The sequence below is a fragment of the Mycolicibacterium wolinskyi genome (assembly GCF_002101965.1).
Lineage (GTDB): Bacteria > Actinomycetota > Actinomycetes > Mycobacteriales > Mycobacteriaceae > Mycobacterium > Mycobacterium wolinskyi.
In genome coordinates this window covers 56,495-112,429 of sequence record NZ_LQQA01000032.1, presented here as the reverse complement: position 1 = coordinate 112,429, position 55,935 = coordinate 56,495, and the positions used below count along the sequence as shown (strand labels likewise).

At 66.8% G+C, this 55,935-nt stretch carries 56 protein-coding genes and 1 pseudogene (2 of these 57 only partly in view); 15 read left to right on the top strand and 42 right to left on the bottom strand.

Annotation, left to right across the window (positions count from 1 at the left end; all coding sequences use genetic code 11):
* From AWC31_RS29670 to AWC31_RS29605, 14 genes are all read right to left on the bottom strand, one after another.
* Positions 1-922, bottom strand: partial view of a cupin domain-containing protein gene (locus tag AWC31_RS29670; protein WP_085148064.1) — the 5' portion only. 230 nt of this gene lie to the left of the window's left edge; the window shows 922 of its 1,152 coding nt (coding positions 1-922); the start codon lies at positions 920-922; its stop codon lies off the left edge, out of view.
* 54 nt (positions 923-976) lie between these two features.
* The gene (locus tag AWC31_RS29665; RefSeq protein ID WP_085148062.1) at positions 977-2,221 is read right to left on the bottom strand and encodes an MFS transporter; all 1,245 of its coding nucleotides are present in this window, start codon (positions 2,219-2,221) and stop codon (positions 977-979) included.
* An 8-nt stretch (positions 2,222-2,229) separates the two neighbouring features.
* Positions 2,230-3,402, bottom strand: coding sequence for an ABC transporter ATP-binding protein (locus AWC31_RS29660; RefSeq protein ID WP_085148060.1), 1,173 nt, complete (start codon positions 3,400-3,402; stop codon positions 2,230-2,232).
* Between the two features lie 25 nt (positions 3,403-3,427).
* Positions 3,428-5,179 (bottom strand): ABC transporter permease, encoded by a 1,752-nt coding sequence (locus AWC31_RS29655; RefSeq protein ID WP_085148058.1) that lies wholly within the window; start codon positions 5,177-5,179, stop codon positions 3,428-3,430.
* 51 nt (positions 5,180-5,230) lie between these two features.
* Complete coding sequence (locus AWC31_RS29650) at positions 5,231-6,337, bottom strand: ABC transporter substrate-binding protein (protein WP_067852433.1); 1,107 nt, start codon at positions 6,335-6,337, stop codon at positions 5,231-5,233.
* Positions 6,338-6,686: 349 nt separating this feature from the next.
* Positions 6,687-7,715, bottom strand: coding sequence for a cupin domain-containing protein (locus AWC31_RS29645; protein WP_085148055.1), 1,029 nt, complete (start codon positions 7,713-7,715; stop codon positions 6,687-6,689).
* Positions 7,716-7,796: 81 nt separating this feature from the next.
* Positions 7,797-8,417, bottom strand: coding sequence for an isochorismatase family protein (locus tag AWC31_RS29640; protein WP_085148052.1), 621 nt, complete (start codon positions 8,415-8,417; stop codon positions 7,797-7,799).
* Positions 8,414-9,334 (bottom strand): AAA family ATPase, encoded by a 921-nt coding sequence (locus AWC31_RS29635; RefSeq protein ID WP_085148049.1) that lies wholly within the window; start codon positions 9,332-9,334, stop codon positions 8,414-8,416. Before AWC31_RS29635 ends, AWC31_RS29640 begins: the two co-directional genes overlap by 4 nt.
* Positions 9,325-10,392 carry a cupin domain-containing protein gene (locus AWC31_RS29630; RefSeq protein WP_085148046.1) on the bottom strand — a complete coding sequence of 356 codons (1,068 nt, stop codon included), beginning with the start codon at positions 10,390-10,392 and terminating at the stop codon, positions 9,325-9,327. The genes AWC31_RS29635 and AWC31_RS29630 overlap by 10 nt, the downstream gene beginning before the upstream one ends.
* Positions 10,393-10,434: 42 nt before the next feature.
* Positions 10,435-11,538: an ABC transporter substrate-binding protein gene (locus AWC31_RS29625; protein ID WP_085148043.1), complete on the bottom strand. Its 1,104-nt coding sequence runs from the start codon at positions 11,536-11,538 to the stop codon at positions 10,435-10,437.
* 102 nt (positions 11,539-11,640) lie between these two features.
* Positions 11,641-12,627 (bottom strand): substrate-binding domain-containing protein, encoded by a 987-nt coding sequence (locus AWC31_RS29620; RefSeq protein ID WP_085148344.1) that lies wholly within the window; start codon positions 12,625-12,627, stop codon positions 11,641-11,643.
* Positions 12,628-12,630: 3 nt separating this feature from the next.
* Positions 12,631-13,650 (bottom strand): amidohydrolase family protein, encoded by a 1,020-nt coding sequence (locus AWC31_RS29615; protein WP_085148040.1) that lies wholly within the window; start codon positions 13,648-13,650, stop codon positions 12,631-12,633.
* Positions 13,647-14,339, bottom strand: a complete 693-nt coding sequence (locus tag AWC31_RS29610) for a 4-carboxy-4-hydroxy-2-oxoadipate aldolase/oxaloacetate decarboxylase (protein WP_085148037.1) — start codon at positions 14,337-14,339, stop codon at positions 13,647-13,649. Before AWC31_RS29610 ends, AWC31_RS29615 begins: the two co-directional genes overlap by 4 nt.
* Positions 14,340-14,341: 2 nt before the next feature.
* Complete coding sequence (locus AWC31_RS29605) at positions 14,342-15,466, bottom strand: zinc-dependent alcohol dehydrogenase (RefSeq protein WP_085148034.1); 1,125 nt, start codon at positions 15,464-15,466, stop codon at positions 14,342-14,344.
* A gap of 81 nt (positions 15,467-15,547) precedes the next feature.
* Here AWC31_RS29605 and AWC31_RS29600 point away from each other — a divergent pair, with 81 nt between their 5' ends.
* On the top strand, positions 15,548-16,468 hold the full coding sequence (locus AWC31_RS29600) for an ABC transporter substrate-binding protein (RefSeq protein WP_085148341.1): 921 nt from the start codon (positions 15,548-15,550) through the stop codon (positions 16,466-16,468).
* On the opposite strand, the gene AWC31_RS29595 is transcribed toward AWC31_RS29600, so the two are convergent.
* A complete protein-coding gene (locus AWC31_RS29595) occupies positions 16,465-17,709 on the bottom strand; it encodes an NAD(P)/FAD-dependent oxidoreductase (RefSeq protein WP_110775338.1) in 1,245 nt (414 codons plus the stop codon). The genes AWC31_RS29600 and AWC31_RS29595 overlap by 4 nt on opposite strands.
* A 2-nt stretch (positions 17,710-17,711) precedes the next feature.
* On the bottom strand, positions 17,712-18,032 hold the full coding sequence (locus tag AWC31_RS29590; RefSeq protein WP_085148029.1) for a 2Fe-2S iron-sulfur cluster-binding protein: 321 nt from the start codon (positions 18,030-18,032) through the stop codon (positions 17,712-17,714).
* Between the two features lie 115 nt (positions 18,033-18,147).
* Here AWC31_RS29590 and AWC31_RS29585 point away from each other — a divergent pair, with 115 nt between their 5' ends.
* Positions 18,148-18,648 carry an RpiB/LacA/LacB family sugar-phosphate isomerase gene (locus AWC31_RS29585; protein ID WP_234817037.1) on the top strand — a complete coding sequence of 167 codons (501 nt, stop codon included), beginning with the start codon at positions 18,148-18,150 and terminating at the stop codon, positions 18,646-18,648.
* The gene (locus AWC31_RS29580; protein WP_085148027.1) at positions 18,645-19,409 is read left to right on the top strand and encodes a 2,3-bisphosphoglycerate-dependent phosphoglycerate mutase; all 765 of its coding nucleotides are present in this window, start codon (positions 18,645-18,647) and stop codon (positions 19,407-19,409) included. Before AWC31_RS29585 ends, AWC31_RS29580 begins: the two co-directional genes overlap by 4 nt.
* A 13-nt stretch (positions 19,410-19,422) precedes the next feature.
* Here AWC31_RS29580 and AWC31_RS29575 read toward each other — a convergent pair whose 3' ends face one another.
* From AWC31_RS29575 to AWC31_RS29555, 5 genes are read right to left on the bottom strand one after another with little or no spacing between them, the layout of a single operon-like run.
* The gene (locus AWC31_RS29575; protein WP_085148024.1) at positions 19,423-20,157 is read right to left on the bottom strand and encodes a FadR/GntR family transcriptional regulator; all 735 of its coding nucleotides are present in this window, start codon (positions 20,155-20,157) and stop codon (positions 19,423-19,425) included.
* A 42-nt stretch (positions 20,158-20,199) separates the two neighbouring features.
* Complete coding sequence (locus AWC31_RS29570) at positions 20,200-20,973, bottom strand: 3-oxoacyl-ACP reductase (protein WP_085148022.1); 774 nt, start codon at positions 20,971-20,973, stop codon at positions 20,200-20,202.
* Positions 20,974-20,986: 13 nt separating this feature from the next.
* Entirely contained in the window at positions 20,987-22,354 is a 1,368-nt protein-coding gene (locus AWC31_RS29565; RefSeq protein ID WP_085148020.1) for an aldehyde dehydrogenase family protein, read from the bottom strand.
* Positions 22,351-23,058: a gamma-glutamyl-gamma-aminobutyrate hydrolase family protein gene (locus AWC31_RS29560; RefSeq protein ID WP_067852403.1), complete on the bottom strand. Its 708-nt coding sequence runs from the start codon at positions 23,056-23,058 to the stop codon at positions 22,351-22,353. Before AWC31_RS29560 ends, AWC31_RS29565 begins: the two co-directional genes overlap by 4 nt.
* A 28-nt stretch (positions 23,059-23,086) precedes the next feature.
* Positions 23,087-24,454 (bottom strand): glutamine synthetase family protein, encoded by a 1,368-nt coding sequence (locus AWC31_RS29555; RefSeq protein ID WP_085148018.1) that lies wholly within the window; start codon positions 24,452-24,454, stop codon positions 23,087-23,089.
* Positions 24,455-24,796: 342 nt separating this feature from the next.
* Here AWC31_RS29555 and AWC31_RS29550 point away from each other — a divergent pair, with 342 nt between their 5' ends.
* Both AWC31_RS29550 and ngg read left to right on the top strand, forming a co-directional pair.
* Positions 24,797-26,602, top strand: a complete 1,806-nt coding sequence (locus tag AWC31_RS29550; RefSeq protein ID WP_085148016.1) for an N-acetylglutaminylglutamine amidotransferase — start codon at positions 24,797-24,799, stop codon at positions 26,600-26,602.
* Positions 26,599-28,395, top strand: a complete 1,797-nt coding sequence (gene ngg / locus AWC31_RS29545; RefSeq protein ID WP_067852397.1) for an N-acetylglutaminylglutamine synthetase — start codon at positions 26,599-26,601, stop codon at positions 28,393-28,395. The genes AWC31_RS29550 and ngg overlap by 4 nt, the downstream gene beginning before the upstream one ends.
* Before the next feature lie 90 nt (positions 28,396-28,485).
* Here ngg and AWC31_RS29540 read toward each other — a convergent pair whose 3' ends face one another.
* The 3 genes from AWC31_RS29540 to AWC31_RS29530 all read right to left on the bottom strand — a co-directional run bounded on the left by AWC31_RS29540 (position 28,486) and on the right by AWC31_RS29530 (position 30,612).
* Positions 28,486-29,049, bottom strand: coding sequence for an alpha/beta fold hydrolase (locus tag AWC31_RS29540; protein ID WP_067852395.1), 564 nt, complete (start codon positions 29,047-29,049; stop codon positions 28,486-28,488).
* A 63-nt stretch (positions 29,050-29,112) separates the two neighbouring features.
* Complete coding sequence (locus tag AWC31_RS29535) at positions 29,113-29,790, bottom strand: hypothetical protein (RefSeq protein WP_234790930.1); 678 nt, start codon at positions 29,788-29,790, stop codon at positions 29,113-29,115.
* Between the two features lie 9 nt (positions 29,791-29,799).
* Positions 29,800-30,612: a helix-turn-helix domain-containing protein gene (locus AWC31_RS29530; RefSeq protein ID WP_445252265.1), complete on the bottom strand. Its 813-nt coding sequence runs from the start codon at positions 30,610-30,612 to the stop codon at positions 29,800-29,802.
* Between the two features lie 69 nt (positions 30,613-30,681).
* Between AWC31_RS29530 and AWC31_RS29525 the strand changes: the two genes are divergently transcribed.
* Positions 30,682-31,092: a PTH2-like family protein gene (locus AWC31_RS29525; protein ID WP_085148014.1), complete on the top strand. Its 411-nt coding sequence runs from the start codon at positions 30,682-30,684 to the stop codon at positions 31,090-31,092.
* Between the two features lie 7 nt (positions 31,093-31,099).
* On the opposite strand, the gene AWC31_RS29520 is transcribed toward AWC31_RS29525, so the two are convergent.
* Positions 31,100-32,587 (bottom strand): cobyric acid synthase, encoded by a 1,488-nt coding sequence (locus AWC31_RS29520; protein ID WP_085148012.1) that lies wholly within the window; start codon positions 32,585-32,587, stop codon positions 31,100-31,102.
* A gap of 22 nt (positions 32,588-32,609) precedes the next feature.
* Complete coding sequence (gene map / locus AWC31_RS29515) at positions 32,610-33,467, bottom strand: type I methionyl aminopeptidase (RefSeq protein ID WP_067852610.1); 858 nt, start codon at positions 33,465-33,467, stop codon at positions 32,610-32,612.
* 97 nt (positions 33,468-33,564) lie between these two features.
* Between map and AWC31_RS29510 the strand changes: the two genes are divergently transcribed.
* The gene (locus AWC31_RS29510) at positions 33,565-33,957 is read left to right on the top strand and encodes a PaaI family thioesterase (protein ID WP_067852391.1); all 393 of its coding nucleotides are present in this window, start codon (positions 33,565-33,567) and stop codon (positions 33,955-33,957) included.
* 19 nt (positions 33,958-33,976) lie between these two features.
* Here the strand turns inward: AWC31_RS29510 and AWC31_RS29505 are convergent, their stop codons facing one another.
* Both AWC31_RS29505 and AWC31_RS29500 read right to left on the bottom strand, forming a co-directional pair.
* A complete protein-coding gene (locus AWC31_RS29505; RefSeq protein ID WP_085148009.1) occupies positions 33,977-34,564 on the bottom strand; it encodes a DUF1707 SHOCT-like domain-containing protein in 588 nt (195 codons plus the stop codon).
* 56 nt (positions 34,565-34,620) lie between these two features.
* Positions 34,621-36,444, bottom strand: a complete 1,824-nt coding sequence (locus AWC31_RS29500) for a penicillin-binding transpeptidase domain-containing protein (RefSeq protein WP_085148006.1) — start codon at positions 36,442-36,444, stop codon at positions 34,621-34,623.
* 116 nt (positions 36,445-36,560) lie between these two features.
* Here AWC31_RS29500 and AWC31_RS29495 point away from each other — a divergent pair, with 116 nt between their 5' ends.
* Positions 36,561-37,472, top strand: coding sequence for an arginase family protein (locus AWC31_RS29495; RefSeq protein ID WP_165766080.1), 912 nt, complete (start codon positions 36,561-36,563; stop codon positions 37,470-37,472).
* Positions 37,473-37,475: 3 nt separating this feature from the next.
* On the opposite strand, the gene AWC31_RS29490 is transcribed toward AWC31_RS29495, so the two are convergent.
* A complete protein-coding gene (locus AWC31_RS29490) occupies positions 37,476-38,084 on the bottom strand; it encodes a TetR/AcrR family transcriptional regulator (protein WP_085147999.1) in 609 nt (202 codons plus the stop codon).
* Positions 38,085-38,164: 80 nt separating this feature from the next.
* On the opposite strand from AWC31_RS29490, the gene AWC31_RS29485 reads away from it, so the two are divergent.
* Complete coding sequence (locus AWC31_RS29485; RefSeq protein ID WP_085148331.1) at positions 38,165-38,707, top strand: peroxiredoxin-like family protein; 543 nt, start codon at positions 38,165-38,167, stop codon at positions 38,705-38,707.
* Positions 38,708-38,709: 2 nt separating this feature from the next.
* On the opposite strand, the gene AWC31_RS29480 is transcribed toward AWC31_RS29485, so the two are convergent.
* Genes AWC31_RS29480 through sigI form a run of 5 tightly spaced genes read right to left on the bottom strand, consistent with a single transcriptional unit; the run spans position 38,710 to position 44,065 of the window.
* Positions 38,710-39,564 (bottom strand): GNAT family N-acetyltransferase, encoded by an 855-nt coding sequence (locus AWC31_RS29480; protein WP_067852381.1) that lies wholly within the window; start codon positions 39,562-39,564, stop codon positions 38,710-38,712.
* A gap of 55 nt (positions 39,565-39,619) precedes the next feature.
* A complete protein-coding gene (gene ispG, locus AWC31_RS29475; protein WP_110775331.1) occupies positions 39,620-40,777 on the bottom strand; it encodes a flavodoxin-dependent (E)-4-hydroxy-3-methylbut-2-enyl-diphosphate synthase in 1,158 nt (385 codons plus the stop codon).
* Positions 40,778-40,787: 10 nt separating this feature from the next.
* Positions 40,788-42,008, bottom strand: a complete 1,221-nt coding sequence (locus AWC31_RS29470) for a M50 family metallopeptidase (protein WP_067852379.1) — start codon at positions 42,006-42,008, stop codon at positions 40,788-40,790.
* The gene (gene dxr, locus AWC31_RS29465) at positions 42,005-43,177 is read right to left on the bottom strand and encodes a 1-deoxy-D-xylulose-5-phosphate reductoisomerase (RefSeq protein ID WP_085147996.1); all 1,173 of its coding nucleotides are present in this window, start codon (positions 43,175-43,177) and stop codon (positions 42,005-42,007) included. Before dxr ends, AWC31_RS29470 begins: the two co-directional genes overlap by 4 nt.
* A 36-nt stretch (positions 43,178-43,213) precedes the next feature.
* Positions 43,214-44,065 (bottom strand): RNA polymerase sigma factor SigI, encoded by an 852-nt coding sequence (gene sigI / locus AWC31_RS29460; RefSeq protein ID WP_085147993.1) that lies wholly within the window; start codon positions 44,063-44,065, stop codon positions 43,214-43,216.
* An 81-nt stretch (positions 44,066-44,146) separates the two neighbouring features.
* Here sigI and AWC31_RS29455 point away from each other — a divergent pair, with 81 nt between their 5' ends.
* Both AWC31_RS29455 and AWC31_RS29450 read left to right on the top strand, forming a co-directional pair.
* The gene (locus AWC31_RS29455; protein WP_085147989.1) at positions 44,147-44,992 is read left to right on the top strand and encodes an NmrA family NAD(P)-binding protein; all 846 of its coding nucleotides are present in this window, start codon (positions 44,147-44,149) and stop codon (positions 44,990-44,992) included.
* A 12-nt stretch (positions 44,993-45,004) separates the two neighbouring features.
* Positions 45,005-45,457 carry a nitroreductase family deazaflavin-dependent oxidoreductase gene (locus AWC31_RS29450; protein WP_085147986.1) on the top strand — a complete coding sequence of 151 codons (453 nt, stop codon included), beginning with the start codon at positions 45,005-45,007 and terminating at the stop codon, positions 45,455-45,457.
* Positions 45,458-45,975: 518 nt separating this feature from the next.
* Here the strand turns inward: AWC31_RS29450 and AWC31_RS29445 are convergent.
* The 4 genes and pseudogenes from AWC31_RS29445 to AWC31_RS29430 all read right to left on the bottom strand — a co-directional run.
* A pseudogene (locus AWC31_RS29445) lies at positions 45,976-47,369 on the bottom strand (HNH endonuclease signature motif containing protein); the annotation flags it as partial.
* 177 nt (positions 47,370-47,546) lie between these two features.
* Complete coding sequence (locus tag AWC31_RS29440) at positions 47,547-48,365, bottom strand: DUF4097 family beta strand repeat-containing protein (protein WP_085147983.1); 819 nt, start codon at positions 48,363-48,365, stop codon at positions 47,547-47,549.
* Positions 48,366-48,387: 22 nt separating this feature from the next.
* Positions 48,388-48,858, bottom strand: coding sequence for a histidine kinase (locus AWC31_RS29435; RefSeq protein WP_085147980.1), 471 nt, complete (start codon positions 48,856-48,858; stop codon positions 48,388-48,390).
* Positions 48,859-48,906: 48 nt separating this feature from the next.
* Entirely contained in the window at positions 48,907-49,773 is an 867-nt protein-coding gene (locus AWC31_RS29430) for a TIGR03619 family F420-dependent LLM class oxidoreductase (RefSeq protein ID WP_085147977.1), read from the bottom strand.
* Between the two features lie 49 nt (positions 49,774-49,822).
* On the opposite strand from AWC31_RS29430, the gene AWC31_RS29425 reads away from it, so the two are divergent.
* Positions 49,823-51,175, top strand: coding sequence for a cryptochrome/photolyase family protein (locus tag AWC31_RS29425; protein WP_085148328.1), 1,353 nt, complete (start codon positions 49,823-49,825; stop codon positions 51,173-51,175).
* Between the two features lie 85 nt (positions 51,176-51,260).
* The gene (locus AWC31_RS29420; protein WP_067852596.1) at positions 51,261-51,515 is read left to right on the top strand and encodes a DUF2631 domain-containing protein; all 255 of its coding nucleotides are present in this window, start codon (positions 51,261-51,263) and stop codon (positions 51,513-51,515) included.
* 10 nt (positions 51,516-51,525) lie between these two features.
* On the opposite strand, the gene AWC31_RS29415 is transcribed toward AWC31_RS29420, so the two are convergent.
* Positions 51,526-52,392, bottom strand: coding sequence for an acyl-CoA thioesterase (locus AWC31_RS29415; RefSeq protein ID WP_085147974.1), 867 nt, complete (start codon positions 52,390-52,392; stop codon positions 51,526-51,528).
* A complete protein-coding gene (locus tag AWC31_RS29410; protein ID WP_085147971.1) occupies positions 52,392-52,976 on the bottom strand; it encodes a hypothetical protein in 585 nt (194 codons plus the stop codon). Before AWC31_RS29410 ends, AWC31_RS29415 begins: the two co-directional genes overlap by 1 nt.
* A gap of 233 nt (positions 52,977-53,209) precedes the next feature.
* Between AWC31_RS29410 and AWC31_RS29405 the strand changes: the two genes are divergently transcribed.
* Positions 53,210-53,917 carry a DUF427 domain-containing protein gene (locus AWC31_RS29405; RefSeq protein ID WP_085147968.1) on the top strand — a complete coding sequence of 236 codons (708 nt, stop codon included), beginning with the start codon at positions 53,210-53,212 and terminating at the stop codon, positions 53,915-53,917.
* Positions 53,918-53,945: 28 nt separating this feature from the next.
* Positions 53,946-54,419, top strand: a complete 474-nt coding sequence (locus AWC31_RS29400) for a polyketide cyclase (RefSeq protein WP_085148323.1) — start codon at positions 53,946-53,948, stop codon at positions 54,417-54,419.
* A gap of 12 nt (positions 54,420-54,431) precedes the next feature.
* On the opposite strand, the gene AWC31_RS29395 is transcribed toward AWC31_RS29400, so the two are convergent.
* Both AWC31_RS29395 and AWC31_RS29390 read right to left on the bottom strand, forming a co-directional pair.
* Positions 54,432-55,685, bottom strand: coding sequence for a MinD/ParA family ATP-binding protein (locus AWC31_RS29395; protein WP_085147965.1), 1,254 nt, complete (start codon positions 55,683-55,685; stop codon positions 54,432-54,434).
* Between the two features lie 195 nt (positions 55,686-55,880).
* On the bottom strand, positions 55,881-55,935 hold the end of the coding sequence (locus tag AWC31_RS29390; protein WP_085147962.1) for an alpha/beta hydrolase. The gene runs 881 nt beyond the window's last position; the window shows 55 of its 936 coding nt (coding positions 882-936); its start codon lies beyond the right edge, outside the window; it ends in the stop codon at positions 55,881-55,883.

Below are 55,935 nucleotides of genomic sequence, written 5' to 3'. Positions count from 1 at the left end.
CGTGCTTGAAGGCAAGGTAGCGAGCGGGTTCGGCGCCGGTGTTGAAGTGCTGATGGAACCACATGTTCGGCGGAACGATGAGGGTGCCCCGCTTCCAGTCGTAGCGGCGCGGTTCCTCACCTTCGGGCCACATCAGGGAGAATCCCTCGCCGCTGAGAATGATGACGTGCGCACCGGGGCCATGCCGGTGACCTTTCTTGTACGTCGCCGTGCCGAACTGCGAAATATGGCTGTTCATCGAGCCTTTCGCCATCGAGAAGCGGATGTGGCCGCCGCCCGCCCCGCGCTCCTTCGCCGAGATCAACGGGAGGTCGATCGTGTTGGCGACGAAGTTCGTCTTCAACAACAACCCGTCCTGCTCATCTTTGGGGGCGAAGTAGTCCGGCTCGCCCGCGAACCGGCCCGTGAAGTCGTGGGCGGTGTTGAACACGAACTCGGGCTCGTCGTACAGGTTGATGACGGGCGGCATGTTCGTGGAGGACACGAACCGTGCTGCATGGCTGCCCGAACCGTTGAAGTGCTGATGCCAGGTGTTGAGCGGGATGGCGAACATCGCACCGGGCCCCCACTCGAACGTCACCCGTTGGCCTGCGTCGTTCCACACCGTCGTCGAACCGTGCCCGGACAGAACGAGGATCATCTCCTCGAACAACTGCCGTTGCGGGGCGAGTTCCTTGCCGGCCGGAATCTCGCAGACATAGCAGTCGTTCGAGGTTCGCGACGCCTCGTGGTTGATGAACACGCCGCGCCCACCGCGGCGGGCCCATGGCTTGAGCTCGACCGTGTTGAGATCTGGAACGTAATGCGCGCTGATGATGTCGAGTCCCTCATCGCGGACCCATCGCACGTATGGCGAGTCCTTCTCGGTGGCGAACTTCTTCGCCAGATCCTCGGAAACGATCGCATCTTTGGCCACGTGCATCCTCCATCGTCCTATTTTGATCTAATGGTATTACCAATACTTGTTGTGTCAAGGTCACTTTCGCGCCACCGCGCCCTCATCCTCGGCGGCCACCCCCTCGTAGAACCGCACCGGGTTGGGCCGGACAAGGAACACGACCGGGTACAGCGCGGCCACCAGCCCGCCCAGGGTCAGCGCGACCACCGGGCCCAGCACTCCGGCCGCGGCGCCGATGAGGGTGTCCCCCAGCGCCGGGCCGCCCCGCGACGACATCTGGTAGAAGGCCGACACCCGGCCGCGCAGCTCGTCCGGGGTCTCCAGCTGTACCGCCGCGTGCCGGATCGTCGTTGCCATCGCGTCGAATCCGCCGATCAGACAACCCGCGATCAGCGCGATCAGGAAGACATGAGCCTGCGCCAGCACAACGTTGGCCAATCCGTAGAGCACGGTGGCGATCAGCAGCACCCGCCCGAGTCGCTGGGCCCGGTCCACGACGCGAAACACCGTATAGGTGGCGAGCAACGCGCCCGCGGACGGAGCCGCCGAGAGCAGACCGTAGCCCTGCGGCCCGACGTGAAAGACGGTGGCGCACAACGCGGGAAGCACAACTCGATAGGCGCCGAACAGGGTCGCCGACAGGTCGAGTGACATCAGCATCCAGATGATCTTGCGGCGCGCCACGAACCGCGCGCCCTCGCCGATCTGCCGCCACACCGAGATGCGCTTGCCCGCCCCGTCCAGCTTGCCTGTCCGCAGTGCCTGTAGGAGCAGCACCAGAACCGCATAGGTCCCGGCGTCCACCGCATACATCAGACCGGGGCCCGCGATGCCGGTGAAGATGCCCGCCAATGCCGGGCCCAGCAACACGGCGATCTCGCGCGACGGGTTGAGGAGCGCGAACGCCTGCGGCAACTGCGATCGCGGCACAAGGGCCGGGATCAGCGCCTGTCGGGCCGGTTGATCGAAAGTCGCTGCGGCAGTGGTCAAGACGACCGACACCAGGACCTGCCAGGCGGCGATGTGGCCGGTCAGCGTGAGCACCGCGAGCGCACCGGCCACCAGCATCGCCGCCGCCTGTGACACCTGCAGAAGTCTGCGCCGGTCCCAGCGGTCGGCGTAGACGCCGCCGAGTGGGCTCAACACGAGCAGCGCAATCGCTTGTGCTGCGCCCACCAGACCGGTCTGCATCACCGAACCGGTCAGCGCATATACGTGGTAGAGATTCGCCGCAACCGTCCCGCGCGTGCCGATCTGGGAGAAGACGACACCCGTCCAGTAGAGATCGAAATCTCGGTTCCTCAGTACCGCCGGAACACCCATCTCCGCGATCAGTCGACGGGAACGAGGGCCAGCTTCGCCGGATCCATCTGCATGTATACCGCCGAGCCCGGGGCATGGGAGATGTGCGGGAGGCAGCGCGCCCGAATGTCATGCTTGCCCACGGACACCACGTGGTCGACGGCGTCGCCGAGAAACGCACGCGTGGTGACGGTGCCCTCCCAGACGTTGACCGCATCCATGGGCCGATCGGTGCTGAGCAACACCGCTTCCGGGCGGATGGAAACCACGACCTCCGCGCCCGGTGGCATGTGCGCGGCCGCATCGAGGGTGAGCCGGCCGTCGCGCGTCTCCACGACGTGCCGGTCGCCATTACGCGATTTCACCGTGCCGTCAATGAAGTTCGAGGTGCCGATGAACTCGGCGACGAACTTGCTCTGCGGGTTCTCGTAGATGTCGCGCGGCTTCCCGAGCTGCACCACCTCGCCGGCGCGCATCACCGCGATGTTCGAAGACAACGACAATGCCTCGATCTGATCGTGCGTCACGTAGATCGAGGTGATGCCGAGTTCCCGCTGCAGGCGCTTGAGCTCGAATCTCAGCGACTCTCGCAGTTTCGCGTCCAAGTTCGACAATGGCTCGTCGAGCAGCAGCAGCGCCGGCTCGACGACCAACGCCCTGGCGAGCGCCAGCCGCTGTTGCTGCCCGCCCGACAGCTTGGTCGCATGCCGATCCGCGTACTGCAGCAACTCCATGGTTTCGAGCACGCGGTGCACCCGTTCGGTGATGTCGTGCTTGCTGGGCCGTTGCTTGCGCGGCCGGACCCGTAGCGGGAACGCGACGTTGTCGAACACCGTCATATGGGGCCAGATCGCGTAGGACTGGAAGACCATGCCCAATCCCCGTTTGTTGGCGGGGACATTCACGCTCTTGCCGGCGTCGGCGCCCGCCGCGAACAACGTGGTGCCACCGACCGAGACCACGCCGGAATCTGGCTGCTCGAGGCCCGCGATCGAGCGCAGAGTGGTGGATTTGCCGCACCCCGACGGTCCCAGCAAGGTGAAGAGCTCACCCGGCTTGACCTCGAAACTGACGTTGTTGACGGCGAACACCCGGACCGGTGCTGCCTCGTCGCCCGGCCGGCCGGCAGGCCGATCCTTCCGGACGCGACGCTTCATCCGCTCGCCATCGAATGACTTGACCAGATTCTGGACTTCGAGCATCTCGGTGTTCCTTCCGACCCGGAGGTCAATCCTGTTTGAGGCCGACCTTGGCCCCGAGTTTGTAAGCGACGGTGACCAGCACGACGAGGGTCAGGACCATGACGACGCCCAGTGCGGACAACACGGTGAACTGCCCGTTCTCGAACTGCTCGAAGATGAGGATGGACAGGACTTCGTTTCCCGGGCTGTAGAGCAGGATCGAGCTCGACAACTCACGGAACGACACGACGAGGATGTAGATCCAGCCGGCGATCAGCCCGGGCATCAAGAGCGGCAACAACACCCGGCGGAAGGTCTGCCACCAGCTGGCGCCGTTCACGAGTGCGGACTCCTCGAGCTCGTTCGAGATCTGCTGCATCGACGTCACGGAGTAGCGCATGCCGTAGGGCAGATACCGCGTGCAATAGGAGATGAGCAGGATGAAGAGCGTGCCGTAGATGGGAATCGGGCTGCGCAGGTAGACGAAACTGAGCGCAAGGCCCATCACCAAGCCAGGAACGATGAGCGGCATGAATGCCAAGCCGTCCAATATCTTTCGGCCCGGGATCCGTGATCGGACCACGATCCAGGCCGCCACCGCCATGAACGCCATCACCAGCGTGGCCGACGACAGGCCGAGGATCAACGAGTTCTTGAGTGCGGTGATCGCGTCGGAGGTGTGCGCGAGCTGCCGGTAGTTGTCGAAGGTGATGTTGGACAGGGTGTCCTTCGACGGCGGGGCGTAGAACTTCAGCAGCGAGGTGTAGAGCAACACCAGCAGCGGGGCGACGACCGAGATCAGGAAGTACAGGATGATCAACACGCCTGCGACGGGGCGCCACTTGCCGAGCTGGATGGGGCGAGGCCGAAAACCCTTGCCGGTCACGGTCTGGAAGTTCTTGCTGGCGCGGCCCGCGAAGTTGGAGATCACCACGCCGATGATCGCGATCACGAGAAGGCCGATGGCCAGGGCACCAGCGGCCGACAGGTCCGGCGGGTAGTCCCTGAGCACGAAATAGATCCGGCTCGTGAATACGTAGATACCGTTCTGCAAGCCGAGAAGCGCAGGCACCTCGAAGCTTTCGAGGCTGCGCACGACCATGATCAGGATCGCCGCGACGATCGCGGGCCGCGCCAGCGGCACGGTGACCCTGAAGAACACGGTCCATCGGCTCCCGCCCGACATCAGTGCCGACTCTTCCAGGGACGGATCCATGGAACGGAACGACGCCACCATGAGCAGGAACACGATCGGCGAAAGCTGAAGGCCCTCAACCCAGACCATTCCCCAGACGGTGAAGACATCGATCACCGCCCGGCCGAAGATCGGCTCGAGATAATGGTTGATCAACCCGATGTCCGGACTGCCGAGCAGGATCCAGGCGATCGTGTACAAGATCCCCGGGATGACGAGCGGGATGATCGACGCTGCGAAGAACAACGCTTTAAACGGCACGTCTGTCCGCACGTTCAGGTACGCCAAACCGGTGCCGATCACCAGTGATACGACCGCGGCTCCTGCGGCGAACCAGAGCGAGTTCCCGACCAGGCTGAAGATCTGGTCGTTGCCGTACGCACGTTGAAAGCCCGACACGGTGAAGCCCGACGCGTCGAAGAACGTGCCCCAGAACAGGTAGTAGAGCGGCACGATCGCCAGATAGGCGATGACGGTGGCCACGAGGCCGAGGATCAGCACTTTGGGGGTCGGCAACCAACGCCGCCAACGGGCTGGTTCGGCCGGCAACGAGTTGATCGACGGCGTGCGGGGTGTCGGCCGGGGCGGCGCGGTGGTGGTCATGTGTTCACCTCAGAACAGACGCGTGCGGACAAGGGTGAGGTCACGATCGGGTCAGCCGACCTTGGCGCTCTTCTCGAGCAAGGCGCTGTACCGCTCGCTCCACTGCTGTGCTTCGTTGACGAGCTTGTCGACGTCGACGGGGATGACCTCGATGCCTTTCAGCGGGTCCGGTAGGCCTTCCGGCTCGATCGCGGGAGTCAGAGCCATGTCTACGAGCACCTGCTGGCCCTCGGTGAGCAGCCAGTCCACGAACAACAGGGCAGCGGCCGGATGTGCGGCGGACTTCATGAGGGCGGCACCCTGCGGCCGCGCGATCACGGGCTGCACGAAGGGCTCGTAGGCGACCGGCGCGCCCTTGTCCTTCACGCGCTGGACCAGGTACGAGTAGTTGGACGCGGCAACGGCAAACTGTCCTGCGGAGAGCAATTCGCCCATCACGGTGTGTCCCTTGACCACCTTGGCGCCGTTGGCCATGTCGGCGAACAGACGGTCGATCTCGCTGTCGCTCTTGCCCTTCTTCTGCCAGTAGCTGTAGAGGGTCAGGTACCAGTCGTAATCGGAGAGCTCCATGGCGAGCTGGCCATCCCACTTCGGATCGGCGAGGTCCTCCCAGCTCTTGGGCTGCTGGCCGGCGGGCACCTTGGTGGTGTTCCAGCTGGGGGTGAACAGGTTGTAGCGAGTGGCGGTCCAGTCGTCGAACCGGCCCTCCTCCCCCACGAGGTCGCGGCGCTCGCCCGTATACGGCGCCGCCAGACCTTCCCCACCGATCGCGCTCATCTCACGGTCGTTGGTCTCGACCACATCGGCACCGGGATGGTTGGCACTCGCTTCCTGCAGGAGTCGCTGCAGGACGGTCTCGGAGGCGGCGCGATACAGCTTCACGCGGATACCGGTCTGTTCGGTGAACGCCTTGGTGACGGCCTCGGCGACATCGGCGGTCATCGACGTGTACAGCGACACCTCACCGCCCTCGGCCTTGGCGTCCTGGACGAGGCGGTCCCGCCGCTCCTGCCCTTTGAGTCCTTCGTACTGCTGGTACTTCGCCGCGGTTTCCGCAGCACCGACGTTCGTGTTCGACGCTGTCGGGGAACCGCCGCAGGCGACCAGAGCGAAGGTCAGGCCGATGGCAACGGTGAGCCGGCCGAGACGTGGTGACATTGCCTTGCAGTCCTATCTGTCGGTTGCGAGGAGCCCGTGAGCTGGAGCCCGGCGGTAGCGGTGGACTTATTGTAAGACCATTGCTGTGTGATTTCTACCATGTCGGATAGCCGCTGTGAAGGGGCTAACAGTATTGTATTTACGCCTTCGAAGGTCCGACCGAAGGGCGCGCATCGATGCCACCGGACACGCCCGGATCGAGTGATTTTCCCGCCCGCGGCCAACACGGGGCGATGCGGAATCGGCAGAGAGAAAGCCGAGATGAACATGAGGGTTCGGCCCGGCGGCCGGTTCGCGAGCCGCCGGACCGAACCCTGGGTTTGTCAGGTTCGGCTGGTCTTCAGAGGGATCAGGCGGAGGTGTCGGCCAATTCGCCGACCGCCTGATCCGAGCCGGACGCCGGCTCGAAATAGTGCACAGTGTCGTAGCCGAGGTGTTTGAACACGCGGTTCTGTGCGTTGAACAACCGCAACGGCGTACCGTCCGCGGCGAAGATCTGACAGACGTGGTTCTGCGGGACGTACAGAGTGTCGCCCTGCTTGATGTCGTACCGCTTCGGCTCCCGGGCGATCCGCGCGTAATACTTCTCGGCGATCTCGGCCTCGACTTCCCACTGCAGGGCATAGCCCCCGCCGGATAGGACGTAGAAGACCTCGTCGGCCATCTTCCAGTACTTGCCGGAGTGCCCGCCGGCTTCGATCTCGAGTTCGAAGGCGTCGATGCTGAAGATGCGGCCGTCGGTGTGCCGCGGTGACGCGATCACCCGGACCCGGCCGAGCGGCGTCTGCTCCCAGACCGTATCGGCCGGGCCGACGACCTTCTTGCGGTCCAACACTCCGGGGGTCCAGATCTTGGACCAATCCTCGCGCGGGCCGAACGCCTCTTCGTTCTCGACCGGACCACTGCGCCCCTGCTGGATCAGACCCATGAACATCCACGTGCACTTGGCCTTCACGACGAGGGCGAGCGCCTTTTCGTCATAGGGGTTGAAGTGGCGGTGCACCGAGTCGGTGTGGACGTACACGAGATCGTCCTTGGCCCAGTCATAGCGCTTGTCGTCGTGGATCTCGTAGCCACGGCCCTCCAGAATGTAGAACGCGGCCTCGTTCTGGTGACCGTGCCCGTGATTGGACGACTGCGGCGGCAACTCGACGAAATGCACCTGAATCGTCTGAGTCAGGAAATCCTCGTCGCCCGGGCCGATGCGCCACCACGTACGCGACTTCTCGCTGTCGCCAGAATGCGCGACCTTGGCGTCGTCGACGACGACCGAATCGTCACGAACCCGTTCGACGGCCAGCTGTTGGCGCCGGAACTCGCCGAGACCATAGGTCTCGGAAGTGAGTCCGCGGACGAATACGCGGCCCTTCTTCGCCATACCTTCTCCTTGGATCATCTTTTGTACAATGGTTTTACCATTAGCCATGGTAAGACACGTCACAACGCTTGTCCATGGCCGTCACCTCCGGATCGCCGCGAACCTCGGCGTCAGCCCGGCGATGACCTCGTCCACCGCGCGGACGTTGCACATCCGCGGGAACACCTTCTCCATGAAGAACGCCCGCTGCTCGGCGAAACCGTGACAGCACTCGGGAATGACGGTGATCTGGAAGTCCATGTCACGCGCACCGTAGACGGTCGAGGCGATCCCGACATGCACCGAACCGCCGACCAACAGGATGGTGTCGATGTCTCGGCTGCGCAACGACAACTCCAGATGCGTGCCGTGAAACGCAGACCAACGGTGTTTCGGAATGTCGTAATCCCCAGGACGTGGCGCGATCTCGGACAAGACCGCCAGCTCGGGATCCCCCGAACCGTACGGCGGTAAGGTCCGGTACGGATTGTCGGCTCCCCATGGCCGGAAGTGACTGTCGGTGTCGGCTATCGTCCGCGCGAAATCCGCACCGTCACCGCGATGGTCGGCCCGCGCGTAGAAGATGGGAACACCGACACTCCGGCACGCCCCGATCAGTCTCGTGGTGGGGCCCAGCGAGCCGGCCGCCTCGATCGGCTCTCGATAAGCCTCGAGCATGTCGAACACGACCAGGCCGGTGCTGCGGAAATCGTAGTGAATCATCGCAATTCGAGCTCCCGAAGTGAAGCCGGATCCGGCGTGACCACGTTGACGGCGGCCAGCAGGTCATCGGCGGTCAGTGTGTTCGGATCACGGACCACCTCACGACGCAGGGTGAGCGCGGACAGCACGAGCTTGCGCACGCGTCGCCCGTCGAGGCCCGCCCAGACATCGGCGAGCCGGGCATGTAATCCGTCGTCACCGGTCAACGGCGCGATGCCGGGCCACAGTACGGCCAGCTCGAGCAAACTGTGCCGGATGATCGCGGCGATCGTGGCGGTGTCCGGCAGCGACAGCTCCAGCACCAGGTCTGCCCGCGACAGGAACGCCTCATCGACCGCTTCGGTGAAGTTCGTCGTCGCCACGAACAACACCCTCGGCAGGTCGGCCGCCACTGCGTCGATACCGGCCAGCAACGCGTCGGTCGCTCGGTGCACGTCAACGGGATTGGAACCGAACGAGGCGGCGGAGCGGCGCACCGCGAAGCTCTCCACCTCGTCGACGAGCACGATGGTGTGCGGGCGCCGAGCGGCCAGCTCCGGGATCGTGCCGGTCATCAACGTCGTTATGTTGCGCTGGCTCTCCCCCAGCAACTCCGACGGAAACGCATGCGGGTCGATCTCGACATAGGTGGTCGCACCCCGCCCAGCCACCGCGCGCGCTGCCGTCTGGGCGAGCCCGCGAGCCAGCGTGGTCTTGCCGGTGCCCGGCGGGCCCGCGAGGATGATCAGACCGTGTGGCAGCCCGGCGAGGGTTCCCAGCGCCGGGCCGTGCAACAGCGTCAGCAGAGCATGGTTGAGCAACCGGTCCTTGACGCCGTCGGCCGTGATGATGTGGTCCCACGGACCGTCGTGGTGGTCCGCCGGTAGCGCGTGGACGGACAGCACTCCGGGCGGCAACGCAGCCGGCGTCACGGCCATGTCGGCCTGGTGACCTCTGGCCAGTCGACCGTCGTGGGATCACCGGCCTGCGCATCGCGGATGTGCTCCGGCGGCTCCTCGAACAGCACCATCGGATCCATCAGGACCCGCATGGTGTCGAGCAGGCTGTCGAACATATGGATGCGGACGACCTTGGCGGTGTTCTGAGGGTCGTCGTTGAAATGCTGGTGCCACAAGAAATGGTCGACGACGATGAGGGCGCCCTTCTTCCACGGATAATTCGTACCGCCCTCTGGCTCGGTACCCAGATAACTGTGACCCGACCCCTCGAGAACGTACAGCCATGCCTCACCGGCGTGCCGGTGCATCGATTGTCCACGGCCAGGACCTATTTCGAACATCGCCATCGATATCCCGGATGCCTGGTACCCGATTGCCCGATCGAGGAGGAACGTCGTGCGCGTGCCGCGCGGCGTCGGCAGCAGTTCGAGTTCGTCCCAGCTCGTGTGCAACCGTCCCGACCGTCGGGCATGTTGATCGGCGGCCAACCGGCGCACGCGGCGCGCGTAGGGATCGTCGCCGGTGACGGCGGCCGAGAAGTCGGGCCTGCCCGGCAACTCGCTCACCGGCGTGTGCCCGGCGTCTTCGATCATCGACATGCCCATGGTCTCCAGCAACGGCTCGCTGGAGAACGTGAGATACCGCGCCGTGCCATCGCCGTCGTTACCAGACCGGTGCCAGGCCCAGGCCGGGATGTGGATGGAATCGCCCGGCCCCCAATCGATTCGCTCGCCGTCGATCTCGGTCCAGCCCTGTCCGGCCACGACCAGCACCATCGCGTCCCACGAATGCCGGTGGATCGTTGACACGACGCCCGGGTCGATCTCGTGCGCCAGTGCGTCCATCGAGCGGGTCGGCCGGTCTCCGTCGGCGCCGACGTACACGCCGACCCGGGTGCCGCGTGCGGTCTGCGCCATCGTCACGTCCTCGAGCGCGACGACGGTCTTCTGGTAGCCGCGCCATTCTTCGATGAAATCGGCACGCCGTTTCTTCTGCACGTGGTAGTGCGTCACCTTGGTGGTCGTACGCGAGGCCATGTTGTCCTTTCCTGAATTGCGGTCGAATCGATTACGGCGCGGTCAGGCCTGCCCGCCGGCATCGGTCACTGCCTTGTAGGCGTCGCTCCATTTGCGCGGGTTGTCGAGCAGTTCCTGCTCGGGGACGACGACCGTCGAGACCCCGGCCAGCGGGTCGTCGGCCGTCGGGATCGCGCCGATCCGGTTGGCACCCGCGATGGCCTGTTGACCGTCGGTGAGCAGAAAGTCGAGGAACAGCATCGCGGCGGCGGGGTGCTTGGCGGACTTCAACAGTCCGGCGCCGTTGGGCCGCAGGACAACCGGTTCGACCGGCTTGCCGTTCGTCTTCCACGCGACGGAGGCCCCCTTCGCGGCCGCGTTGTCGACCGTGTGCGAGTAGACCGACGCCGCGACATCGAACTGGCCTGCGGCCAGAAGCTCACCCATCACGGTGTGGCCCTTGGAGATCTTCGAATTGCCCGCCAGCTGATGGAAGAAGTTCGTGATGTCGGCGTCGGACATGCCTTGCGACTGGTAGTACTGGTACATCGCGGCGAACCAGTCGTAGTCGCCGATCTCCAGTCCGACGCGCCCTTTCCATTGCGGCCCAGCCAGTTCCATCAGCGACTTGGGCTCGGTGCCGGCTGGCACCCCGTTGGTGTTCCAGCCGATCACGAAGGCGTTGAATCGGTCGGCGGTCCAACCGTCCTTGCGCCCTTCCGGCCGCACCTTCTCGCGCAACTCGCCCCGGTAGGGGTAGAGCAGTTGCTGCTCGCCCATCGCATTGAGTTCGCCCGCGTTCGTCTCGACGATGTCGGCGCCCTGGTACTGCGCACTCGACTCCTGCAGCACACGCTGCAGGACGGTCTCGGAGTTGGCCCGATAGGTCTCGACATGCAACCCGTACTTGTCCTCGAATGCCTTGACGACGTCGTCCATGTCGGTGTTGGACGTATACAGCGAGAGCTGGCCGTCCTTCTTGGCGAGTTCGAGCAGGGTCTGACTCCGCTCGTCGCCGGACAGGCCGTTGATCTGGTCGTAGACCTGTTGAGCTGCTGTCGCTTCCGGCGCGGACGAGGCGCCGTTGCTCGCCGTCGGGCTTCCGCCGCAGGCCGCGACCGCCAACGTCACGGCCGCTAGCAGGCAGCCGGCCAGTTGCTTCTTCACGGGCTCACTCCTCGGGGCTGGGGATGAAGTCAATGGACTGACACTCAGACCATTAGTGTGATTTCTATCATGCTGACAACCGGTTGTGAAGCCCCTCACTTCTCAGATGACGAACGCTTCCGATGTCTCCGGTGCGAACAGATCGACGGGGGCATAGCGCGTTCGGGACAGCCCCTGATCGTGGTGATAGCGCAGGAACACGTAGAGGGTCTTCTCGTTGTCCGCCAGCCCGTAGGACCAGTAGTCGGGTCCGAGGAGCCGGCGTGCGTCTTCGAGATGCTGGATCAACCACGGCTCCATGAATCGCAGAGCCGACGAGTCGTAGATGCGGCCGTATGCGTCGTCACGAGCGGCCAGAAACGCCTTGTACAGCGACTGCGCCACCCAGCGATGCCGTTCGTAGACGTCCCGCCGAATCACGACGACATGCATGATCGGGAAGATTCCGGTGGCCGCGAAGTACTCCTTCTCGGCGGCCACCACGTCGGCGAACAACCGCTTGACGCGCGGATCGCGGTCCCGGAACGGGCTGGGCACCCGCGGCGTGTGCAAGGCGTCGATCTCGCCGCCGGCCAGCATCTGCGCCAGCGTGGCGCCCGCCGGTATGGGGCGGATGTCGAGGCCCGTGTCGACCTTGCCCTTCTCGACACGGCCCGGTGACTCCTGGCCACCGGTGTAGTAGGTCACCGAATCTATCGGCACACCATGATGTTCGGCCAGGATCCCCCTGATCCAGACGCCTGCGGTGAGTTGGAATTCCGGGGCCCCGACCCGCTTGCCGCGCAAGTCCGATGGCGCTGAGATGCCCGCGTCGGCGTTGATGTAGATACCGCCGTGCCGGAACATCCGGGAGGTGAACACGGGCAGCGCCACGAATGGTCTCGGATCGCGGTCCAGTGTCGCGACATAGGTCGACAGCGACATCTCGGCGACGTCGAACTCCTGGTGTCGCAGCATCCGGAAGAACGTCTCCTCGACCGGAAGACGCAGATACGTCAGCTCGATACCGTCGGCGCGCACGCTGCCGTCCTCGAGCGCTCTGGTCCGGTCGTAGTCGCCGCAGGCGAACGTCAGGGGTAGACGGGCCATCATTCAACCTTTCGTGGCGGCCAGCCGCCGGTCGAGTCGTGGGTACACCCGGCGAGCGTTGCCCTCGACCACCGCGTGGCGGTCCTCGACGGGCAGGTCGAGGTTGTCGATGTAGGCGAGCGTGTCGTCCCATGCCACACCGGTGTGCGGATCAACGCCCCGCACGGCGCCGAGCATCTCCGACGCGAACAGGATGTTGTCGACCGGAATCACCTTGTGGAGCAGGTCGATTCCCGGCTGGTGATACACGCAGGTATCGAAGAACACGTTGCGCAGCAGCTCGCCCGGGTCGGGCCGGCCCTGTCGCATCGCCAGGCCCCGATAGCGGCCCCAGTGGTAGGGCACCGCGCCGCCACCGTGCGGTATGACGAACTTGAGCGTCGGGAACCGGTCGAACAGGTCACCCTGCACGAACTGCATGAACACGCTGGTGTCGGCATTCAGGTAGTGCGCGCCGAGCGTGTGGAAGTTCGGGTTGCACGATGTCGAGACATGAAGCATCGCGGGTACTTCCAGCTCAGCCATCGCCTCGTAGAGCGGATACCAGTACTCGTCGGTCATCGGCGGCGTCGTCCAGTATCCGGCAGCGGCGTCCGGATTCACATTGCAGCCGACAAAACCCAGATCCTCGACACAGCGTCGCAGCTCTCCGATCACGGGTGCGAGGTCGCCGCCAGGGGTCTGCGGCAGTTGCGCGACCCCGGCGAACGACTCCGGGAAGAGTTCGGTGACCCGGTGCACCAGATCGTTGGAGGCACTCGCCCACGCATTCGCCGTCGGCTGGTCGTCGATGTGGTGTTCCATCCCGGATGCCTTGGGCGAGAACAGCATGAAATCGCCGCCACGTTCCCGCAGCACGCGCAGTTGGTTGTTCTCGACGCTCTCGCGGATGTCGTCGTCGTGGATCCGAACCCGCCGCGGTGCGGGCAGGCCGGCGTCGGCCAGCGCCGCCAACTGCGCATCCCGGAACATCTGCTGCTGCGGCGGAGCAGTGGTGTAGTGGCCGTGGATGTCGATGATCACGCGCCGTCTCCGTAGTCGACGTATCGCAGGCCGAGCCGTTCCAGGTCGCCGCGCATGCCGTGGTGCATGTCGAGGAACAGCTCGCCGCGCTGATAACGCTCACGCGAGCGGGTCTCTTTTTCTTCCCTGGCCCTGGCTGCCGCCAACACCGACGCCGCCTGTCCACGAGGCACGATCACGACGCCGTCGTCATCACCCACCACGACATCGCCGGGTTCGACGGCAGCACCGGCACATGTCACCGCGACGTTGACCGAGCCGAGCCGTTTCTTGACCGTCCCTTGAGCCGATACGCATTTGGACCACACCGGGAACTTCATCGCCGCGAGCTCGGCGACGTCACGGCATCCCGCGTCGATCACCAACCCGCGTACTCCGCGGGCGGCGAGACTCGTCGCCAGCAATTCGCCGAAATATCCGTATTCCGAGGGTGATTCGGGTGCGACCACGAGCACGTCGCCATCGCCGCACTGCTCGACGGCGACGTGCAGCATCCAGTTGTCATCGGGCGGCACACTCACCGTCACCGCGGTTCCGCAGACCCGGGCTCCGACGTAGATCGGCGTCATATACGGCGCGACCAGCCCGGTGCGGCCCTGCGCTTCATGGATCGTGGCCACGCCGTACTCCCCCAGGCCGTCCCGGACGTCGGGTTCGACCTTGGGCACATTCCGAATGACGGTCGACACGGTCAGTACTCCCTTCCCAGCCACGGCATCAGCGAGATGTGGATGACGTCGCGCTCGTCGGTCTCGCCCGCCAACGCACGGATCGCGTAGTCGACCTGGTCCAGGCCGAACCGGTGAGTGGACAAACGCTCGAGCGGGAACCGGCCGGACGCGAGTTGCTGCAATGCCAGTTCACACGCCCGATAGCTGTGGCCCCGGGCACTCTTGATGGTGATGGCCTTCTCGGTGAGCAACTTGATCGGGAAGTCCGGGAATGCCGCGAGCTCGCCCTGGATCAGCAGCGTGCCCTCGCGACGCTTGAGGACGTCGATGCCGAGGAGGACCGGGCCGACGCCTGCCCGCGACGTGCAGTCGAGCACGAAGTCGACCCCGCGCCCGCCGGTCAGGTCCATCACCTGCTCGCGCGGGCTGCCCTGCTCGACGTCGATCACGTCGTCGGCACCGAGATCGCGGGCCAGGTCAAGGCGGGCCTTGTCCCGACTCGTGCCGCTGATGAGGATTTTCGATGCGCCGGCCTGTTTGCATGCCACGACCTGCGAAAGCCCCTGCTGGCCGGGTCCCTGGATCAGCACCGTGTCGGCGTATCCGACGCCCGCGGCCAGCAACGCCCACTCGATCCCGTTCGACAACGGCGTCACGAGTCCGGCGAGCTCCGCGCTGACGCCGTGCGGAACCTTGTGCAGCACCGCATTCCACGGCAGATACATGTACTCGGAGAATCCGCCCCAGAGTGTGCCGGGATTCTCCGCGGAGGTATAGCCGTAGCGGCGAGCGTCGACGTTGGTGCGCCAGTCGGTCGCTTCGCAGTGCCGGTATTCGCCGATACGGCACCATTCGCAGTTGTAACAGCCCACATAGTGCTCGACGAACACGCGGTCGCCCTCCGCGACACCGTGCAACTGCTTGAACTTGTCACCGGCGACCGCGATGGTCCCCACGTTCTCGTGTCCCATGATCACCGGGGCGTCGAACGGCGGCTTCGCATACATCTTCACGTCGGTGCCGCAGATGCCCGCCACCTCGACCTTCAGCAGGGCGGCATCGTCAGACAACTCCGGCATGGCGAGTTCGCGTAATTCGGTGGTACCCGGCGCGGTTCGTATGGCGGCCAGAACCTGATCGACCATCTATCACCTCTTGACTCTATGGCATTATGGTCATGCCAATGTACCACCGCAGTGTTCGCGATCACCAGAGACGGAAGTGACATGTCTGAACCGGTATTGACCACGCTCACCCGCACCCAGGGCGCAAACGAAGCACTCAAGAACGGTTCGGTGTCGCCGGCCGGATTCTCGTTGCTGTTCACCGAAATCCCGGTCCTGGTCCACGGGTTCCGCCGGATGGTGCGCAATCTCGAGTTCGATGTCAGCGAGATGGCGCTGACCACCTACCTGACCGCCCGTGAACACGGGGTGGCCTTCACCGCACTGCCGATATTCCTCGTGCGCGGATTCCATCATGGCGCGATTCGGTACAACACCCGCTCGTCGATTCGCGAACCCAAGGACCTCGAGGGGCGGAGGGTGGGTGTGAACCGCGGTTATACGGTGACCACCGGGGTGTGGGCGCGCGGAATCCTCGCCGCGCAGTACGGCGTCGACCTCGACCGGGTCACGTGGGTGCTGTCCGGCGACGAGCACGTCGAGACCTATGTGCCGCCCGCCAACGTCGTGCCGGCGCCTCCGGGAACCCACCTGCGCGACATGCTCATCCGCGGTGAACTCGATGCCGTGATCGGCGTCGATGTGGACCATCCGGACGTAGCGCCCCTCATCAGCGAACCCGACGATGCCGCGGCCGAGTCCTTGCGCGACCATGCCTTCTACCCGATCAACCATCTGGTCGTGGTGAAAGACGAAGTCCTGCAGCGGTATCCGGATGTGGCACCGGCCTTGATCGACGCGTTCACCGAGGCGAAACAACAGTATGTGACGCGGCTGCGGGACGGTGAGATCACCTCGGACGCCGACCGGATGTACGCCCGGGTGCTCGAGATCACCGGCACCGATCCGCTCCCCTATGGCCTCGAAGCCAACCGCGCGATGCTCGAGCAGCTCATCGATTTCGCGCTGGCACAGCGGATCCTCACGAAGCCGGTCGACATCGACGAGGTGTTCACGGGCTAGGCCCGCGCCGCGACGAGATCGCGCAACGCGATGGCGCTGTCGGCCGCCGACTCGGCGGGGATCGTCGAGCCCTGAGTGAGTGCTTTTCGCACGGCCATGTAGTCACGAGGGGCATTCACCGCATCGACGGCCAGCAGCGCATCGTCTCGGTAGTACAGCACCGCGAACGACTCGCCGTCGATGTCACCGCGCACCACGTACCGGTCATGACCGGCTGACAGACCGGCGATCTGGAGTTTGAGGTCGTACTGATCGGACCAGAACCACGGCACACCCGCGTTGGGTTCACATCTCCCGGACAGCGTTGCGGCGGCCGTCTTGGCCTGGCTGATCGCGTTCTGCACCGATTCGAGCCGCACTCTGCCGCTACCGGTGACGGGGTTGGGCTGCACGGTGCAGTCCCCGGCCGCCACCACGTTCGGGTTGCTCGTGCGGGCGTAACGATCGACCACGATGCCGCCTTCGCAATGCAGTTCCAGCTGCCTGGCCAGTTTCGTGCGTGGGACGACGCCGATGCCGACGATCACACAGTCGGCGGGAATCCAAGTGCCATCTGCCAATTCGACCGCCTGGACCCGGCCGTTCTTGCCGGCGAGCCATCTCACCTGGGTGCCGAGCCGGATGTCCACACCACGCCGGATGTGCGCACCGCGATAGAACTCCGACACGACGGGCGCCACGGCGCGTCCGATGAGCCGGTCCGCCGCTTCCACGACGGTCACGGCTTTCCCCTGAGCGCGGGCGACCGCGGCGGCCTCGAGACCGATGAAACCGCCGCCGATCACCACCACGGATTCCGCCTCCGACTGCAGTTCTCGCAGTTCGGCCGCATCGGCCGCGGTACGCAGATAGGTGACGCCACCAAGGTCGGCGCCGGGCACCTCGAGGCGGCGTGGTCGCGCCCCGACGGTCAGGGCCAACCGGTCGAAGGTCAGCACGCGCCCCTTGGCCGTACGTGCCCACCCCGACGGGCCGTCGGAATTCAGCTCGACACTGTCGATCCGTTCCCCTGTGAGGAGCGTGATGTCACAACTGTCCAGAAATTCCGAGGTACGCAGCCACAGTTGCGAGAACTCCGTCCCGCCCAGCAGATACGCCTTCGACAAAGGCGGACGCTGATAGGGCGCGTGCGGTTCTTCGCCGATCAGCGTGATCGGGCCGGTCTCTCCCGATTCGCGAAGCGACACCGCGAGCTGCAGCCCGGCTTGACTGGCGCCGACCACGAGCGTGCCCGCATGCATGCTCACTGCTCCTCGGGCATGCGCACGGTGAGACCATCGAGGTCCTCGGTCACCTGGATCTGGCACGACAACCGGCTGCCCGCACGGCGGTCGGCGACACCGAGGTCGAGCAGGTCGTCTTCCATGTCGCCCACGGACCCGACGGCGGAGACGAACTCGTCATCGACGTAGACATGGCACGTGGCGCAGCTGCAGTTACCGCCACATTCACCGATGATGCCCGGAATCCCGTTGCGAACGGCCGCGGCCATGACGGATTCCCCCGCCTGGGCATCCACGATGCGCGACGCCCCGTCGAGCGTGATGAAGACGACCTTCGGCATGCGAACTCCTGACACTCATTATGGTATTACCATTCTACCTTAATTGAGCTCAGACGTTTCCTCAAGCGGTACCGCCGACGTCTTATGGTGTTACCATCAGGCCACTACTCTACTGATGCGAACCGAGGGAACCGAGGCGAAGATGCGCATCGCGATCGCAGCCGACCACAATGCCGTCGCGATGAAGTCGCGGCTGACCACCTGGCTGACCGAACGCGGCCACCACGTCGACGATCGCGGGGTGCACGACGCCGCCGAGACGGCCGACTACCCACCGCTGTGCGCGGACGTCGGAGCGGTGGTGGTCGATGGTTCGCATGACTTCGGCGTCGTCCTTGGCGGCAGCGGCTGCGGCGAGCAGATCGCGGCCAACAAGGTTCGCGGCGTACGGGCCGTGTTGTGCCACTGCGTGTTCACGGCCGAGATCGCCCGGGCCCACAACGATGCCAACGTCCTCGTGATGGGCGCCAAAGTGGTGGCACCCGACCTCGCCGAGCGCATTCTCGACGTCTGGCTGACCACCCGCTTCAAGGGTGGACGTCACCAGTTGCGGCTCGACCAGATCAGCGCAATGGAGACCCGCGAACTCCAACAGGTGAGGACGAGCCGAGCATGACGAAGCTGCGAGTTTCGCGTGTGCTGCTGTTGCTGAGGCACTGCGAGAGCACGGCCAATGCCGACGACGTGTTCGGGGGCTGGCTTGATTTTCCACTGACGAACCGCGGCCGTGACCAGGCTGCCGCGGCGGGCCGGTTGATACGGGAGGCCGGACTACGTCCGACGGCCGTGCACACGTCCGTGCTCATGCGCGCGATCGACACCGCAACGATCGCATTGGACGAGCTGGAGCCGACCACCACACCGATACGTCGAAGCTGGCGCCTCAACGAACGCCATTACGGTGTGCTGCAGGGCCGGCGGCGTAGTAGCGTCCGCAGGGAGTTCGGCACCGAGCTGTTCAACGACTGGCGCCGCTCGTACCACCTCACTCCGCCCGCGATGGCGCCGGGCGATCCCGCTCATCCGCGCCACGATGCCCGGTACGCCGCCCTGCCGCCGAACGAACTTCCCGCCGCAGAGTCGCTGGCGGCGGTGCGCAGAAGGCTGGTGCCGTACTGGCAGGACGCGATCGCGGCAGATCTGATGGCCGGCCACGTCACACTCGTTGTCGCTCATGGCAACTCGCTGCGCGCGTTGTGCACGCATCTGGACGGCCTCACCCCCGACCGGGTGCGCTCGCTACACATCCCCACCGGCGTGCCGTTGCGCTACGACCTGGACGGGGATCTGACGCCGTTGGTGCCCGGAGGCGTCTATCTCGACCCGGCGCGAGCGACGGCCGGCATTGCCGAAGTCATCGCCCAGGGCACCCGCTGACCCCGCGAAGGGATCAGTCCAGGAAGCCGTGGAGCAGCGCGGCCGACCCCGCGACATGGGCCAGCATGGCCGTCGCCGCGCCGTCGGCGTCGCCGGCGAGGATCGCGATGACGATCGCCTCGTGCTGTTCGTCGGAGTGCGCGATGTTGCGTGGCAACAGCGGAATCTGGTCGAGCAGCGCGTTGAGCCGCATCCGGTTCTCGGCGACCAGCGGCACCAGGGATGGTGATCCGGCGGCCTCCGCGATGGCCAGGTGCAGGCGGGAATCGAGTCGTCGGTAGTCGTCGGGATCGGCGCCGCGCACATCGGCCAGCCGCGACCACAGGCCGTCGCGCTCGGCCGCACTGAGCGTGCGCCTGGCCGCCATCCGGGCCGCACCGACCTCGAGGATCTCGCGCAGTCGCAGTGCGTCGTCGATCTCCTCGCGCGTCGGCCTGGGAGTGTCGGCGGTGTGGCGCGGCAGTTCGTCGGCCAGGAAGGTGCCGCCGTAACGACCTCGCCGCGACACCAGGTAACCGGCGTCGGCGAGCGACTTGATCGCCTCCCGCACGGTGTCGCGGCTGACGCCCAGGCGCGTCGCGAGTTCCCGTTCCGGCGGTAGCGACTCGCCGGGTGCCAGCACGCCGAGCCGGATGGTCTCCAGCAGGCGGCCGACGGTGTCCTCGAACGCGTTCCCGAGCCGCACCGGACGCAGCAGGGCATCAGCCGTTTCGGCTGATGCGGGCTGCGGATCCGGTTCGGCGGTCATCGTGACCTAAAGGGGTATCACAGTGGCGTCGCTCTCACACCGTCACAGGGGTGTCACGTAGGCGGAACTGATGCCGCCGTCGACCAGGAACGTCGAGCCCGTGATGAACGACGCGTCGTCACTGGCCAGGAAGGCGACGGCGGCGGCGAGTTCCTCGGGCTCGGCGAACCGGCCCAGCGGGATGTGCACGAGCCGGCGCGCGGCGCGTTCCGGATCCTTGGCGAAGAGCTCCTGCAGCAGCGGGGTGTTGACCGGCCCGGGGCACAGCGCGTTGACCCGGATCCCCTGGCGCGCGTACTGCACGCCGAGCTCACGCGACATCGCGAGCACACCGCCCTTGGACGCGGTGTAGGAGATCTGCGAGGTCGCCGAGCCCATGACCGCCACGAAGGACGCGGTGTTGATGATCGATCCCTTGCCCGCGGGAACCATGTGCCGGAACGCCGCCCGGCAGGACAGGTACACCGACTTGAGGTTGATGTCCTGCACCCGCTCCCAGGCCGGCAGCTCGGTGTTCTCGATCAGATCGTCTTCGGGCGGGGAGATTCCGGCGTTGTTGAACGCGATGTCGACGCTGCCGAAAGTCGATGCGGCCGTGTCGAACAGGTTGTCGACGGCGGCCTGATCGGACACGTCGACGGGGACGAACAGACCGTCGAGTTCGTCGGCGGCGGCCTTGCCGGTGGTCGGATCGATGTCGCCGACCACGATCGTGGCGCCTTCGGCGTGCAACCGGCGGCCGGTGGCCAGGCCGATACCGCTGGCGCCACCGGTGATCACGGCGACCTTGCCGGCGAGACGTTGGGTCAAGTCCATGTGAGCAGCTCCTCTACTGCGAATCTTCGACTGCGATGAAGACGTTCTTGGTCTCGGTGAACGACAGCGGGGCATCGGGGCCCAGCTCGCGTCCCAGCCCGGACTGCTTGAAGCCGCCGAACGGGGTGTTGTAGCGCACCGAGGAATGTGAGTTGACGCTGAGGTTGCCGGATTCCACCGCGCGCGACACCCGCAGCGCGCGAGAGAGATTGTCGGTCCAGATCGATCCGGACAACCCGTAAGGAGTGTCGTTGGCAAGGGCGATCGCGTCGGCCTCGTCCTCGAACGGCAGGACTGTCACCACCGGGCCGAAGATCTCGTCGGTGACGGTGCGGTCCGTACGCTGCGGCGTCAGAACGGTTGGCGGGAACCAGAAGCCGGGTCCGTCAGGCGCCGAGCCGCGGAACGCGACGGGGGCGTCGTCGGGGACGTAGGACGAGACCGATTCCCAGTGCGGGCGCGACACGAGTGGTCCCATCTCGGTGTCGCGCACGGCCGGGTCGCCGACCACGACGCCCTTGACCGCCGGCTCGAGCAGCTCCATGAAACGGTCGTACACGTTGCGCTGCACCAGGATCCGGCTGCGCGAACAGCAGTCCTGCCCGGCGTTGTCGAACACCCCGTAAGGCGCGGTGGCCGCCGCCTTCTCCAGATCGCAGTCGTCGAACACGATGTTGGCGCTCTTGCCGCCGAGCTCGAGGGTGACCCGCTTGATCTGCTTCGCGGCGCCGGCCATCACCCGCATGCCGACCTCGGTCGATCCGGTGAACACGACCTTGCGGATATCGGGATGGCTGACGAACCGCTCCCCGACGACCGAGCCCTTGCCGGGCAGCACCTGGAACAGGTCGGCGGGCAGGCCTGACTCGGCCGCGATCTCGCCCAACCGGATCGTCGTCAGCGGCGTCCACTCGGCGGGTTTGAGCACGACGGCGTTGCCCGCGGCGAGCGCCGGCGCGAAGCCCCAGGCCGCGATCGTCATCGGGAAGTTCCACGGCGTGATGACGCCGACCACGCCGAGCGGATCGTTGAACGTGACATCGAGCCCGCCCGCGACCGGAATCTGCTTGCCCGACAACCGCTCCGGGGTTGCGCTGTAGAAGTTCAGCACGTCGCGGACGTGGCCCGCCTCCCACTCGGCCTGCCCGATCGGATGCCCGGAGTTGGCGACCTCCAGCGCGGCGAGCTCATCGATGTGCGAGTCGACGGCCGCCGCGAACGCCCGCAGGGCCGCGGCACGTTCGGCCGGAGCCTGTGCGGCCCACTTCCGTTGTGCCGCCCTGGCCCGCGCGACCGCGTCGTCGACGGCGCTCTCGTCGAGCATCTCGACGCTGGCCAGAACTTCCTCGGTCGCCGGGTTGATCACCTGGCTCGCTGTCATGACACCCTTTCTGTCGCATGCGCTTTGGCTGCCTCCACGATCGCGGTGAAGAGCCGCAGATCGTCGAGGCGCTCCTCGGGGTGCCATTGCACGCCGAGCACGAATCCGTCACCGGGCAGCTCGACGGCCTCGATGACGCCGTCGGTGTCCCTCGCACTGACCACCAGCCCGTCACCCAGGCGGTCGATGGCCTGATGGTGGTAGCACTGCGCGTCGGATGTCTCGCCGATCAGCTCCGCCAGCTTGGTGCCGGGAACCGTCCGCACCGCCGATGTCCCGAAGATCGCGTCGCCCTTCTGGTGATGCGTGTGGCCGATGACGTCGGGCAGATGCTGGTGCAACGTGCCGCCCAGCGCGGTGTTGAGCACCTGGGCGCCGCGACAGACCCCGAGCACCGGGATACCGCGGCGCAGTGCGCCTGCCAGGAGGGCGAACTCCCACTCGTCGCGGTCGTGTGCGGGTTCGTTGGTGCTGGGGTGCGGAGCCTGTCCGTAGCGGGCGGGATCGACGTCGGGGCCGCCGGTGATCACGAGCCCGTCCACGCGATCGAGGACCCGGTCCGTGACCTCGTCGTCGACCGGTTGCGGCGGCAGCAGAAGGGCGATGCCACCGGCGAGGTTGACACCGTTGAAGTAGATCTGCGGCAGGAAACTGGCACGAACGTCCCAGACGCCGGTCTGTGCCTGCTGCAGATATGTCGTCATGCCGATAATCGGCCGACCGCCGACCCGCTCAGAGCCGTTCAAAACCGCGCACCCTTTCCCAATCCGTGACAGCGGCGTTGAACGCCGTCAGTTCCACCCGCGCATTGTTGAGGTAGTGCTCGACGACGTCGTCGCCGAACGCCGCACGCGCCACCTCGGATTTCTCGAACAGCTCGGCCGCCTCGGCCAGTGTGGTCGGAAGCCGCTGCGCGCCACTGGTATAGGCGTTACCTGGCAGCGCATCGGGCAATTCGAGCTCGTGCTCGATACCGTAGAGGCCACCGGCGATCAGCGCCGAAACCGCGAGGTATTGGTTGACGTCGCCGCCTGGCGCCCGGCATTCGACGCGCATACCGTGCCCGTGGCCGACCACCCGCATCGCGCAGGTGCGGTTGTCCATGCCCCACGCCACCGCTGTGGGCGCGAAGCTGCCGTCGACGAATCGCTTGTAGGAGTTGATGTTCGGGGCGTAGAACAACGTCAGTTCCCGCAGCGTGGCCAGCTGCCCGGCGATGAAGCTGCGGAACATCGCCGACATACCGAGGGGTGCGGATTCGTCGGCGAACACCGCCGAACCGTCCTCGCCACGCAGCGAGATGTGGATGTGGCAGCTGTTGCCTTCGCGCTCATCGAATTTCGCCATGAACGTCAGGCTCTTGCCGTGCTGGTCGGCGATCTCCTTGGCGCCGTTGCGGTAGATCGTGTGGTTGTCGCACGTCACGCGCGCGTGGTCGTACCGGAACGCGATCTCCTGCTGGCCGCGGTTGCACTCCCCCTTGACGCCCTCGCAGTACATGCCTGCGCCTTCCATGCCAAGGCGGATGTCGCGCAACAGCGGCTCCATCCGGGTGGACGCCAGCATCGCGTAGTCGACGTTGTAATCGGTGGCGGGCGTCAGGTCGCGGTAGCCGTTGGCCCAGGCTTCGCGGAAGGTGTTGTCGAACACCATGAACTCGAGTTCGGTCCCGACGAAGGGCACCAGGCCGCGCTCGGCGAGCCGGTCGATCTGGCGATTGAGGATGCTGCGCGGCGCAACCGTCACGGGGTTGCCGTCGAGCCACGACAGATCGGCCATCACCAGCGCGGTGCCGGGCAGCCACGGGGTCAACCGCAACGTGGCGAAGTCCGGCGTCATGACCATGTCCCCGTAGCCGGTTTCCCAGCTCGACACCGCGTAGCCGTCGACGGTGTTCATGTCGACGTCCACGGCCAACAGGTAGTTGCAGCACTCGGCGCCGTGGGCGGCGACCTCCTCGACGAACAGCCGCGCGGACACACGCTTGCCGGTCAGCCGGCCTTGCATGTCGCAGAATGCGACGATCACCGTGTCGATCTCGCCCGCGGCCACCATTTGCTCCAGGTCAGCCTGCGCCAGCATGCCGGGGTTCGGGCTCATTGCGCACCTTTCTGTCCACAGACAACTGGCGGGCCAACACGACGGAAAGCCGACCTTTGCGTCCGTGTGCATTCACGTGGACTCGAAGATCGTCCCTCGAATCCGTGGGAATGTCACGCACAAAAGGTCTGACTACCAACCAATAGCACTCTATTGGGCTCAGCTGTGTCCCCAACCGCCGGGCGGGATCGCGCACCGGCGCCCCGCCGAGAAAAGGCGGGGTTTAAAGGCCAGATTAAACAGGTAAATACCGCAGGTGGAGCGCTCCGAAGACACAACTGACCCGATCCAGGCACCACCACCGGTGAGACATCCGACCCCGACCCTTGTAGGGTCGAACTGATGTGTGGAGCCACCGGAGAGGTGCGTCTCGATGGCCGGACACCTGATGTTTCCGCGGTGTCGGCCATGGCTGAGGCGATGGCGCCCAGAGGTCCCGATGCGGCCGGCGTGTGGTCGCAAGGTCGGGTTGCCCTGGGCCACCGACGTCTGAAGATCATTGACCTGACCGAAGCGGGCGCGCAGCCGATGGTGGACCCGGACCTGGGCCTGACCATCTGCTGGAACGGCTGCATCTACAACTACCAAGAGCTGCGCGCGGAGCTGTCCGGCTACGGTTACCGCTTCTTCTCGCACAGCGACACCGAGGTGCTGCTCAAGGCCTACCACCACTGGGGTGACCGCTTTGTCGACCAGCTCAAGGGCATGTTCGCCTTCGCGATCGCCGAGCGCGACAGCGGGCGGGTGCTGCTGGGCCGGGACCGCCTCGGGATCAAGCCGCTCTACCTCAGTGAGGACGGCGACCGGATCCGGTTCGCCTCGTCCCTTCCGGCGCTGCTGGCCGGCGGCGGGGTCGACACCCGCATCGATCCCGTCGCGCTGCACCACTACCTCACGTTCCATTCGGTGGTTCCGCCGCCGCTGACGATCCTGCGCGGCGTCAAGAAGGTTCCGCCGGCCTCGATCGTCGCGATCGAACCGGACGGCACGCGACGTACCACCGTCTACTGGTCACCGGATTTCACCCGCCACGAGGACCGGTCCGACTGGTCCGAACGGGATTGGGAAGACGCGGTGCTGGCGTCGCTTCGGCTCGCCGTCGAGCGTCGGCTGGTCGCCGATGTCCCGGTCGGCTGCCTGCTGTCGGGCGGAGTCGATTCGAGCCTGATCGTGGGGCTGCTCGCCGAGGCGGGCCAACACGGGTTGGCGACGTTCTCGATCGGGTTCGAATCCGTCGGCGGCGTTGCCGGCGACGAGTTCAAGTACTCCGACATCATCGCCAAGCATTTCGATACCGATCATCATCAGATCCGCATCGGTACCGACCGCATGTTGCCCGCGCTGGACGGCGCGATCGCCGCGATGAGCGAACCGATGGTCAGCCACGACTGCGTGGCCTTCTACCTGCTGAGCCAGGAAGTGGCCAAGCACGTCAAGGTCGTGCAGTCCGGGCAGGGCGCCGACGAGGTGTTCGCCGGCTATCACTGGTATCCGCCCATGGCCGATCCGGCCGCGGCGTCGCTGGACGGCTCGGTCGCGAGTTACCGCAGCGCGTTCTTCGACCGGGACAGCGCCGGCGTCGGCGCCCTGATCAGCGACGCGTACTGGGCCGACGGCGATCCGAGCGGCGCGTTCGTCACCGAGCACTTCGCCGCGCCGGGCGCCCAGACCGGGGTGGACCGGGCGCTGCGCCTCGACACCACGGTCATGCTCGTCGACGATCCGGTCAAACGGGTCGACAACATGACCATGGCGTGGGGCCTCGAGGGTCGCGTCCCGTTCCTCGACCACGAACTCGTCGAGCTCGCGGCCACCTGCCCGCCCGGGCTGAAAACCGCGCACGGCGGCAAGGGTGTGCTCAAACAGGCTGCGCGCCGGGTGATTCCGGCCGCGGTGATCGACCGGCCCAAGGGCTACTTCCCGGTGCCCGCGCTGACCCATCTCGAGGGCCCGTATCTCGATCTGGTCCGCGACGCGCTCTACGCACCGGAAGCCAAGGAGCGCGGCCTGTTCCGCCCCGAAGCCGTCGACCGGCTACTGGCCGACCCGAACGGCAGGCTAACGCCGCTGCGCGGCAACGAGTTGTGGCAGATCGCGTTGCTGGAACTGTGGCTGCAGCGCCACGGGGTGACAGGAGCCGCGGCATGACGACCACCGACCCCGATGCCGCCCGGCCGCAGGCACCCGAATCGGGCGAGGACCACACCGAAGCCATCACGCTCGGCCTGCACGATGCCTCACCACAGCATCTGGTCGACGCGATGGCCGACGATGTCGAACTCGAATTGGGTTGGGGCCGACTGATTTTCGGCCAGACCTTCGCCGATCCCGAGAAGCTCGCCGAGGTGCTGCAGCAGGAGGGCCCTGGGCGTCGCGACATCTGCATCTACGCCCGTGAATCCCATGTGCTGATCGCGCGCTCCCCCGCCGAGCTGTTCATCGACCCGAGCCACACCTACCGGTTGCGGTTCACCGACGATTTCGGCCCGGCGGAACCGATCGGCTTCTCCGTGCGGACACTGCAGACGCCGAAAGACGCCGACGCGATGAACCGGGTGTACGTGCGATGCGGCATGGTGCCCGCACCCGTCGACGTCATCTGGCACAACCACACCCTGACTCCGGCGGTCGTCTATCTGGTCGCGGTCCGCGACGACGACGGCAGTGTCGTCGGAACCGTGACGGGCGTCGACCACAAGCGGCTGTTCGCCGATCCCGAGGACGGGTCGAGTCTGTGGAGCCTCGCGGTGGACCCGGCTGCCGGGCTGCCCGGGGTCGGCGATGCCCTGACCCGGACCCTCGCGGGCATCTTCCGTGATCGCGGGCGCGCCTACATGGATCTTTCGGTCGCCCACGACAACACCGCGGCGATCGCCCTGTACGAAAAGCTTGGCTTCCAACGGGTTCCCGTGCTCGCCGTAAAGCGCAAGAACGCGATCAACGAACCGCTGTTCACCCACCCCCCGGAAACCGTCGACGATCTCAACCCGTACGCGCGCATCATCGCCGACGAGGCCATGCGCCGCGGCATCTGGGTCGAGGTGCTCGACGCGGGCGCAGGCGAGATGCGGTTGGCGCACGGCGGCCGCAGTGTCATCACCCGAGAATCGCTGTCGGAGTTCACGTCTGCGGTGGCGATGGCCCGATGTGACGACAAGCGCCAGACCCGGCGCATCGTGTCCGATGCCGGTATCGCGGTGCCGAAGGGTCGACTGGCCACCTTCAACGACGAGGATCACGCCTTTTTGGCCGAGGTCGGCGATGTCGTGGTCAAGCCCACGCGCGGCGAGCAGGGCAAGGGCATCACCGTCGGGGTCGACAGTTCCGAGGAACTCGACGCCGCCCTGCACCGGGCCCGCGAGCAGTATCCCGAGGTCCTGATCGAACAACGGGCGACGGGCGACGACCTGCGGCTCGTGGTGATCGACGGCAAGGTGGTCGCCGCCGCGATCCGCAAACCGGCCGAGGTGATCGGCACCGGCAAGCACACGGTGCGCGAACTGATCGAGACCCAGAGCCGGCGCCGGGAAGCCGCGACGGGCGGGGAATCCCGCATCCCGATGGACGACATCACGGTGTCGACCGTCAAGGAGGCGGGCTGGTCATTCGACGACATCCTGCCGGAAGGCAAGCACCTGCGGGTGCGGCGTACCGCCAATCTGCATCAGGGCGGCACGATTCACGATGTGACGGCCGAGGTGAATCCCGAACTGTGCCGTGTCGCGGTGAAGGCGGCCGAGGCGATCGGGATTCCCGTCACAGGCATCGATCTGCTGGTGCCCGATGTCACGGGCCGCCAGTACGTGTTCATCGAGGCCAACGAGCGTCCCGGGCTGGCCAACCACGAACCGCAGCCCACCGCAGCCGCTTTCGTCGATTTCTTGTTCCCGCAGCAGCCGGGGTTGCCGCAAGCCTGGACACCTTCCGAGGCGGCTGACTGAGCGCTCGCGCGAAGGCAGGCCGCCGAGAATCCAACACAGTGGCGGCTGACTGAGCGCTCGCGCGGGTTCAGCTGAGCGCTTGCGCGGGATCTACCAGCTGCTGGTGCGCAGCACGATCTCGGCGGCGAGTTGCGCGGTGGAGTCCTGGGCGTTCCGCCTGCCCAGCATCTCCACGAGCCGAAAGTCACCGTAGACGTAGCGCTGGCTGGCCTTGGCGACGGCGCGGGCCGCGGGGTTGCTGACGAGCGCGGTGGTGTTCATCTCCACCGGCGGGCAGCCGCCGTCGCGGATCACGCCGGTGGGATCGGCGACCCGTGGGTGGCCGCGGTCGACGACGACGAGGCCGATGAACTTGTCCAGCCGCGTGGCGGCCAGCTCCCAGGCGAGCTCGCCGCCGAGGCGGTCGCCGACCAGCAGCGCCCATTTGATGTTGAGTGAGTCGAGGATGCCGACGACCGATTTCGCGGTCAGCCGTGGGTCGGGCCCGATGACGATGGTCCGCAGCGACGCGGTGTGCAGGCGTTGGCAAACCGCCTCGTAGGCCGCTGGTCCGTGATGGCCTGCGCTGAGCAGCACCACCGTGGCTCCCTTCTCGGGACCGGCCACGTCGACGGCGATGGAGAAGCCGTCGATGGTGGTCACGCTGGTGAGCATTGGGCCAACCTACCGTCCCGGTTCGGCCGGTGGGGCAGAAATCAGTTTGTCCTAACGGCGGCGTCAGCGTGTTCGGACGCGCTCGACCTGTTTGGCGAACGTGTCCAGAAACGTCTGCGGCAACGGGCCTTTGACTGTGATCGACGGATTCTGGGTGGGAAACGCGATGCCGAAAACCGCCCAGTTCCCGACGTTTTCAAAGGCGAAATACACGCTCTCGTCGGCCCCGTTGAGTCGCATGGTCTGTTGATACGCCAATGCCGACGGGTTCGCTCCGGCGAGCCGGGTGGTGGTGATCGGGATGCCCTCGTCCGACGGATCGAAGAAGGTGCGGAACTCGGCGCAGCGGTCGGCGGTGGCGGCGAGCCGATCGAGCGGAAGCGGCGAACTCAGCACGGTGAGCACCATGCGTGCCCCGTCGTATGCGGCGACGAACTTGCCCGCACTGCCCGGACCGCGTTCGGCGGATTCGGCGATCACCCGCGTCAGCCCGTCCGAGCAGCCCTCGGGTGAGGACAGCATGCTGGGCGGCCCGCCTGCCCCGTCGGGTTGGCCGGGCTCCTCGATGACACGGTCGTATCGCACCCCGGGTGGGAAGTCGGCCGCGGTGAGCACCACCTTCTGCAGGGTGGCGCCGGGCCACGTCGCGGTACCGGCGACCACGGTCGCGCACCCGCCGAGGCCGAACATCGCGGCCAGCAGTACAGCGAGAAACAGCCTTCCCTCGCGCAGGCTGATCATGGCCCCAGGCTACCGACAATCCGTGGATCGAGATCGTGTCCCGGTGCGCGCATAGTGCGCCGGTGTGGTCGCAAGCATTCGTTTGAAGTGGCGGTTGAGATGCGACTGGTCGTGAAACCCGACCGCGGCGGCGACGTCGGACGGCCGCATTCCGTCGAGCAGCAAACGCCGGGCCGCATCAACCCTGCGCCCGGTCAGGTACCGGTGCGGCGGCAGGCCGAACTCCCGACCGAACGTGCGCACCAGATGTGCCGGATCGGCGTGGAGAACCCGCGCGGCCTCGTCGAGGGTCAATCCGATTTCGATGCGGCTGTCGAGGAGATCGCGCAGTCGATGCGCCAGGCGGCGGTCACGCACCTGGGGCGGTTCGGTCACGGCCCGCCGGAGGTGTGCCTGAACGCGTTCGACGATGAACGCGAGCCGGCTCGCGGCCTCGAACTCGTCGCCCGGCCCCAGCACATCGTGAAGCCGATCGATGCGGTCCCGCAGTGCCGCGTCCTGCAGCGTGGGGGTGTCGACGGCGGCCCCGATCCCGGTCCATACGCCCGGTTCGAGGTAGAGCACCCGTTTGCGGAATCCGCCGGGGCGGATCGCCCGGCCATCGTGCGGTACGTGCGGCGGTAACAGGGTGACGGCTTGCCCGGCCGAGCCGTGCCGGCGCCCGTCGAGTTCGTAGCCGATGATTCCCGAGTCCACGATGAGCAGCGTCCACGCGTCGTGGGTGTGCTGCGGGTAGGCATGGCTGCGGTACCGCGCGTGGAAGACCTCGGTGATGCCACCCACGTGCGGACGCCACGCGGTGGTCTCCGCGTCTGCAACCACATCAAGAACGTACAAGACGGCGGCCGCCTCGTCTCGCAGCATGGTTGCGTGCAAAGTGATGAATCCCCAGTGCGTTTCGAGACGAAGATCGCGGTGTTGCTGCGTGACGACCTGGAAGCATGGCAACGCCTCAACGTCTGCGCGTTCGTGGCGAGCGGCATCGCGGCCGCCGATCCGGACGCCGTCGGCGACCCCTACGTCGACGCCGACGACACCGAGTATCTGGCCATGTTCGGCCAGCCGGTGCTGGTGTTCGAGGGTTCCAAGGAGACGCTGCGCGCCGCCCACACCCGGGCGCTCACGCGGGGCGTGCCGATGTCGATATTCACCGCGGACCTGTTCGCCACGGGCAACGACCGGGACAACCGGGCGGCGGTCCGCGCGGTCGCACGTGCCGATCTCGACCTCGTCGGATTGGCCGTCCATGCCCGCCGGAACGTGGTCGACAAGATCCTCAAAGGCGCACGCATGCACGCCTGAGGAACGGTCAGGTCTGCAGTGTGGTGACCATCGTCGGCCGGCGCGGTGTGCCGCGCTCCAACAAGTCGAGCACGGCGTTCACGTCGATGTGATCGGCGAGCAGATCCGCCATCAGGTCGAGTTGGGCGTCACGCCGAGCAGGCACGTCGACATCGTCGGCGACGACGAACCCGGCACGCCCGGCGGCGCCGGCGACCTCGGTGAGCCAGGCCCGGCGCAGTTCGTCGTTGTCGAGCAGCCCATGCCAATGCGTGCCGTACACGACGCCGCGCCGCACCCCGATCCCGAGCCAGTCCGCCTCGGCGGATCGCGCGACCTGACCGTGATGGATCTCGTACCCCCGCAGCGGAGTCTCCCAGTGCCGCAACGTCTTCTCGCGCGCGAACACGATCTCGGCGTCGAGCAGGCCCATGCCGTCGACCACGCCTGCGCGGGATTCGACCGGATCGTCGATCCGGCGGCACAGCATCTGGAATCCGCCGCACACCCCGAGCACGGCGCGGCCCTGGCCGGCATGGTCGACGATCGCGTCAGCCAGACCTCGTTCGCGCAGCCACGCCAGATCGGTCACGGTCGACTTGCTGCCCGGGATCACGACGAGGTCGGCATCGGCGAGGTCGGCCGCGTCGGCAACCCAGCGCACCACGACACCGGGCTCGCATGCCAACGCCTCGACATCGGTCGAGTTCGAGATGCGCGGCAGCCGGATCGCCGCGACGGTCAACGCCTGCTCCCCCCGTGGTGGCTGTGGTCTGCCGACCAGACCGCCCGCGACAACCGACACGGAATCCTCGGTGTCGAGCCACATTCCGTCGTGGAACGGGACGACGCCGTACGTCGGGCGGCCCGTCAGCTCTTCGAGCCGGCGCAGGCCTGGCTCGAGCAGTGCCGGGTCGCCGCGGAACTTGTTCACGATGAATCCGGCGACGAGGGCTTGGTCGTCTGGCTCGAGCACGGCGACCGTGCCGTGGAAATGAGCGAGCAGCCCGCCGCGGTCGATGTCCCCCACCACGATCACCGGAAGGCCTGCCGCGCGTGCGAGTCCCATGTTCGCCAGGTCGGTGGCGCGAAGGTTGATCTCGGCGGGCGAGCCCGCGCCCTCACAGATCACCGCGTCGAATTCCGATCTCAGTGAGGCCAATTCGTCGGCGACCACGGCGGCGAGGTGCTCGCGGTGATGGATGTAGTCCGCGGCGGCCACTGACCCGGCCACGGTCCCCCGGATCACCAACTGCGAGGTCCGGTCACCACCGGGCTTGAGCAGGATGGGGTTGAACCGGACGCTGGGCGCCAGCCCGGCGGCGCGGGCCTGCATGGCCTGGGCGCGGCCGATCTCACCGCCCTCGACGGTGACCGCCGAGTTGTTGGACATGTTCTGGGCTTTGAACGGCGCGACCGAAAGGCCTTTACGGGCGAGCAACCGGCACAGTCCCGCCACGACCATCGACTTGCCCGCGTCGGAGGTGGTGCCGGCGACCAGCAGCGCGCCGCTCACTGTGCGCCCGCGAGCCGAAGTCTCACGGCAGCGTGAGAATGTCGGCGCCGTCCTCGGTGACCACCAGGGTGTGCTCGAACTGCGCGGTCCATTTGCCGTCCTTGGTGGCCACGGTCCAGCCGTCGTCCCAGATCTCGTAGTCCAGTGACCCCAGATTGATCATGGGTTCGATCGTGAAGGTCATGCCGGGCTCGAGCACCGTCTCGACCGCGGGCTGGTCGTAGTGCAGCACGACGAGTCCGTTGTGGAACGTCGTGCCGATCCCGTGCCCGGTGAAATCGCGAACCACGTTGTAGCCGAACCGGTTTGCGTATGCCTCGATGACCCGCCCGACGACCGACAAGGCGCGGCCCGGTTTGACGGCCTTGATGGCGCGCATCGTGGCCTCGCGCGTGCGTTCGACGAGCAGCCGGTGCTCTTCGGATACGTCGCCGGCGAGGAACGTGGCGTTGGTGTCGCCGTGTACGCCGTCGATGTAGGCGGTGACGTCGATGTTGACGATGTCACCGTCTTCGATGACGGTCGAATCCGGGATCCCGTGGCAGATGATCTCGTTGAGCGAGGTGCAGCAGGACTTGGGAAAAGCCTTGTAGCCCAACGTCGACGGGTACGCACCGTGGTCGATCATGTACTCGTGGGCGATGCGGTCCAGTTCGTCGGTCGTCACGCCCGGCGCGACGGCCTTGCCCGCTTCGGCCAGCGCGCGGGCGGCGATACCGCCTGCGATGCGCATCTTCTCGATGACCTCGGGCGTCTGCACCCAGGGTTCGCTGCCTTCCTGCACGGTCGGCTGCCACGCGTACTCCGGCCGCGGGATGGACTTGGGCACCGGAAGGGTCGGTGAGAGCACGCCGGGGCGCAGGGCACTACGAACTGACATACCGGTCAGGGTACCGATCTCGGCCGGTCGGACCGGCATCAGAGCACCGAGAGAGAATGAAACTCTCCGTTTTCGAGAACAATGCTAACGTAGCGCCATGCTCACCGAGCCCGCACCGGCCCATCTGCTCAATCAGCTGGGATTCCGCGATGTCGAAGAGAACGACGAGCGGCTGGTCATCGAGATGGACAACCGCCCCGACCTCGCGAACATCCGCGGCGCGTTACAGGGTGGCCTGGTCGCGACGCTCATCGATTGCGCGGCGGGCCGATTGGCCGGCCGCCACGTCGGCCCGGGGCAGGACGTCACCACCGCCGACCTGAACGTGCACTACCTCGCACCGATCATCACCGGCCCGGCGCGCGCCGTGGCCACCATCGTGCGCGCAGGCCGACGGCTCATCGTCACCTCAGTCGACGTCACCGATGCCGGGCGCGACCGTCTGGCGGCCCGGGCCACGCTGAGTTTCGCGGTCCTGGACCCGCGGTGATCTCGTCGGCCGACGGGGCCTAGGTTTTCGTACCGCGGCCGAACCAGCCCTTGCGCGGGCCGCGGATGTCGACCGAGCCGCACACCACGCGGCCGGTCAGGATCACGTGCGGGGTGCCGTCGGCAGGCGCGTCACGACGGCGATCGGTGGCACTGCCGACGATCACCTCGACGTCGTCGATCGAGGCGCTGGCGCCGTCGGGCAGCCTCATCTCCAGCGACCCGAACTTCATGTCGATCTCGACCACGACCATCGGTCCGGCGAAACGGGCCCGCGTGAGGTCGAGCTCGACCGAGCCCATCCGGCGCACCAATGCCAGCCGAGTCGGCACCGTCCACTCCCCCTGCCGTTTCAGCGAACCCAGCACGCCGCGCAGTTCGACCCGGTCGGCGGCCGTCGTGACGATCGCACCAGGGCCCGGCAGATCGCCCACGAGCGCATCGAGATCGGCGTGCAATCGCGCCTGCGACACCAGCGCCGAGCGCTCCTCGAACTCGGCGATGTCGATCAGGCCGAGCGCCACAGCGTTGTGCAGCCGACGCAGCGTGCCGTTGCGGTCGGCGTCCGATACCCGCATCTCCACGGATTGCTCATTGGTCCCCGTCATGGCGAGTCCCACGTTACCGCTACCCGCTCTCCCAACGACGCCGCAAGCGCGCCGCACTACGCGAGGTAGTCGGCGGGCATGCTGTCGAACATCGCCTTGCACATCCGGACCGCGTACTCCGAGCTGCCGCCGCCGACGATCAGCGCCGCGAACGCCAGGTCGCCGCGGTACCCGGCGAACCACGAATGCGATCCGCCCTCGAATTCGGCCTCACCGGTCTTGCCGCGCACATCGCCGACGCCGTTGAGCTCTTTTGCTGTTCCGTTGGTAACCACCAACTGCATCATGGGCCGTAGCCCGTCGACCATCTTCTGGCTGATCGGGGCGGCCGCTGCGCCGTCGACCTGAGTCTGGTGGCCTTCGATCAGTTGGGGCACAGGGGTTTTCCCGGCCGCCACAGTCGCGGTGGCCAATGCCATGCCGAACGGGCTGACGAGGACCTTGCCCTGCCCGAAGCCGTCTTCGGTGCGCTCGGCGAGGTTGACCGTGGGCGGCACCGAACCCGACACGGTCGGGATTCCCTCTACGTGATAGTCGGGCCCGATCCCGTACTGCGCGGCGGCCTGCGTGAGTCCGCGCGGCGGCATCCGGCTGGCCAGCTCCGCGAACGTCGTGTTGCACGAGTTCGCGAACGCGCGCGACATCGGCACGACACCGAGGTCGAAGCCGCCGTAGTTGGGCACCGTCCGGTGACCGATGTCGAGGTGGCCCGGGCAACCCAGCAGCGTGTTCGGGGTGGCCATGTCGCGTTCGATGGCCGCACCCGCCGTGACGATCTTGAACGTCGACCCGGGCGGATACAGCCCCATGGTCGCGACCGGTCCGTCGACATCGGCCGCGGCGTTCTGCGCGACGGCCAGGATCTCCCCGGTCGACGGCTTGATGGCGACGATCATCGCCTTCTTGCCGGTCGTGTTCACCGCGTTCTGGGCGGCGTTCTGCACGGCCCGGTCGAGGCTGATGGTGATCGACGGCGCGGGCTCCCCCGGCACCTCGTTGAGCACGTCGACGTCGACGCCGTTCTGGTTGACCGTCACCACTCGCCAACCGGCCTGGCCGTCGAGTTCGTCGATCACCGCCTTCTTGACCTCGTTGACGATCGCGGGCGCGAACTTGTCATCGGTCGGCAGGAGTTCGGCCTGCGGCGTGACGACGACACCGTCGAGGCCCGCGACCGCGGGAGCCACCCGATCATGGTCGGATTGCCGCAGCGTGATCAGACTGAGCGGCTGCGCGGACGAGCTCGCCTGCTCGGCAAGGCGCTGGGCGTCCATGCCCGGATCGAACGGCCGCAACGCGTCGGCGACCACCCTGGCCGCCGACATCAGGCCCGCGCCGGCGGATCGCGCATCGAGGGCGTAGTGGTAGAGCTTGCCGGGGACGAGCACATCGGTGCCGCCACGCTCGTTGACCGAGGCCCGCCGCGGCGGATCGGCGCGGAGCGCGAAGGTCTGGTGCTCCCCGAGCCGCGGATGCAGGCCGGTGGCGCTCCAGCGCACCTCCCAGCGACCCTCGTCGCGGATCATGTTGAGCTGGCCGTCATAGGTCCAGGTGCGGTTCTTCGGCAGATGCCACGTGTAGCGGTAGGCCACGCTGCCGGTGTCCTGCGAGTACTTCGAACCGAGGATCTGAGCATCGAGGCGGGTGGCCTGCAAGCCGTTCCACGCCTCGTTGAGCGCGGTCTTGGCATCGGCCGGGCGATCGGACAGCTCGGCGGCAGCCGCGGTGTCGCCGGTGGCCAGTGCCGCGAAGAACTTCTCGGCTGCCGGCTCCGGGCCGTCCGGACGCGGCGTGCAACCACTCAGCGCCAATGCTCCGAAGACCGTGACGGCCGTCAAAAGGCCGATGGTCCGTGTGACTGATGATGTTGTAGTTGCCATTGAGGCTGATGGTAAGAACGTTGCGGTCCGTTTCGTCGGAGGCGCACCGAGATCGAATCGATACTGTGCCGAGATCTGAGCGCGGGGCCTCCCCAGTGCGGAGCGCGGGGACTATCGTGGCGAAGGCAACCATGCCCGCCACCGAGTTGATCTACGTGCCGTTCAACGCCGCCGGGGTTCCCACCGGAGTGGCGCGGATGCCGCAGGCCATCCAGGCGGCCGGCGTCGAGCAGGCACTCGTGCCAGCCCGGTCCACGTGGATATCCGTGACCGAAATGACCACGGCCCGAGGCCCTTCCGGCTTGTTGAGCGAGGCGGCGCTGTCGCGCATGGTGACTGACAGCGCGGCCGCACTGAGCGCCGCCTGGCAGCGCCGCGCGATACCGATCGTCGTTGCCGGCGATTGCCCGGTCCTGCTGGCGCCATCGATCGCGGCCGCCGCAAACGGCGGCGAAGCGGGACTGGTGTTCATCGACGGTCACGAGGACGCCTGGGATCCCCACGGGACACCGACCGGAGAAGCGTCGGACTGCGAAATGGGCCTGGCCCTGGGACTGTTCAGCGGACCCGAAGCGCTGGACGCACACCTGCCGTGCCTGCGGGCGGAGCATGTCGCGATGCTCGGGCCGCGCGATCAAGCCGAACTCCTGGAGGCAGGCCAACCAAGCCTGCGCGACCACGTCGCGGTATATGTCGACGGTTCCGACCTGGCCGCCCGCACCGATGTCGCAGACATCGCAGATCTCGTGGCGCGCAGTGCCGGTAGCGCGCCCGGCGGCTGGTGGTGTCACGTCGACCTCGATGTGCTCGACACCGCGTCGCTTCCCGCGGTCGACTACCCGCAGCCCGGCGGGCTGACGTGGGCGCAGTTGGAGCACGTGACCAGTGCGTGCCTGAACGTCCCCGGCTGCCTGGGCGCCAGCGTGGTGATCTACAACCCCGACCTCGACGACGGCCGATCAGCCGGCCGCATCGCGGATTTCATCGCGTTCGTCCGCGACCGGCTGACTACCACTCGCCCGAGGTAGTCATCAGACATCCAGGCCGCGCAACAGGATGTCGAGGCCGCGACGGAATTCCTCGACCGGCCTGATACCGCGCGCCTCCTGGGCGGTCTCCGACAGCAGCGGAAACTGGTCGGCCGGCAACTCGGCTAGCGCTTGCGTTCCCGGCCCGGCCAGCGCACCGTACTGTTCGACCGCAAGCGCGCCGAAAACGTACGCCAGCACTGCCCGGAACGCATATACGCGTCGCTTGCCGGTACAGCCCGCATCGGTGAGCACACCGAGCACCACCTCACCCCACCGAAGCGATGCCGGCGCACGGTGACGGTGGATGAGCACAAGCGGCACCACTGCGGGATGCCTTGCCGCAGCGTCGCGCACACGCTCGGCCAGTTCGGTGAGCTGGCGGGCGGGTCCGCCTCGGGGCATCCGGAGATCGACCCGCGCGAGCACCAGATCCACCACCATCACCTCGAGTTCGTCACGGTCGGCGACGTAGCGGTAGAGCGACATCGTGCCGATCCCGAGCCGACGCGCGACGGTGCGCATCGACAATGCCGCGAGCCCGTCGGCGTCGACGACAGCCAGCGCGGCCGCGGCGATCTGATCGGCGGTGAATGAACGTGGACGTGGCATGACGATTGAAAGCGTACACCGTACGGCTATAGTGGGCACGTAGGCGTACATCGCACGCTAAAGGAGTCACCGTGCCCCGTATCAACCCGCCCGCCACCATCGCGGGACATGAATTCCGCAGTGTGACAGGCGAACACATCCCGGTACCGGATCCAGAACACCTGGTCCACCTTCAGTTCCGCAGGTTCGCCGGTTGCCCGATCTGCAATCTGCATCTGCGGTCTTTCGTCAGTCGCCACGACGAGATCAGCGCCGCCCGCATCCGCGAAGTGGTGTTCTTCCATTCGCCGGAATCCGAATTGGCCGAGCACACAGCGGATCTGCCGTTCGCGACCGTCGCCGATCCCGACAAGGAAACCTACCGGCGATTCGGCGTGGAATCCGGCGTCCGCGCGCTGCTCGATCCCCGCAGCTGGCCGGCGATCATCGGCGGCAGCGCCCAGACCCTTCGTGGCCGCTTCCGCGCACCGGCGGCCAGGCAGGCCGGCGGACGGCTCGGCCTACCCGCGGACTTCCTCGTCGGCCGTGACGGCACCGTGCTCGCCGCGAAGTACGGCGCGCACGCCGACGATCAATGGTCGGTCGACGAGCTGCTCACGCAGGCCGCTGCCGCGCGTATCTGACGTCAGTCGAGGAGCACCGTGGCGAACGTACCGACCTGTTCGAAGCCGATACGCGCGTAGGTCGACCGTGCCACGGTGTTGTAGCTGTTGACGTAGAGACTCGCGGTGCGGCCGGCACCGACCACCGCGGCCGCCAGCGCCGCCGTGCCTGCGGTGCCCAGGCCGTGGCCGCGCCAGTCCGGATGCACCCAGACCCCTTGGATCTGCCCGACGGCCGGCGACTGCGAACCAACCTCGGCTTTGAACACGACCTCGCCGCGTTCGAACCGCGCCCACGCCCGCCCGGCGGCGATGAGCCCGGCGATCCGCCTGCGGTAGCCGCGGCCGCCGTCGCCGAGCCTGGGGTCGACCCCGACCTCACCGATGAACATGTCGATGGCCGCCACCAGATACGCGTCGAGCTCTTCGATGCGCACAGGCCGAACGGCCGGATCGATCGGGCACTGCGGCATGGAGTTCAGCGCCATCAACGGTTGCTGCTCACGCACATCGCGTGCGGTGCCCCACACGGACTCCAGGCGCTGCCACATGGGCAACACCAACTCCGCGCGGCCCACCAGTGACGAGCAGCGACGCGCTGTGCTCATCGCCTTGTCGGAGAACGCCTTCAGATCGTCGGCGTCGCCGCGCAACGGAATCAGGTTCGGCCCCGCGTAACACAGTGATTCGTTGACCCGGCGCCGCGTCCACAGTTCACCGCCGATGGCACTGGGTTCGACACCGTACTCGGCCACGCGGGCGGCCACCATGCAGGAACCGACCGGGTCTTCGTCGAGCACCTGGAGCACTGCCGCGGCGTCACGCACCACGGACACCCGCCGTTCATCGACGAGGCGGAAAAGTGGCGGAGCCGACATCCAGATTCTCTCTGCTCAACCCGAGGGTGTGGTGACCCCGCTCACAGGGTCGTTCTCAGCTTACGGTCACCACGGGCGAACCGCTCGCATCATCTGAACCTCTCTCCTCGGCGAGCCGCATCGCTTCTTCGATCAGCGTCTCGACGATGTGGGCTTCCGGAACGGTCTTGATGACCTCACCCTTGACGAAGATCTGCCCCTTGCCGTTGCCGGAGGCCACACCGAGGTCGGCTTCACGGGCCTCACCCGGGCCATTGACCACACAACCCATCACCGCGACGCGCAGCGGGACGTCGAGCCCGTCCAGGCCCGCGGTGACCGCGTTGGCCAGCGTGTAGACGTCGACCTGGGCGCGCCCGCACGACGGGCACGACACGATTTCGAGGCCACGCGGGCGAAGGTTCAGCGATTCCAGGATCTGGTTGCCGACCTTGACCTCCTCGGCCGGCGGCGCCGACAGCGACACCCGGATCGTGTCGCCGATGCCCTTCGACAACAACGCGCCGAACGCGACGGCGGACTTGATGGTCCCCTGGAACGCGGGGCCGGCCTCGGTGACGCCGAGGTGCAACGGGTAGTCGCATTTCGAGGCCAGGAGCTCGTACGCGGCCACCATGATCACCGGGTCGTTGTGCTTGACGCTGATCTTGATGTCGCCGAAACCGTGCTCCTCGAACAGCGATGCTTCCCACAACGCGGATTCGACCAGCGCCTCAGGGGTGGCCTTGCCGTACTTCTCCATGAACCGCTTGTCGAGTGAGCCCGCGTTGACACCGATGCGGATCGGGATGCCGGCATCACCGGCGGCTTTCGCCACTTCCTTGACCCGGCCGTCGAATTCCTTGATGTTGCCCGGGTTGACTCGCACCGCGGCGCAGCCCGCGTCGATCGCGGCGAAGATGTACTTCGGCTGGAAGTGAATGTCGGCGATCACCGGAATCTGGCTGTGGCGGGCGATCTCCGCAAGCGCGTCGGCGTCCTCCTGGCGCGGGCACGCGACGCGCACGATGTCGCATCCCGACGCGGTCAGCTCGGCGATCTGCTGCAGCGTCGAGTTGACGTCGTGGGTCTTGGTGGTGCACATCGACTGCACCGCGATCGGATGGTCGCTCCCGATGCCGACATTCCCCACCATCAGCTGGCGGGTCTTGCGCCGGGGAGCCAGCGTGGGTGCCGGAGGGGCCGGCATACCCAGACCGATGGACGTGGTCATGTGGGATCTCCTACTGGAAGATGCTGAGCGGGTTGACCAGGTCTGCGGTCACGGTCAGCAGCATGTAACCGACCACGACCACCAGCACCACATACGTGGCGGGCATGAGTTTGAGGTAGTCGACCGGCCCGGCGGCCACTTTGCCGCGCGCCGCTCGGATCATATTGCGGATCTTCTCGTACGTGGCCACCGCGATGTGGCCACCGTCGAACGGCAGCAGCGGCACCAGGTTCACCGCGCCCAGCACGAAGTTCAACTGGGCCAGGAAGAACCAGAACATCACCCACAGCCCGGCGTCGACGGTCTCGCCGCCGATGATGCTGGCGCCCACGACGCTGATCGGGGTTTCCTTGTCGCGCTCGCCGCCGCCGATCGCCTCGACCAGGGCACCGATCTTGGTGGGGATCTTCGCCAATGCCTTGCCCAGTTCGACTGCCAGGTCACCGGTGAAGGCGAACGTCGCGGGCACCGCGGTGAGCGGGTTGTACTGCGTGGGTGGCTGCGCTTCCGGCGCGGCCACGCCGATCGCGCCGACGGTCGTCGGCTCCTTCGAGTCAGCACTCGTGAACCGCTGCGTCTGGGTCACGTCGACGACGGTCGTGATGGTCTGGCCGTCGCGCTTCAGCTCGATCGGCACCGGGCCGTCGAGCTTGCGGATCGCCGCGGCCATCGAGGGGAAGTCGGAGACCTCGGTGTCACCGACCTTCACGATCTCGTCGCCGGCCTGGATGCCGGCCTGCGCCGCAGGGCCTGGACCGGTGCACTCGCCCATCTTGTCGATGCTGATTTGCGATGCGACACAACCCGTTTCACCGACGATGGCGGTCGTGGGCTGGTTCAGGTTGGGCAGGCCCCAGACGATGGCGATGCCGTAGACGAGCACCAGGCCGATGATGAAGTTCATCGCGGGCCCGGCGAACAGCACCGCGACGCGCTTCCACACCTTCTGCCGGTACATCGCGTACGGCCGGTCCTCGGGCTTGAGCTCCTCGACCGAGGTCATGCCCGCGATGTCGCAGAACCCGCCGAGCGGGATGGCCTTGATGCCGTATTCGGTCTCCCCCAGGCGGTTGGGCCTGCGCGTCGACCACAGGGTCGGACCGAACCCGACGAAGTAGCGGCGGACCTTCATGCCGGTGGCCCGGGCCACCCACATGTGCCCGCATTCGTGCAGAGCCACCGAAACCAGGATGGCCAGCGCGAACAACGCGATGCCGATTGCGAACATCATTTGGTGACGAGCCCTTTTCTGACGGATTTCTGCTCGACGGCACGCCGGGCCTGATCTCTGGCCCACCGCTGCGCATCGAGTACGTCATCCACGGTAGCTGGTTCGGCGGACCACTGGTCGGCAGCGTGCAACACGTCACCGACGGTTTCCACGATGGTGGGGAACGTGATCCTGCCCTGAAGGAACGCCTCCGCTGCTTCTTCATTGGCGGCGTTGTAGACCGCGGTCAGACATCCGCCCCGCTTGCCGGCATGGCGAGCGAGATCGACCGCCGGGAACACCTCGTTGTCCAACGGCAGGAATTCCCACGTCGATGCGGTGGTGAAGTCGCAGGCCGGCGCCGCGCCGGGGACCCGATCGGGCCAGCCCAGCGCCAATGCGATGGGCAGTTTCATGTCGGGCGGGCTGGCCTGGGCCAGCGTCGAACCGTCGGTGAACGTCGCCATGGAGTGCACGATCGACTGCGGATGCACGACGACCTCGATGTGGTCGTAGTCGATGCCGAACAGTAGGTGCGTTTCGATGAGTTCGAGACCCTTGTTGACGAGAGTCGCCGAGTTCAGCGTGTTCATCGGTCCCATCGACCAGGTCGGATGCTTGCCCGCCTGCTCCGGGGTTACCGAGCGCAGATCGCCGGCCGACCAGCCCAGGAACGGGCCGCCCGACGCGGTCAGCACGATCTTGGCCACCTCGTCGGCGGATCCGCCGCGCAGGCATTGCGCCATCGCCGAGTGTTCGGAGTCCACCGGCACGATCTGGCCGGGCGCGGCGGCCTTGAGCACGAGCGGCCCGCCGGCCACCAGAGACTCCTTGTTGGCCAGCGCCAGCCGGGCACCGGAAGCCAGCGCCGCGAGCGTCGGCTGCAGACCCAGCGCCCCGACCAGCGCATTGAGCACCACGTCGGCCTCGGTGTCCTCGACCAACCGGGTGACGGCGTCGGGCCCGGCGTAGGTCACGTCCCCGATCCGCTCGGCGGCCGCGGGGTCGGCGACCGCGATATTGCCGACGCCCGTCTCAGCACGCTGGGCGGACAGCAGTTCTGGATTGCCACCGCCGGCGGCCAGCCCGACCACCTCGAAGCGGTCAGGGTTGGCGGCGATCACCTCCAGCGCCTGGGTGCCGATGGAACCGGTACTGCCGAGGACCAGCACGCGCCGTCTGTCGCTCACTGATCCATTGTGCCGCGCCCGCGGTCCCCGACCCAATCACCGTGTCCGGGCCGACGGGTCGACCGTCGCCTCGATCTTCGCGATCCGCCCCCCGCGGACGGTGAAGACCAAAACGGCCACGAGCCGTCGGTCGAGGAACGCGAGCACTCCCGGTTCGCCCACCGCACCCCCGACCAACGTGCCGCCTGCGAGGTGGTGCAGCAGGTTGGGCGCCACTCGGTCGCGTCCGTGATTGATCTGGGGCGGCGGGGCCGGATCACCGACGAAGGTGGCGACACCCCACACGGTCGGATCGAGCACCTCGGTCAACGCCTGAAGGTCGCCGTTGGCGCATGCGGTGATGAACTTCTCGACCACGAGTTGATGCTCGGTCGCTTCGATCTGGGCCGGTCGAGGCGTGGTCTCGGCGAACTTCAAGCGGGCGCGGCGCGCCAGCTGCCGACAGGTACCGACCGGCCTCCCCACCGACACGGCAATCTCATCGAACGGCACGCCGAACACGTCGTGCAACACGAAAGCCACCCGCTCGGCAGGGCTGAGCCGATCCAGCACGGTGAGCAGTGCGGTGCGGACCTGATCGTCGAGGGTTACGCGGTCGGCGGGGTCGGGATCGGCGGCCGGCGTCGTCTGGACCGCCTCACCGGCATCGGGCCGTTCCAACCGGGCCCGGGCCGAGCGAACCCGGTCGAGGCACAACCGCCCCGTGACCACCGTCAGCCAGGCCCGAACGTCGTCGATGTGCTGTTCCTCGGCCCTCGACAGCCGCAGAAACGCCTCCTGCGCCGCGTCTTCGGCTTCCCCGATGTCACCAAGCATCTGATAGGCGAGGTTGACCAGGTACGGGCGGTGGTCGCGCCACGCCTGTTCGACCAGTGCGGAATCGGTCATGCAATTAGGACGAACCAGCAGTCCGGAAAGTTACCGGTCGGCGGGCGTAACTTTCTGCGGCGGCGGTCCGTCCTTGGATCCATGAACACAACAATTCTCGTCACCGGCTCGACCGGAAACGTCGGTCGGCCGTTGGTCTCCGAACTCGTCAACGCCGGTGCGCGCGTGCGCGCCGTCACCCGCAACCCGCAAGCCGCGGCCTTCCCGCCCGAGGTTGAACTCGTGGAGTCGGTCGCACAAGGTATCCCCGGTGCGACCGCGGTCTTCCTCAATTCGCGCGGACTCGGCGACGAACTGGCCGCGACGATCGACCTCGCGCGCACGTCCGGAGTGCGACGGCTCGTGGCCCTGTCGGCGATCAACGCCGACGAAGACGATTCCCGCCAGCCCTCCCGCGTACGTGGCGACCGCAACCGGGAAACCGAACAGCTGGCCGTGGCTTCGGGCCTGGAGTGGGTGAGCCTGCGGCCGACCTACTTCGCCTCCAACTTCGCCGGGATGTGGTCGGCACAGATCCGGTTGGGCGACGTCGTGAGCGGCCCGTACGCCGACGCGTCCCTCGCACCCATCGCCGATGCCGACATCTCGGCGGTGGCCGCGGTGGCGTTGCTCACCGACGAGCTTGTGGGGCAACGCATTCCACTCACCGGACCGGAGGCGCTCACCAACACACAGCTCGTGGCGGCGATCGGTTCGGCGCTGGGCCGCCCGTTGCACTACCAGGAGGTACCCGCCGATCTGGTGCGCAAGCACTTCGTCGCGATCGGCTTTGCCGCCGAGTTCGCCGACGGGTATCTGGCCCTGATGTCCGACGCCGTGAAAACCCCTGCATTGGTGACACACGAGGTCGACAAGATCCTGGGCCGCCGTGCCACGACGTTCGCCGAGTGGGCGTCGCATCACTCGCACCTTTTCACCGAGAAGTGATGGGAGACAAACATGTACAAACGAACGGCGGAGCCGAGCCCGTCACGCTGGCTCAAGCCGATGAATAAGGTGATGATGGCCGTCCAACGGCTCGGCATCCGCACCGGCCCGGCAATGGTGTTGACCGTGCCGGGCCGCAAGACCGGCCTGCCGCGCAGCACCCCGATGACGCCGTTCGTCCACGACGGCGGCCTGTACACCGTGGCGGGCTATCCGAGCGCTGACTGGGCGGCCAACGCGCGGGCCGCCGGAGCCGGGACCCTGTCGCAGGGCAGGCGCTCGCGCCACGTGACGATCGTCGAACTCACACCCGAGCAGTCCCGACCGGTGCTGCGCAGCTTTGCGGTCAAGGTTCCGGTCGGCGTCGGCTTCGCCAAGCGCTCGGGTCTGGTCACCGATGGCACGCCTGACGAGTTCGAGGCGCTCGCCGGGCGGTTGACGGTGTTCCGGCTCGATCCGGCCTAGACGATTTCGACGTCGGCGCCGGGCAAGCGCCGGGCTTGCGTGGCTCGTCAAGGACCGCGCACTGCTTTGCCGCTGAGGGCGTGGTCGTTGAGGCGTTGCCGTGGGTCGGGGTCGAGCAGTATCCAGCCGGGTGGGAGTCCGGGGTCGATGGGTTGCAGATCGGACAGTTCCGGGCCGAATAGCTCTGCGTCCCAGAGGTGTTCGACGTTGGGCGGGTCGGGTGTGGGTGGGTCGAAGTGGGCTTCCCACTCCAGGTTCCAGTCCAGGTCCCATTGCGGTGCCTGCTCAACGTCGCACTCCGACTCACACTCCGGTTCCGGCGGGAAGTCGGGTTCAGCATCGCACTCCAACTCGCACTCCGGTTCCGGCGGGAAGTCGGGTTCAGCATCGCACTCCAACTCACACTCCGGTTCGGGCGTGAAGTCGGGTTCAGCATCGCACTCCAACTCGCACCCCGGTTCGGGCGTGAGGTCCGATTCAGCATCGCACTCCAACTCGCACTCCGGTTCGGGCGTGAGGTCCGGTTCGTGGTTGGGTTCCTCGTCGGGTGGGGCGAGGAGCAGTTCGGGCCGGTGGTGGTAGTTGATGCGGTTCTGGCCGTGGTCCAGCCCCGCGGCGGGTGCCATTCGACTTCACCGCGTCCGTTGATGGTGGTCGTGTATCCGCCGTCAGAATTGACCAGGCGGTTGTCCGGCCCGCAGGCCAAGGCCAACTCGTCGACATTGGTGTTGCCGCCGTCGACCCAATCGGCGACGGCGTGATGCACCTGGCATCCGTAGGCACCGACCGTGCAGCACGGTTTCGTGCAGCCGCCGTCGCGGGCGATCAGCATGATTCGCTGGGCCGGGCTGGCGATGCGCCGCGCCCGGAAGTAGTCCAGCGCCGCACCGGTGGCCTCATCGAAGACGGCCAGGTGATGGTTGGCGTGCCCGCCCATGCGGATGACATCTTTGATGGGAATTTTGGTACCACCACCGCTCACCCCGATCCCGGCCCTCGATTCCAGATCCTGCAGCGTGGTGCGGATGATCACCGACACGGGTAGGCCGTTGAGTTGCCCCAGATCGCCGCTCATCAAGGCGATGCGCCCGACGACCAGCAGCGCATCGTGCTGGCGTTGGGCGAGGCTGCGGTGATCGTTGTCGATCTGGGCCTGCGACGGGGTACCGGTCGTGCAGGGTTCGTCGTCGTCGGGGTTGCACATGCCCGGCGCGGCGAATCTCGCGAACAGCACCTCCCAGACCGCGGCGGTTTCGGGGGTGAGGTTGGCGGTCAGGCCGGTCATCGCGTCACGGTCCTGCTTGGCCACGTTGACGCCACGTTTGCGCGCCCGTTCGGTGTCGTCGGGATCGGGTCCGTCCTGGTCGAGCAAAAACAACCGCAGTTCGGCGGTCTCTTTGAGTTCTTTGGGCGAAACCCCGACCCCGACACGGACCAGATCGGCTTCGAACTGTTCACGAGTCGCCTGGTCGACCCACCCCGGCAGGGCACTGATCGCATCACGCAGCACCTTGACGTGATCGCCGGTGATCAACCCGGCCGCTTGGGCAGCTGCGACCACCGGCAGCAGCGGCGCGAGCGGTTCCCCGGTCAGGGCACGCCGTGGACCTAATGCGGCGGCCTCGGCCAATCGGCGCCCGGCCTCGGCGGTCGACAGGCGCCACCGGATGCGCAGCACCGTGTTCCACGATTTGGCGCCCAACTCCCGCGGCGTGGTCACGGCCTGCAATTGGGCCAGCAGGCGATGCCATCCGGTGGGCAACTGACAGGTCAGGGCCTCGTACTCATCCATCACGGTCAGCAGTTCAGCCCGGCTCAACGAGGCGAAGTCACACGCGGCGAACACGTCGAACGCGGCCCGCAACCCCGCCATCGCCTCGACCGCACCCGCCTGCATGACTCGAACATACATTCGACCACCGACAAGAATCGTTCCCAATGTCCCGGGCAGGCTCCTGGAGGTCGGCCATTTGCCGACGTAGGCGATGCGGCGTGCGGGCAGGTTCGACAGCCACAGCCCGAGCTTCGAGGCGGAAATGTCACCGATGTCCTGAGAAATAACATGCCTGCCGCCGAACACAGGCAATGCCTAAGTGGCCTCGCCCGCGGGGACCGGCCCGGTCGCGCGGCGGATCGAGATGTCGCCGGAACCGGTGCGGGCGTGCACGACCACAGTGTCGTCGCCGTCGGCCGGGCCATCCGCCGTCTCCAGCGCGTTGGTGACCGAACCGGACTTGGACGCCAGTTCCAGGCGCGCTGCGGTGCCCTCCGGGATCCCGACCTCGACCTCGCCGCTTGCAGTCTGCGCGTTGAGCCCACCGTTGACCGCCGCGGTGACCGCCACCGATCCGGATGCGGTCTGCGCCTTCATATTTCCGCGCAACAGCCCGACCGTGATGCCACCGCTGGCGGCCTGGAATTTCACGTCGCCTTCGATGCGGCCGATCGCGGCCTCTCCCGACGCCGTCGAGATCGAAGCATTGCCGACCACATCGTCGACCGTGACATCACCGGAAGCACTGTCGGCCTTGACATTTCCGATGACGGTGCCGATCCGCACATGTCCGCTCGCCGAGGCGAACCGGCACTCGGAGTAGGCGCCGTCGGCCTCGACGTCCGCCGACGCCGACGACGCCTTGAGCCGGGACTTCGCAGGTAGCTCGATGTCGACGTGTACGGCCCCGCCACGGCCGAGCGAAAGGACCTTGCGACCGGCCGACACCTTGAGCGTGCCGTTGTGAAACTCGACGCGGGCCTGCTCGGCCACCCGGACGTCCGACGCGCGGTTGGGATCGCGGGGGCGCACCTCGACGACCGTGTCATCGCGGTCCGACGCAACCAGGCGCACTGCGCCCGCGACCACCTCGACGACGGCGGTGATCGGTTGTGGTGTCTGATATGTCGTCATGCAACTCTCCTTCGGGTGAGGTTCAGCGGACCCAGCCGCTGAAGGTCTTGTCGGTGGAATGGGGCGGCTGGAGCGGGCCACGCAGCGCACTGCCGACCGCACGCACCAGCCACGCGTTCACCGAGACACCGTCGCGGCGGGCCGCCGCATCGACGTTGGTCCGCAGACTCTCGGGCAACCGCAATGTCACGCGCCAGGTGCCACCACCGTCGTCGTCCATTTCGGGCGCCCTCAATGTGGTCGCCTCCGGCGGAGCGTTTTCGACCGTGAACTCGGGGTCACGACCCCGCAGTCGCACCTCGACCGAGCCGGGTGCCAGTTCGCGCGTGATCTGCTCGGCGGCCTCCGACAGGGCCTCGAGCAGTGCCAGCCGCAGGGCCGACTCCAGCGGTGCGGTCAGGCGTTGCGCGAGCGCCTCGGCGTCGGCGCCGCCGGCGGCCGCGGCGACGGCAAGTTCATGCCGGACGGCTTCGACATAGGGTTGCAAATCCATGACGTCATGGTGACATCATTTTGATGTCATATCAAGGATGTAGTGATGTCAACGACGCACCGCAGCGATGATTGTTTCCGCGAACCGCGCGATGGACTCCCGAAACCGAGCGGGTGTCCCGTCGGACTGGCCGACCCACGGCGCACACATCACGGCCGTGATGCCGAGGTCCTCGGCCCGCTTGTACAGGTCCGGCGACGGCGGGTCCAGCAGTGCCAGCAGGATTTCGAACGGCTCGTTTTCTCGCCCGTACTCCCGGCGCAGCGTCGTGAGCCGTTCGGCGTACCGGGTGGCCCGATCGAGCGGGTAGGCGTAGCCGACCCAGCCGTCGCACAACCGGGCCGCGCGTCGCAGCGCGGCTTCGGATTCACCACCGCACAGGATGGGCACCGGCGCAGCCGGGTGAGGTTCGATCATCATCTCTGGCACCTGGTAGTACTGCCCCGTATAGGAGACCCAGCCACCGCGCCACAGCTCGCGAAGCGCCGGAATCATCTCGTCGAGCCGCTTGCCGCGCGTGTCGAAATCCTGGCCCATCAGCTCGAACTCCTCGCGCATCCAACCGACTCCGACCCCGAGTGACACGCGTCCGTTCGACACCACCGCGGCCGTTGCGACCTGTTTGGCGACTTCCAGCAGCGGGCGGGCCGGCGCGACGTACACGGCATTGGAGAACCGCAGTCGCTCCGTCACCGCGGCCATGGCGCCGATCAACACCCACGAATCCGGCCACGCGGTCTCCGGCGCCCAGCCCGGCTTGCCGGTGTCCGAATCCGGATACGGCGAGGACAGCTCACGCGGGTAGATCATGTGATCGGAGCACACGATCCCGTCGAAGCCGGCCTCGTCGAGCAGCGGCGCCACCACGAGCGCATCCCTGGTGTCCATGAACGCCGTACCGCTCCAGAACTGCATCTATCGCCCTTCCTCGGTTAAACTGCCGCGATCGGGCAGCATGGGAGTCATGCCCACGCTGTTGTGGTTCCGGCGGGATCTGCGGTGCCATGATCACCCCGCCCTGCTGGACGCCGCGCAACACGACGGCGACGTGCTCGGCTGTTACGTACTGGATCCGCGGCTCACCGCGTCGTCGGGTGCCCGCCGCCTGCAGTATCTCCACGCCGCCTTGCACGAGCTCAGCGACAGCCTGGGCGGACGCCTGCTGGTGACCCGCGGCAGGCCCGAGAAACGGATACCGGCGCTGGCGCACGCCATCGGCGCGGCTTCTGTCCATGTGTCGCAAGACTTTTCGCCGTTCGGCCGCCGCCGCGACGACGCCGTGCGCGCAGCGCTGGGAGACGTGCCGCTGTGCGCGACCGGATCGCCCTACCTGGTGTCGCCCGGCCGGATCACCAAGCCGGACGGCACGCCCTATCAGGTCTTCACACCGTTCTTCCATGCCTGGCGTCGGCACGGGTGGCGTCCGCCCGCGAAGTCCGGACCCGACTCGGCTCGCTGGATGGACCCCGCCGCGGTGCCGCACGGAACGGAAATACCCAGGGCAACAGGAGTTTTGGAGGTGGCACCGGGCGAGAGCGCGGCCCGTGCGCAATGGGTCGCGTTCGTCCGCGACGATCTGGCCGGCTACGCCACCGACCGCAACCGGCCCGATCTCGACGCCACGAGCCGGATGTCGGCACACCTGAAATTCGGTGCGATCCACCCGCGGACCATGGCGGCCGACCTGGACGGCCGCCGCACCGGTGCCGACGCGTATCTGCGCGAGCTCGCGTTCCGCGATTTCTACGCCGCGGTTCTGCACCACTGGCCCGACAGCGCGTGGTGGAACTGGAACCGCGACTTCGACGCCATCGAAACCGATGACGGCGACGACGCGAAGGAGGCGTTCGAGGCCTGGAAGGCGGGCATGACCGGGTTCCCGATCGTCGACGCGGGCATGCGTCAGCTCGCGCAGACAGGATTCATGCACAACCGCGTTCGGATGATCGTGGCGTCGTTTCTCGTCAAGGATCTGCACCTGCCCTGGCAGTGGGGCGCCCGCTGGTTCCTCGACCAACTCATCGACGGCGACATGGCCAACAACCAGCACGGCTGGCAGTGGGCGGCCGGTTGCGGCACGGACGCCGCGCCCTACTTCCGGGTGTTCAACCCGACGCTGCAGGGCGCGAAGTTCGATCCCGACGGCGCCTACATCCGGCGTTGGGTTCCCGAGCTCGCGCACGTCGACGACGTGCACAAACTGGACGGTTCGCGACCCGCGCAATACCCGCAGCCGATCGTCGACCACAGCCAGGAACGGCTCGAGGCGCTGCGGCGCTACCGTGCGCTGAGCCGAGACCGGACCGGCCCGGTGTGACGATGCGCCCGGACGGGCGGCATACGACACAGTGTCGTATGTCAGAATGTGGGCAGACAGCCAGCCTGAAACCGAGGAGCAATCCGTGGCCAGCACCGAAGTGGATCGAACCAACGGCGTTGACGTCGAGGACGTGCCATCCGCGGAGTGGGGCTGGTCCAAGGAGAACATCAAGGTCATCCACATCGGCGGCCTGCTTTCTGCGGCCTTCCTGCTGATCATGATGCACGGCAACCATGTCGGCCATGTCGAGGACTGGTTCCTCATCGGCTTCGCCGCGATCATCGTGTTCGCGGTCGCGCGGGACTGGTGGCTGCGCCGCCGCGGCTGGATCCGGTAACCGCTCTCACCTAGAGCCGCGCCGGGGTGTCGAACGCCGCATCGGCTGAGCGCATCGGCCGGATGAGCCCTTCTTGGGCGAATGAGGCCAACAGGTCACCGTCCTCAGTGTGAACCTGTCCGCGCACAAAGGACATCCCCGCACCTGCCTGGGTGCTCTCGTGGCCGTAGAGCAACCACGCGTCCCACTGCACGGGCTCGTGGAAACTGATGAACGTCGACATCAACGCCGTCGACACCGTCACATGCGCCTGCGCGGTCCCGATGCCACGATGCGGACGCATCGTCGTGGAGATCCCGAGCTGGCCGGTGAAATACGCCAGCAACGCCTTCGCGAGGTCGTCGCGATCCGGAATCGGGTCGTAGTGCAGCCAGGCGTACAGCTCAGGTGGCCCGACCTCGTCGGGGCTGTTGACATCGACGACGTCGACGAGGCGGAGATCGTGGCCGGCCATCGCCTGCGTGGCGGGGCGGGCGTCGTCCGGCGTGTCGACATCAGGGCGTAAGGCCTGGTGTGAGATCACGTCCGGCGACGGCACATCGGCCAGCACGGTGACGGTCGCGCAGCGCTTGGAGTCCTGGCTGACCCCGACGACGGCCGTGGCGGTCGAACGTCCTTCGTGGACGACGTCGACGAACAGCTCGACCGTGGATGCGACCGCGATCGGCCGCGCGAAGACCGCATGCGCCGAGCGAATGACCTTGTCGGGAAACCGCTTTGCCGCGGCGACGATCGCCTGACCGAGAGCTTGTGCGCCCTTGGCCACATGCCTGCCGTCGGTCCCGATCGCACCCGTCGTGCCGATGAAACGATCAGGTCCGCTCGGGGCGACATCGAACACCTCGAGCAGCCCGGCGACCGACGCCACCGCTCTCATCAGTATGGAACCAGGTCGGTGTCCATCACGCGGGATGCATGGCCGCAGCGGAAGATCGTCTCCACCGGATCGACCGGCTCAGCCGCACGTCCCGCCGCGGTGAGGGCATGCGCCTTGAACGCGCGGGCGGCCGCACTCAGCCGGTACTGCGCACGGTGCACCTGCCCGCCGAGTTGCCCGGGACCGCCGGCGCCCCAGAACGCGAGCGTACTGGCGCCGGCCCGAAGCGCGGTGAGCCCACGCAGCCGGACATCGTCGTCGGCATCGAAGCGATCGGTCGCGATCAGCGTCATCGCCACATGTTCGGGGCCGCCGGCCATCGACTGCCACAGACCTTTCACCTCAACGGTTTTCACACCGAGGATGCGCAGCGCGGCGTCCTCGCCCGGCTCGGTCAGCGCGACGCGGACGTTCCAGCCTGCCATCGCCCGGTCAAACAGCCAGCCGCCGACGCTGGACACCAGGTCGCCCACGCCGGATCCGGCGACGTTCAGTTCGTACTGCAATACGCGGGGGCTCCCGTGCACCTGCCTGCGTCCGAACGCGACAGGGCTGGGCTCGGAGGTGGAGGTCTGTGGCGACATATGCATCCAATCCGGTTCAGTGGGCCGTGTTTTCGAAGTCCCCGCGCGGGCCGTCCATCGAGGCGACGAATACGGCACTTCCGGCACCGTCATTCCGCCGCGTTCCCCGGATATGGCCCGCCTCACACAACAGCGTGACATTTGCGAGAGAATCTGTAAAGCTCCTATTCCTACCGAGTGTCATAGGCAGAAGTGCCCGCGCCGGGACTGGCTGTCAAAGTGGAGGTATCGCAATGAGTCTCGTCGCGGGACGCGGGCCGTTCAGTACACAACCGGCCGGTTGGTCCGTACCTCCGGTGTCCGGACCGGTGGTGTATATCGAGCCACACCCGCGGCGCGTCCAGGCCGTTGCCGGCGACGTCGTCAAGCTCGACACCGAACATGCACTCCTGGTGCACCGCGCGGGCCATCCGTTGAGCTACGCGTTCCCGCGCGGGGAGGTCGGCGACCTGCCGAACGAGCCGGTCGCCGAGGCTCCCGGCTACGTATCGGTGCCGTGGGACGCGGTCGAAGTGTGGGTCGAGGAGGGGCGCAAGCTCGTGCACTATCCCCCGAACCCCTACCACCGCATCGACTGCCGACCGACCAGGCGAGGCCTGCGGGTGAGCGCGGCCGGTGCCGTCCTCGTCGACACCGACGACACGATCATCCTGTTCGAGACCGCCCTGGAACCTCGGCTGTACGTCAATCCGGCGCTCGTTCGCACGGACCTGCTACACCGAACCGACACCACGACGTACTGCAACTACAAGGGCACCGCGACGTATTGGTCGGCGGTCGTCGGGGACACCGTGATCAGCGATGTGGCCTGGAGCTACGCGGACCCGCCGTCCGAGGCGCTGCCGATCAGGGGATATTTGAGCTTCGACGCGGCACGCGTGGACGTGCTCGCCGAGCTACCGGCGCCAGGGGCCACTCCGGCGTGCGGCTGTGACCGCTGAGGTACGGACAATCAGAAAGGCGAACGCATTGGGCATCGTGACCACCAGCTCGGAGACGGCATTCACTCAATCCGCGGAAACTGTCTACGATTTCGTCACCAACCCGGCGAACTGGACGAAGACCTATCCCGGCAGCGCGCACATCGGCGATCTCCCCCAGCGACTGCCACTGCAGGTCGGTGACACCTGGACCGAAGCGGGACCGGACGGCGCCCAGATCTACACCTGGCATCTCGCGATCGCGATGCGGCCGCGGATGTGGGTGTTCAACTCCGTGGGAAGACTCGGCCACGACCGCGACGGCAACGGCGGCATGGAGGGCCGAATCACGGTGCAGTATCAGTTCACTCGGCCGGGCGCGGACATCACGCTGTTCAGCCGGACCATGACCATCGAGGCCTACAAGGACTCCCCGCTACCGGATGCGCTGTTCCGGGTGGTGAATCCGGCCCACATCGACAAGTACCACGCGGCCGTGGCACGGGAACTGGCCGCGGGCTGACGGTTTCGCCGATCAGGTGATCAGGGGGTTCTCGAAATCCTCCGACAGCGCGGCGGCCAGTTCGAGGATCCGCCGCTGGAACTTGGGCCGCAGCAGGTCGAGGTGGATGTCGGTGCCCGCGGCGATGTGCTTGTCGTACGGCAAGACGAACACCCGTCCCGGCGCCACGTGCTTCTGGAACTGATGGACGAGATCGCCGATATCGACGTTGGGCTTGCCGGGCGCCACGTGGTTGACCACGACGCACGACCGGCTCAGCAGGTCCTGATGGCCGTTCTGCCGCATCCAGTCCATCGTCACCGCGGCTTGGCGCGCACCGTCGATCGAGGCGCTGGCCACGATCACCCCGCCGCACACCGTCTCGAGCACACCGCGCGCCGCGGGCTGGAACATGTCCGCCGCGCAGTCGGCGAGCACGAGGTTGTAGTGCCGCGACACGATCCCGGTGGAGGCGATCCAGTCGGCGTCGTCGAACGCGCGGGTCGCGCTGCTGTACTCGGCGCTGGAGAGCACTTCGAGCTTCGACTCGTTCATGCTCGTGAAAGCACGGACGTCGTTGTAGCGCGAGAGGTCCTTGGCGGAAAGCAGATCCGACACCGTGGCCGGAGACTGCCGTCCGACGCGGTCACCGAGGTTGCCGCTGGCCGGATCGGCGTCGATGGCCAAGATCCGGTCGCCGCGCACCTTGCTCAACGTCGATCCGAGCGCGACCGTCACGGCGGTCTTCCCCACGCCGCCCTTCAAGCCGAAAACGCCGATCTGATAGGACTCGCGCGCGTTGCGGCGGATGCGCGCGTACAACTCGAGTTCGTACAGCTCGTCGGGTGACAGGCCGAGGTTGATGCGGGTGGTGCGGTACAGCACGCGCCGCCAGCCGCGGCGCGAATGCATCTTGACCGCGGACTTCACGCCGACGTGGGCGAGGTTGTCGATCGCGCGGTGCTCGCCGAGTGCGGCGTTACCCGGCGCCTGGCGGTTCCACAGCCCAGCATCCGGAGCCTGCCCGTTCCCCTGGTGCCAGGTCGTCGGGGCGACCGGCTGCAGTTTGACGGTGACTTCGGCCTCGGACGGCGGCCGAGCCGAACCCGGGAACGTCGAGGTCAGTACGGCCGGTGGGGTCGCCGCCGGCTGAGGTGTCCTGGTATCGGTCCTCACGTCACTGTGCCGCGCTCCGCCCAGGAAGAGACCGTGCTCGCCATAGTCAGCCGGGTCCTTGGCATGCTTGGGGTCTCTGGAGTACGTGAGCCGGTCGTTGTCGGCCGACATAGATACCTCTCAATCGCTGACCTGCTCCTGACGGACCAACGGATATCTGTCAGGTGTCCCCGTCACACCTGGACTTCAGTCATCGTCGCACTGGCTCGACCGATTGTCCCTGCGAAGTTCTCGTGAAGTGGACATGGCATTATCGCCCATCGCGCCGGGGCTGTGCGCCGCCGAGGCACCCAGCTAACGTATACGTCAATACAGCGCACGCCTCAATGCCGAGGCTTGCAGGGCGAACAGCTGCTGGCTC

What these genes read in the sequence shown, in the direction of transcription:
- AWC31_RS29660 (WP_085148060.1), bottom strand. Translation starts at nt 3,402, where the DNA reads ATGCTCGAAGTCCAGAATCTGGTCAAGTCATTCGATGGCGAGCGGATG.
- AWC31_RS29550 (WP_085148016.1), top strand. Translation starts at nt 24,797, where the DNA reads ATGTGTGGAGCCACCGGAGAGGTGCGTCTCGATGGCCGGACACCTGAT.
- AWC31_RS29500 (WP_085148006.1), bottom strand. Translation starts at nt 36,444, where the DNA reads ATGGCAACTACAACATCATCAGTCACACGGACCATCGGCCTTTTGACG.
- AWC31_RS29565 (WP_085148020.1), bottom strand. Translation starts at nt 22,354, where the DNA reads ATGACAGCGAGCCAGGTGATCAACCCGGCGACCGAGGAAGTTCTGGCC.
- AWC31_RS29440 (WP_085147983.1), bottom strand. Translation starts at nt 48,365, where the DNA reads ATGACGACATATCAGACACCACAACCGATCACCGCCGTCGTCGAGGTG.
- AWC31_RS29645 (WP_085148055.1), bottom strand. Translation starts at nt 7,715, where the DNA reads ATGGCGAAGAAGGGCCGCGTATTCGTCCGCGGACTCACTTCCGAGACC.
- AWC31_RS29410 (WP_085147971.1), bottom strand. Translation starts at nt 52,976, where the DNA reads ATGTCGCCACAGACCTCCACCTCCGAGCCCAGCCCTGTCGCGTTCGGA.
- map (WP_067852610.1), bottom strand. Translation starts at nt 33,467, where the DNA reads ATGTCAGTTCGTAGTGCCCTGCGCCCCGGCGTGCTCTCACCGACCCTT.
- AWC31_RS29595 (WP_110775338.1), bottom strand. Translation starts at nt 17,709, where the DNA reads ATGCATGCGGGCACGCTCGTGGTCGGCGCCAGTCAAGCCGGGCTGCAG.
- AWC31_RS29575 (WP_085148024.1), bottom strand. Translation starts at nt 20,157, where the DNA reads ATGACCGCCGAACCGGATCCGCAGCCCGCATCAGCCGAAACGGCTGAT.
- AWC31_RS29560 (WP_067852403.1), bottom strand. Translation starts at nt 23,058, where the DNA reads ATGACGACATATCTGCAGCAGGCACAGACCGGCGTCTGGGACGTTCGT.
- ispG (WP_110775331.1), bottom strand. Translation starts at nt 40,777, where the DNA reads ATGACCACGTCCATCGGTCTGGGTATGCCGGCCCCTCCGGCACCCACG.
- AWC31_RS29395 (WP_085147965.1), bottom strand. Translation starts at nt 55,685, where the DNA reads ATGTCGGCCGACAACGACCGGCTCACGTACTCCAGAGACCCCAAGCAT.
- AWC31_RS29435 (WP_085147980.1), bottom strand. Translation starts at nt 48,858, where the DNA reads ATGGATTTGCAACCCTATGTCGAAGCCGTCCGGCATGAACTTGCCGTC.
- AWC31_RS29535 (WP_234790930.1), bottom strand. Translation starts at nt 29,790, where the DNA reads ATGATCAGCCTGCGCGAGGGAAGGCTGTTTCTCGCTGTACTGCTGGCC.
- AWC31_RS29640 (WP_085148052.1), bottom strand. Translation starts at nt 8,417, where the DNA reads ATGATTCACTACGATTTCCGCAGCACCGGCCTGGTCGTGTTCGACATG.
- AWC31_RS29585 (WP_234817037.1), top strand. Translation starts at nt 18,148, where the DNA reads ATGCGAACCGAGGGAACCGAGGCGAAGATGCGCATCGCGATCGCAGCC.
- AWC31_RS29480 (WP_067852381.1), bottom strand. Translation starts at nt 39,564, where the DNA reads ATGTCGGCTCCGCCACTTTTCCGCCTCGTCGATGAACGGCGGGTGTCC.
- AWC31_RS29635 (WP_085148049.1), bottom strand. Translation starts at nt 9,334, where the DNA reads ATGGCCGTGACGCCGGCTGCGTTGCCGCCCGGAGTGCTGTCCGTCCAC.
- AWC31_RS29570 (WP_085148022.1), bottom strand. Translation starts at nt 20,973, where the DNA reads ATGGACTTGACCCAACGTCTCGCCGGCAAGGTCGCCGTGATCACCGGT.
- AWC31_RS29605 (WP_085148034.1), bottom strand. Translation starts at nt 15,466, where the DNA reads ATGGTCGATCAGGTTCTGGCCGCCATACGAACCGCGCCGGGTACCACC.
- AWC31_RS29540 (WP_067852395.1), bottom strand. Translation starts at nt 29,049, where the DNA reads ATGCTCACCAGCGTGACCACCATCGACGGCTTCTCCATCGCCGTCGAC.
- AWC31_RS29630 (WP_085148046.1), bottom strand. Translation starts at nt 10,392, where the DNA reads ATGGCCTCGCGTACGACCACCAAGGTGACGCACTACCACGTGCAGAAG.
- AWC31_RS29450 (WP_085147986.1), top strand. Translation starts at nt 45,005, where the DNA reads ATGTACAAACGAACGGCGGAGCCGAGCCCGTCACGCTGGCTCAAGCCG.
- AWC31_RS29600 (WP_085148341.1), top strand. Translation starts at nt 15,548, where the DNA reads ATGTCTGAACCGGTATTGACCACGCTCACCCGCACCCAGGGCGCAAAC.
- AWC31_RS29405 (WP_085147968.1), top strand. Translation starts at nt 53,210, where the DNA reads ATGAGTCTCGTCGCGGGACGCGGGCCGTTCAGTACACAACCGGCCGGT.
- AWC31_RS29490 (WP_085147999.1), bottom strand. Translation starts at nt 38,084, where the DNA reads ATGCCACGTCCACGTTCATTCACCGCCGATCAGATCGCCGCGGCCGCG.
- AWC31_RS29620 (WP_085148344.1), bottom strand. Translation starts at nt 12,627, where the DNA reads ATGGCCCGTCTACCCCTGACGTTCGCCTGCGGCGACTACGACCGGACC.
- AWC31_RS29415 (WP_085147974.1), bottom strand. Translation starts at nt 52,392, where the DNA reads ATGAGAGCGGTGGCGTCGGTCGCCGGGCTGCTCGAGGTGTTCGATGTC.
- AWC31_RS29650 (WP_067852433.1), bottom strand. Translation starts at nt 6,337, where the DNA reads ATGTCACCACGTCTCGGCCGGCTCACCGTTGCCATCGGCCTGACCTTC.
- sigI (WP_085147993.1), bottom strand. Translation starts at nt 44,065, where the DNA reads ATGACCGATTCCGCACTGGTCGAACAGGCGTGGCGCGACCACCGCCCG.
- AWC31_RS29455 (WP_085147989.1), top strand. Translation starts at nt 44,147, where the DNA reads ATGAACACAACAATTCTCGTCACCGGCTCGACCGGAAACGTCGGTCGG.
- AWC31_RS29590 (WP_085148029.1), bottom strand. Translation starts at nt 18,032, where the DNA reads ATGCCGAAGGTCGTCTTCATCACGCTCGACGGGGCGTCGCGCATCGTG.
- AWC31_RS29655 (WP_085148058.1), bottom strand. Translation starts at nt 5,179, where the DNA reads ATGACCACCACCGCGCCGCCCCGGCCGACACCCCGCACGCCGTCGATC.
- AWC31_RS29470 (WP_067852379.1), bottom strand. Translation starts at nt 42,008, where the DNA reads ATGATGTTCGCAATCGGCATCGCGTTGTTCGCGCTGGCCATCCTGGTT.
- AWC31_RS29510 (WP_067852391.1), top strand. Translation starts at nt 33,565, where the DNA reads ATGCTCACCGAGCCCGCACCGGCCCATCTGCTCAATCAGCTGGGATTC.
- ngg (WP_067852397.1), top strand. Translation starts at nt 26,599, where the DNA reads ATGACGACCACCGACCCCGATGCCGCCCGGCCGCAGGCACCCGAATCG.
- AWC31_RS29665 (WP_085148062.1), bottom strand. Translation starts at nt 2,221, where the DNA reads ATGGGTGTTCCGGCGGTACTGAGGAACCGAGATTTCGATCTCTACTGG.
- AWC31_RS29505 (WP_085148009.1), bottom strand. Translation starts at nt 34,564, where the DNA reads ATGACGGGGACCAATGAGCAATCCGTGGAGATGCGGGTATCGGACGCC.
- AWC31_RS29555 (WP_085148018.1), bottom strand. Translation starts at nt 24,454, where the DNA reads ATGAGCCCGAACCCCGGCATGCTGGCGCAGGCTGACCTGGAGCAAATG.
- AWC31_RS29430 (WP_085147977.1), bottom strand. Translation starts at nt 49,773, where the DNA reads ATGCAGTTCTGGAGCGGTACGGCGTTCATGGACACCAGGGATGCGCTC.
- AWC31_RS29580 (WP_085148027.1), top strand. Translation starts at nt 18,645, where the DNA reads ATGACGAAGCTGCGAGTTTCGCGTGTGCTGCTGTTGCTGAGGCACTGC.
- AWC31_RS29425 (WP_085148328.1), top strand. Translation starts at nt 49,823, where the DNA reads ATGCCCACGCTGTTGTGGTTCCGGCGGGATCTGCGGTGCCATGATCAC.